We start from the raw sequence: 55,588 nt of genomic DNA on the forward strand, positions 1-55,588 counted from the left end.
GGTGTGATCGGGGCGCAGTTCCAACCCCTTGCGGGATTTGAATAACGCGATCCTGTCGATGCGGCGGCGTTCGTATGGAATGTGATCCTCGAACCGCCAGCGCAGGCCGCCGGACATGTCCAACTGACGCTCGACCGGATGACCTTCGGCGTCGTGACGGGTGTGGGCATAATAGCCGGTGCTGTCCAGCATCGCGCGGTCCGGGGCGACTCCGTTCGGAAAGGCGTCCAGGTCGTCGGCATAAAGGTCGACCACGTGGCTCAGCATCGCGTCGCGGCGTTCCTCGGCGTGGAAGGCCAGCAGTTCGCCGATCGTGCGGGTCTCGCAAAACGGAAAGAACAGGTATTCGGCATTATAGCAGTAATACATCCAGTGGCCGGGGGCGGCCTGGATGATTCTGTTGATGGTGTCGAAGACAACCGCGCTGGGCACGCAGGTCAGGGTGACGCGGTGGATGCGTTCGGCAAGCTCGGGGTCCAGAGCAAAGTCCTGCGGCATGAAGGCCACCACGGATTTGAACCCCAGATGCAGATGATGCCGGATGGTGCTGTCGATCTCGACCAGGTCCTCGGCAAAGATCAGGGCGACCGGGCCTTTGGCCAGCGCCGATTTGCCTGAGTTCAGGAAAACGTCGAGTGAGTCGTATTGCATTGCCTGTCCGGTTCCACTTTGCTGGAATCTTCGGCCAAAATCGGGTATCCGCCCCGGCATTGCAAGCGGCGTTCGTAAGGTATAGATGACGCCGATCCCGCGAACGCAAAGGCCATATCCATGTCAGAACCCAAAAAGCTGTACATCAAAACCTATGGTTGCCAGATGAACGTCTATGACAGCGAACGCATGTCCGAGACGCTGGGCGGGCAGGGCTATGTCGAAACCCAAAGCCCCGACGACGCGGATATGATTCTGCTGAACACCTGCCACATCCGGGAAAAGGCCGCCGAAAAGGTCTATTCCGAGCTGGGTCGGTTCAAGGGGCTGAAGGCCGAAAAGCCCGATCTGAAGATCGGCGTGGCGGGATGCGTGGCTCAGGCCGAGGGCGAAGAGATCATGCGCCGTCAGCCTCTGGTCGATCTGGTGGTGGGACCGCAAAGCTATCACCGTCTGCCCGAGATGGAAGCCAGGACCCGCGAGGGCCAAAAGGCGCTGGACACGGATTTCCCCGAGGAAGACAAGTTCGAAAAGCTCAAGAACCGCCCCAAGGCCAAGCGCGGCCCGACGGCGTTTCTGACCGTGCAAGAGGGCTGTGACAAGTTCTGCGCCTTCTGCGTGGTGCCCTATACGCGTGGGGCCGAGGTCAGCCGCCCGGCGGATCGCATCATTCGTGAGGCGCACGATCTGGTCGAACGCGGCGTGCGCGAGATCACTCTGCTGGGGCAGAACGTCAACGCCTATCATGGCGCTGGCGCCAACGGAGATATGACACTTGCCGGTCTGATCTGGGAGTTGAACAAGGTCGACGGGTTGGAGCGCATCCGCTTTACCACCTCGCATCCCAATGACATGGCGGACGACCTGATCGAGGCGCACGGGACCTGTGAAAAGCTGATGCCGTACCTTCACCTGCCGGTGCAGTCGGGCTCGGACCGTATCCTCAAGCGGATGAACCGCAGCCATACCGCCGAAAGCTACCTGCGTCTGGTCGAGCGTATCCGAGCGGCGCGGCCCGATATCATGATGTCGGGTGACTTCATCGTCGGATTCCCAGAGGAAACCGAAGAGGATTTCCAGGCGACCATGGATTTGGTTGAGCAGGTCAAATACGGCTACGCCTATTCCTTCAAATACTCGACCCGCCCCGGAACACCGGCGGCCGAGCGGCCGCAGGTCGATCCGCAGGCGGCGGATGACCGTTTGCAGCGCCTGCAGGCCCTGATCACCCAGCATCAGCGGGAAATTCAGGACGCAATGGTGGGGCGAAAAGTCAGCGTTCTGTTCGAAAAATCCGGTCGCCTGCCAGGGCAAATGGTCGGAAAATCCGAGTATCTGCATTCGGTTCACGTGTCCGAGGCCGATGTTGCTGTCGGTGAGCTGAGAGACGTTCGGATCACCGGTTCGGGGGCAAACTCTCTGGCGGGGACATTGATCTAACCTGTTCGGCTGGTGCTGTCAGAAAGCCATAGTCGGCACTTGTTTCAAAATTTAACCCTTGATTCACGACCAAGAACTATGTTCCGAGAAAGGCCAGATTTTTTCAGGGTATAGCGCGCCGCGCTCCTGAAAATCCAGTTCTGTGCCGGTCCGCCTAACGGGTTGGGACGATGGAGGTTACGAGTGGAAATTCGAACACGCTTCTTTGGGCTAGGCCGCCGGGTTGTTTTTTCGTCGGCGCTGGTGCTTTCGCTTCTTTCCAGCGCAACTGTTGCGGGCAATCTGGAGCAGGGTGTGACGGACCCTCCGGTCGTCAGCCCGAAACGTTTCGGCAGCGATGTAAGCGCCTTTTATCTGGGTCTGAGCGGCGGTTACGCAACAAGCGGGACGGACCGATTCGGTCTGACGACCCCGGGCGGTACCTTCGGGGTCGGAGAATTGGACCTGAAAGGCAACTACGGTGGTGTCCGAGGCGGCTGGCGCGGTGTTCTGCCCGCTTTCGGCGGGCGCGACTATGTCTACGGGTTCGAACTTGGGTATGATTTTGGCACGCTTGACGACGACGTCATGACGAATGTTGGCAGCACCGCAATCACCGGTTCCTCCGAGGTCTCGGACATCTTGTCGGTTCGGTTCCGCAACGGTCTGACCAATAAAAGCGGCACGGTATTGTACTTTGTTACGGTCGGATACGTGCAAGGGGATGTCACGACCGGCAGCAGCCTGACTTCCGGGGCCACGACGCAACTTTTTGAAGACAGTGACACCAGGAACGGGTTTTCGGCCAGTATCGGTGCAGAACACAGCCTGAGCGAGAACTGGTCGATCACGGGCGAGTATGAATATGTGCAGTTCGACTCGCGCCGGGTTGAGTTCAGCAATGGGTTCTCGACAAAATCCACACCGCGCTATCGTGGTCTGAGATTTGGATTGAACTACACGTATTGACCCCTGTTGAGGCGGCCGTCCCTTGAGGCATTGTTCGGCGGTTTTGCCATCCGTTTCGGAAAATTTGAAACTGTGGCTTGCGCCCACCGAGAATTGTTGTCTACGCTCGGGGTGAAACGCCAAGGCAGGAGAACGGATTGGCCATCGGTGCCCTTACCCCACCGCAAAATGACATGCCCCCGCGCGAGGCGTTTGTTGAATTCCCTGACAATCGGTTGTTGATTGATTTGTGCGGTGAGTATGACCGCAACCTGACCGAAATCGAACAAAAGCTGTCCGTCCAGATTGTCCGACGCGGCAACCAGTTGGTTGTCATGGGCGACGAGGATTCGCAGAAACAGGCCATCGAGGTGCTGCAGGCGCTCTACACCCGTCTCGAAGGCGGTCGCGATGTCGAGGCCGCCGATGTGGATCGCGAGCTTCGGATGGGCGGTTCCGAGACAGGAACCGGCAGCCGCGACGGTGACCAGCTTGAGATGTTCAAGGGCGGCACGGTTGAGATCAAAACCCGCAAAAAACTGGTCGAGCCACGCACCGATGCGCAAAAGGCCTATGTCCAGTCTCTGTTCAACAACGAACTGGCCTTTGGGATCGGTCCCGCAGGTACCGGCAAGACCTATCTGGCGGTGGCCGTCGGCGTGTCGATGTTTATCGGCGGGCATGTGGACCGGATCATTCTCAGCCGTCCCGCCGTCGAGGCTGGTGAAAAGCTGGGCTATCTGCCGGGTGACATGAAGGACAAGGTCGATCCATACATGCAGCCGCTTTACGACGCGCTGAATGATTTCCTGCCCGGCAAGCAACTGGCCAAGCTGATCGAAGAGAAACGAATCGAAATCGCTCCTCTGGCCTTCATGCGCGGGCGGACGCTGGCCAATGCGTTTGTGGTGCTGGATGAGGCGCAGAACGCCACGACCATGCAGATGAAGATGTTCCTGACCCGTCTGGGTGAGGGTAGCCGCATGGTGATCACCGGAGACCGCTCGCAGGTCGACCTGCCGCGTGGGGTTCAGTCGGGCCTGACGGATGCCGAACGGTTGCTGAAGACGATCCCGAATATCAGCTTCAACTATTTCACCTCGAAAGACGTGGTGCGCCACCCGCTTGTCGCCGCCATTATCGAAGCGTATGAGGCCGACGCAGGCCGCGAGACGGGGTAATCATCCGGGGCCGCAGGCTTTGGACGTGATGGCATGAACCTTGAACTGACGATTGAAGACGCACGCTGGCAAGGGCTGGAGCCTTTGGCCGCGCGCGCGATACAGGCGGTTTTGGACCATTGCGATCTGGACGCTGGTCTATGTGAGATCAGCGTGCTGGCGTGTGACGACCCCCGGATCGCCGAGCTGAATGCGGAGTTCCGGGAAAAACCCACTCCGACCAATGTGCTCAGCTGGCCCGCCGAGGAGTTGGCGCCAGGCCAGCCGGGTCAGCCACCGCTGCCGCCCGAACCGGACTTCACCGGAGAAATCGCGTTGGGGGATATCGCGCTCTCTTACGACACCTGCGCGCGTGAAGCGGCTGAGGCGGGAAAGCCCATGGATGATCACGTCACACATCTGATCATTCACGGAACGTTACATTTGCTGGGATACGATCACATCCACGACGCTGACGCGGATTTGATGGAAGCGGTTGAGGTCGATATACTTGGCAAACTGGGTCTCGATGACCCATATAATGCGTAGACGGGCCTTCAGGGTCGATTATTTGGAACGGGATCATGGGCGATACAGACGGCAGTTCTATGGCGGCGCAGGGCGCGCAACCGAAGAACGGCGGTGACAATATCAAAGAGAAAGCCGGGTTTTTTTCTCGAATAGTGGACGCGTTCTCACCACAGGATGAGGATGAGGTTCACGTAGCCAACGGGCACGAGACCGATAGGGTGCAGCCGCGTGGCATGATCAACCTGCGGCGGATGCGGGTTGAGGACGTGGCCATTCCGACGGCCGAGATCATCTCGGTCCCGTCCACCATCACCAAAGATGAGCTTGCGCAGGTGTTCCGCGACAGCGGCTTGTCCCGGATACCGGTCTATGAGGGCACGCTGGACACGCCTTTGGGCTTCGTCCACCTCAAGGATTTCGCCCTGACCCACGGGTTCAACGGCGGCGGCACCGAGTTTGATCTGGTGTCGATGCTGCGGACCTTGCTTTTCGTGCCGCCCTCGATGCCAATTGGCGTTCTGCTGACCAAGATGCAGACGGAGCGCCGCCACATGGCGCTGGTGATCGACGAATATGGCGGCGTTGACGGTTTGCTGACCATCGAAGACCTGATCGAACAGGTCGTGGGTGAAATCGCCGATGAACACGACGCGGATGAAGATCGGCTTTGGGTGCAGGAAAAGCCCGGATGTTACATCGTTCAGGCGCGCGTCCCTCTGGAAGAGTTCGAGGCCGAGATCGGACGCTCGCTGACCAGTCACGAGGACGTGGACGAGGAAGAAATCGATACCTTGGGCGGTCTGGTCTTCATGCTGTCCGGCCGCGTACCCGCGCGGGGTGAGGTTGTTCTGCATCCCGAAGGTCCGGAATTCGAGGTGATCGACGCAGATCCGCGCCGGATCAAGCGATTGCGTGTCATGTTGCCGGATCTTGCTGCATGAACCCATCGCGGGGCTGGCCGTTTTGGTTGAGGTTCGTGCTGTCGGCCCTGCTGGGGGCGCTGGCGGCATTTGGTCTTGCGCCGTTTGGCATTTGGGCGGCGACTCTGGTTGGGCTGCTGCTGCTTGCCCCCCTGTATCTGTCGACGGAAACGCGGGGTCGGGCCGCGTGGTTGGGCTGGGCCTTCGCCACCGGATACTTCGCCCACGGTCTCAGCTGGATCATCGAGCCGTTTTTCGTAGATGCCGAGCGCCACGCCTGGATGGCCCCATTTGCGCTGATCTTCTTGGCAGGCGGGCTGGCCCTGTTCTGGGCGCTGGCCTTTTGGGTCGCAAGGCGGCCGGGTGGAGGCGCTGTCAAGCAGGCGGTTTTCCTAGCCGTGGCCTTGTCTCTGGCGGAATTCGCCCGAGGTTATGTGCTGACAGGGTTCCCCTGGGCTGGTCTGGCGCAGGTTTGGGTCGATACGCCCGTGGCGCAGCTTCTGTCGCTGTTCGGACCCTACGGTCTGGGGGCTTTGACCCTGCTGGCAACCTTGCCCCTGGGTGCGGCGCTGGCACAACGCGGCGGGTTCGCGCTGCCCTTGGGCCTGACGGTTGGCACGGCTTGTTTGGTGTTGGTCTATGCGGCCACCCGTCCGACTGTCACCGAGACCGAACACACTGTGCGCCTGATCCAGCCCAACGCCCCCCAGCATCAGAAATGGGACCCGGACTACGCACCCTTGTTCTTTGCGCGCCAGATCGAGTTCACCGCAGCGCAACCCCGGCCTGACCTGATCGTCTGGCCGGAAACTTCGATACCCGCATGGCTGGGCAGTGCACAGCCGTATTTGGATGCGGTCACAGATGCTGCGCAGTCAGTGCCGGTGTTTCTGGGCATTCAGCGGGGTGATGGGCCGCAAATCTATAACTCGATGATCTATCTGGACGAGCAGGGTCAGCAACAGGGCCTGTATGACAAGCACCACCTTGCTCCGTTCGGAGAATACGTGCCGTTTGGAAACCTGATGGCTAGGTTTGGCATTCACGGGATGGCAACCACCGCCGGTCATGGTTTCAGCTCGGGGCCCGGTGCAGCGCTGATGGACGCGGGAAAGCTGGGCAAGGCGCTGCCGCTGATCTGCTACGAAGCCGTGTTCACGCAGGATGTCCTGTCCGCACCGGCCCGCGCGGATTTTCTGCTGCAGATCACCAATGATGCCTGGTTCGGCACCCGGTCTGGCCCCTATCAACATTTGGCTCAGGCCCAGATGCGCGCGATCGAGCAGGGTCTGCCGATGATGCGCTCGGCCAATACCGGAGTATCGGCGGTGATCGATCCGCTGGGGCGCATCACGAACGCGCTGGCATTGGGGCAGGCGGGCTTTGTGGATGCACAATTGCCGGCGCCGTTGGCACCGACCGTCTATGCCCGGATTGGTGACTTTCCGGTCTTTTTCTTGCTGGCGGTTTTGTTCGCGCTGCTTTGGCGCAACGTCCGGCGGGAACGCGCTTAAATAGCGATTGACCCTGTGAAGTTGTGGGCGTATGCCCTCGCTTGCCCGTCACAACGGCTTCCTGGCGTGATGGGAAAATCTTAATGGAGCACTTTCATGTCCCGACAGAACTACACTTTTACTTCGGAGTCTGTATCCGAAGGGCACCCGGACAAGGTTTGCGACCGGATTTCCGATGCCGTCCTTGACGCATTTCTGAACGAAGAACCCGAAGCACGCGTGGCGTGCGAAACCTTTGCCACGACCGACCGTGTGGTAATTGGTGGCGAAGTAGGTCTGTCTGATCAGGAAAAGCTGCACGACTATATGGGCCGTATCGACGAGATCGCGCGCGCTTGTATCAAGGATATCGGCTATGAGCAGGATAAGTTCCACCACGAAACCGTCGAGGTGACGAACCTGCTGCACGAACAGTCCGCCCATATCGCGCAGGGTGTGGACGCGTCCGGAGAAAAGGACGAGGGCGCTGGCGACCAGGGCATCATGTTCGGTTTCGCCACCACGGAAACCCCCGCGCTGATGCCGGCACCGATCCAGTATTCGCACGCGATTCTGCGTCGCCTGGCCGAAGTGCGCAAGAATGGCACCGAACCTGCGCTGGGTCCGGACGCAAAATCGCAGCTGTCGGTTGTGTACCGCGACGGCAAGCCGGTCGGCGTCAGCTCGATCGTGCTGTCGACCCAGCACCTGGACGCGGCGCTGAGCTCGGACGATATCCGCGCCATCGTCGAGCCCTATATCTCTGAGACCCTGCCCAACGGCTGGCTGACCGCCGAAACCGAGTGGCACGTGAATCCGACCGGCAAGTTTGTGATTGGTGGCCCCGACGGTGACGCCGGTCTGACCGGGCGCAAGATCATCGTGGACACCTATGGCGGTGCTGCACCTCACGGTGGTGGTGCGTTTTCGGGGAAAGACCCGACCAAGGTGGACCGTTCAGCCGCGTATGCCGCGCGGTATCTGGCCAAGAACGTGGTCGCGGCGGGCATGGCGGAACGCTGCACCATCCAGCTGAGCTATGCGATTGGTGTGTCCCGGCCGCTGTCGATCTATGCTGATACGCACGGTACCGGCCAGATTGCCGACGCTCTGATCGAAACGGCCGTCGGACAGGTGATGGACCTGACCCCGCGCGGCATTCGTGAGCACCTGCAGCTGAACAAGCCCATCTACCAGCGCACGGCTGCATATGGCCATTTCGGGCGTGAGCCCGACGCGGATGGCGGTTTCAGCTGGGAACGCACCGATCTGGTCGACGCGCTGAAAGCCGCAGTCTGATCCAAAACCAAACTAAGCGCGCCGATCCCGGCGCGCTTTTTCGATTCGGTGCCGGGGTTGCAACGGTGCGGCCCGCGCAGTATGGGCACGCCATGAGCACCCAGACACCGCAACGCCCCCGCAGAAACTTCTATGGCCGCTTCAAGGGCAAGACCCTGAAGCCCAGCCAAAAGACGTATCTGAACGAAGACCTCGACGCCCTGTCGCCCGGTGCGGTCGATTGGGAGACCAACCCCGAACGTCACCCGCTGGACCTGCAGGCGCTGTTCGGTGGCAAGGATGTCTGGCTTGAGGTCGGTTTTGGCGGCGGTGAGCATCTGGTGCATCAGGCCGCCAGCAACCCTGAAATCGGCATCATCGGGGCCGAGCCCTATATCAACGGCGTCGCCATGCTGTTGGGCAAAATCCGTCAGGCCGGGGTCGAAAACCTTGCGGTGCACCCCGGCGACGCGCGCCATCTTTTCGACGTGCTGCCCGAGGCCAGCATCTCGCGCGCTTTCCTGCTGTACCCCGACCCGTGGCCGAAAACGCGGCACCACCGCCGTCGTTTCGTGACGCCGGAACATCTGGAACCGCTGGCGCGCGTGCTGAAACCGGGGTCAATCTTTCGCGTGGCGACCGACATTCCCGACTATGTCCGCCAGACGCTGGAGGAAGTTCCGCGTGCAGGCTTCGAATGGCTGGCCGAGCGCCCGGCGGACTGGCGCGAGCCGTGGGAGGACTGGATTTCCACCCGGTATGAGCAGAAGGCCCTGCGCGAAGGCCGGACGCCGCATTACCTGACGTTCCGCAAAACCTGACCCCTACGGCGTGGAATCGCGCAGGCTGGGAAAGGCGCGGCCTTTGGCGAACCAGGCTAGCCCGAATGCCCAAAGCGCGATGGTCTCTACAAAAAACGTCAGGTTGTGGGATTTCCACCCCGCCTGTGTGCCTTCGCCGGAAAAGGCGACGATGCCCAGAACCAGAACGCACAACAGGATTGTGATGCCGCACATCGAATACAATGTGTTGCGTTGTCTTTTCGACCGGATCAATTGCCCGTTTCTTATGTGACGTTCAGGAACCACACGGCGTAAAACGAACAGGCAATAAAGGCCCAGATAGGCAAACAGGATGCCCGCAGCCCAGGCATGTAAATGCGGAGCGCTTGAAAACAGGGTGAAGAACGCGTCTGGCTGGGGGTCAGACAGCACCGGTGGCGGCGTTTGGATCACATCGGCAAAGATTCGTGACTTGAAGCTGACGGGCTCTTCGCAGCCAGACCCGCTTGTTGGGAAAACCGCAACAAAACAGGCCCCAATTCCGGCAATGAAGGACCCAAGATCCTCAAGCCAATGATCTCCGGTATAGGCGATCAGAAAACCGCCGATAAAAACCAATAGCCCGACAAAAATGGCGCCAAGAAACTGGGCATAGTAAAAGTGGCTGATGCTGTCGCGGAAACAGCTGCCGCCAAACACTGCGCCAGCGGCAAGAACGATTGGCAGGCCAAAGGCAACAAGGCCGACCAGAAAAGCCAGGCGCATCTGCAAAACGCTATCAGTCTTTAGTGGGTTCTTGGGCTGAAAGTACTTTTCTGTGCCACTTGAGAGCATGGATTGAATTTGTGACATGGGGTAATCCTCGGACAGTGATTAATGAGTAACAAAAAACAAACTCGTCCTGAATTCGGTGATTGTAGCCCGGAAACCCCTGATCACCCAAACCTGGCTTGCGTTGGCGGTCGCATTGCCGCTGGACCAAGCGGCCCCAATTCGCTAATCGGCTTGGGCACTGATAGCGAAAACAGGAGCCCCCATGTCCGGACACGGCACGCCCATCCCGATGACCTCGCATCCCTGCGGTCCGCTGACCGGCACGGCAGAGGTGCCCGGCGACAAGTCGATCTCGCACCGGTCGCTGATCCTGGGCGCGATGGCAGTGGGTGAGACCAAGATTTCCGGCCTGTTGGAGGGCGAGGACGTTCTGGACACCGCCAAGGCGATGCGCGCCTTCGGGGCCGAGGTCACCGATCATGGCGGCGGTGAATGGACCGTGCACGGGGTTGGCGTCGGTGGGTTTGCCGAGCCCGATCAGGTGATCGACTGCGGCAACTCGGGCACCGGCGTGCGGCTGATCATGGGCGCGATGGCGACCTCGCCGATCACGGCGACGTTCACGGGTGATGCGAGCCTGAACAAGCGCCCGATGGCGCGCGTGACCGATCCACTGGCGCTGTTTGGCACACAATCCGTGGGCCGTTCCGGTGGACGCCTGCCGATGACCATCGTGGGTGCCGCAGAACCCGTTCCGGTCCGCTACGAAGTGCCGGTCCCGTCGGCGCAGGTGAAATCCGCCGTGCTGCTGGCCGGCTTGAACGCACCGGGCAAGACCGTCGTGATCGAGAAAGAGGCCACCCGTGACCATTCGGAGCGGATGCTGGCCGGATTTGGCGCAGAAATTACCGTTGAAGATACCGATGAGGGTCGGGTAATCACTCTGACCGGCCGCCCCGAGCTGAAGCCGCAGGTCATTGTCGTTCCGCGTGACCCGTCCAGCGCGGCTTTCCCGGTTTGCGCGGCGCTGATCACGCCCGGTTCGGACGTTCTGGTGCCGGGCATCGGTTTGAACCCGACCCGCGCGGGGCTGTTCACCACACTGCGCGAGATGGGGGCCGACCTGACCTATGAAAACGAACGCGAAGAGGGTGGCGAGCCGGTTGCCGATCTGCGCGCAAAATACTCGCCCAACATGAAGGGCATCAACGTACCGCCCGCGCGTGCGGCCTCGATGATTGACGAATACCCGGTTCTGTCGGTGGTTGCGGCCAATGCCACCGGCACCACGATGATGGGCGGCGTGAAAGAGCTGCGCGTCAAGGAAAGCGACCGGATTGACGCGATGGCCAAGGGTCTGCGCGCCAACGGCGTGACCGTGGAAGAGGGCGAGGAATGGTGGTCGGTCGACGGGCTGGGCATCGGCAACGTCCCCGGCGGCGGCACCTGCGAGAGCTTTCTGGACCACCGCATCGCCATGTCCTTCATGGTGATGGGCATGGGCGCGAAGACCCCGGTTTCAGTGGATGACGGCGGCCCGATCGCGACCTCGTTCCCGATTTTCGAGCCACTGATGGCGTCCCTGGGTGCAAAGGTCGAACGCACGTGAGCTTTACGGTCGCCATTGATGGCCCTGCGGCGGCGGGCAAGGGCACGATCTCGAAAGGTGTTGCCGCGCATTTCGGGTTCGCGCATCTGGATACCGGGTTGCTCTACCGTGCGGTTGGGCGTCGGACGCTGGAGGGCGCCGACCCGGTCGAGGCCGCGCAGGCTTTGACCGCTGAGGAACTGGAACAGGGTGATCTGCGCACGGCCGAAATCGCACAGGCGGCATCGAAAGTGGCCGTGATCCCCGAGGTCCGCGCGGCCTTGGTCAACTTCCAGCGTGCCTTTGCCCGCCGTGCCGGGGGCGCGGTGCTGGACGGGCGCGATATCGGGACGGTGATCTGCCCCGAGGCCGAGGTGAAGCTGTTCGTCACTGCCAGCGCCGAGGTTCGGGCCGAGCGACGCTTTCTTGAGCTGAGCGCCAAAGGTTCGGACGTCACCCGCGAACAGGTGCTGGTCGATGTGCGCGAACGCGATGCGCGGGATGCCGAACGTAGCACTGCGCCGATGAAACCCGCCAACGATGCCGTTCTGCTGGACACGTCCGATCTGAGTATCGAGGCGGCGCTGGCCAAGGCGGTGGCCGTGATCGAACAGAAAAAGCCCGCGACGTCGTAACACCGCGGGCTTTCAGGATTACAACTCGCCGACGGCAACGTTTTTGATTTTAGACCACTGATCGTCCGCGGTTTTTGCCGTGGCCGCCACGTCCTTCAGGAAGGCCGCGCGGGTTTCTGCGTTCAGGAACAGGTAAAGCTTGCCATCCGCGACCAGATACTGATCCGGGTCGCCGTCGAACTTCTTGCCCACCGACACGCCGAACGAACAGAAGCCGCCATGCTGCGGCAGATAGGCGGCAGGGTTGGCCTCGAACGCTTCGCGGTTCGCCGCACTGGTAAAGTAGTAGGACGCCCCGTCATAGGTGGCGGAATGGGTGGCAAAGCCTTCGACCGGGTTGCCGTCATGGACCAGCGCGACCAGATCGACGCCATGCGCGGCCAGCGGCGCTCCTGCGGCCGAGATACCGTTCGAGACATTGATCTCATCCGCGGCAAAGGCCGGGGCGGCGACCAAGGGCAGGGCGGCGATGAGGGTGGTCAGAACCAGAGACTTCATTGGAATTTCCTTTCCTGTTCAGGTTTGGGCCAGCCGGGTGGCCAACCGCTGAAACATAGGTAGAGGGGCGGTTTCGAACGGGCTATCTCAGGAAGCCCGCCAAATCTTGCAGATCGTTCAAACCTGCGGTCGATTGGAAAATTTACTTCACCAAGCTTTGTTTGGTCAGCCTGTCAGCCGACCCCTATGGTTGGGCATAACCTGCAGGAGAGATGCGATGATCCGACTAGCCCTAACCCTGATTTTTCTGGCCGGAAGTCTGGCGGCGCAGGAAGCCGAGCCACCGATGGACTACGAACGTCTGGGCAAGATCATCTTTGCACTCGACCCCGAGGCACAGCCGCGCGGGCCGGGGTTTCAGCTGACCGTGTCGGACGTTCCGGTTCTGGTCATCACCGACAGCAATGCCGACCGGATGCGCGCGATGGTCCCGATCCGCAGCGCCGAAGGCCTGACCGCCGAGGATATGCATCGCATGATGCAGGCCAATTTCGACAGCGCCTTGGATGCGCGCTATGCGATCGCCAACGGGATGCTGTGGGCGGCGTTTATCCACCCGTTGTCGCCGCTGGAAAAGGATCAGCTGATCTCGGGGCTGGCGCAGACGGTGAATATCGCCAAGACCTACGGCTCGCTCTATTCCGGCGGGGCGCAGCAATTCGGCGGCGGTGACAGCCGCAACCTTCAGCGAGACCTGATCGATGAACTGCTGAAAAAGGGCGAGGAGATCTGATCCCAAGTCGTTGGCCGCGACGACTTGCACGTTACCCCGTGATTTGCACGGTATAACTTGCAGCCACTTGACGAACCCGCTATAGAGCGCCGGTCGACAAGGCGATTTGAGCCATAAAACAACGAGACGAGCAGGGTCGGAACCAACCGGCCCTCTTTGTTTTGCGGCATATGTCAGGTTGCCTGACCAATCCACTAAGACCGGCGGAGACAACCGCTCGGCCAGACAAAACGTATGTAAAGGAAAACAACGCCACATGGCTAATACATCCATGGAGGAATTCGAAGCCCTCCTGAATGAAAGCTTCGAAATGGACACGCCCGAAGAGGGTTCTGTTGTCAAAGGCAAGGTTCTGGCGATCGAAGCCGGCCAGGCCATCATCGACGTCGGCTACAAAATGGAAGGCCGCGTTGATCTGAAAGAATTCGCAAATCCCGGCGAAGCCCCTGAAATCACTGTTGGTGACGAGGTCGAAGTCTACCTGCGCGCCGCAGAAAACGCCCGTGGCGAAGCCGTCATCTCGCGCGAGATGGCCCGCCGTGAAGAGGCATGGGACCGTCTGGAAAAAGCATATGCCGACGACCAGCGCGTCGAAGGTGCAATCTTTGGTCGCGTCAAAGGTGGCTTCACCGTCGATCTGGGTGGCGCAGTTGCGTTCTTGCCCGGTTCGCAGGTTGACGTCCGCCCCGTGCGCGACGCTGGCCCGCTGATGGGTCTGAAGCAGCCGTTCCAGATTCTGAAAATGGACCGCCGCCGTGGCAACATCGTTGTGTCGCGCCGCGCAATCCTGGAAGAATCGCGTGCCGAGCAGCGTGCGGAAGTTATCGGCAACCTGTCCGAAGGTCAGACCGTCGAGGGTGTCGTCAAGAACATCACCGAATACGGTGCATTTGTTGACCTGGGCGGCGTTGACGGCCTGCTGCACGTCACCGACATGGCATGGCGCCGTGTGAACCACCCGTCCGAGATCCTGACGATCGGCGAAACCATCAAGGTTCAGGTCATCAAGATCAACAAAGAGACCCACCGCATCAGCCTGGGCATGAAGCAGCTGCAGGAAGATCCGTGGGATCTGGTTGCTGCGAAATACCCGCTGGGCTCGGTCCATCAGGGTCGCGTCACCAACATCACCGACTACGGCGCGTTCGTCGAGCTGGAAGCCGGTGTCGAAGGTCTGGTGCACGTGTCCGAGATGTCCTGGACCAAGAAAAACGTCCACCCCGGCAAGATCGTTTCGACCAGCCAGGAAGTCGACGTCATGGTTCTGGAAATCGACGGCGCCAAGCGTCGCGTGTCTCTGGGCCTGAAGCAGACTCAGCGCAACCCGTGGGAAGTGTTTGCAGAAACCCACCCCGAGGGCACGCAGGTCGAAGGCGAAGTCAAGAACATCACCGAATTCGGTCTGTTCATTGGCCTCGAAGGCGACATCGACGGCATGGTTCACCTGTCCGACCTGTCGTGGGACGAGCGCGGCGAGGATGCGATCCAGAACTACCGCAAAGGCGACATGGTTTCGGCCGTCGTTTCGGAAGTTGACGTCGAAAAAGAGCGTATCTCGCTGTCGATCAAAGCCTTGGGCGGTGACAAGTTCGCCGAAGCCGTGGGCGGCGTGAAGCGTGGCTCGGTCATCACCGTCGAAGTGACCGCGATCGAAGATGGTGGCATCGAAGTGGAATACGAAGGCATGAAGTCCTTCATCCGCCGCTCCGACCTGTCGCGTGACCGCGCCGAACAGCGCCCCGAGCGTTTCTCGGTCGGTGACAAGGTCGACGTTCGCGTCACCAACGTCGACAGCAAGACTCGCCGTCTGGGCCTGTCGATCAAAGCACGCGAGATCGCCGAAGAGAAAGAGGCCGTGGAACAGTACGGTTCTTCCGACTCGGGCGCATCGCTGGGCGACATCCTGGGTGCAGCGCTGAAATCGGGCGACTAAGCCCAGGCATCAGCCTTAGCCGAATTTACGGCCCCGCGTATCCGCGCGGGGCCGTTTTTGTTGCGAATCAATATGTTCCGATTTCCGGGCTTATTCCGGGTGTGGTTCGCGCTATACGCGCGGAATTCGCGTGAACAAGCAAAAAATCGCGCGTTTTAGCAGCAAAATGAAGGCTTTGCACAAAGAGTTTACGTTCCCCCGATCCGACTTTTTTCCTATACTGTTCAGAACAATAGAGATGGTTAACCGGTCGCCTGGGAGGGTAGCGCACATGATCCGTTCAGAACTGATTCAGAAAATCGCCGACGAGAACCCGCATCTGTACCAACGCGACGTCGAGCGGATCGTGAATACCGTGTTCGAAGAAGTAACGGATGCCATGGCCCGCGGTGACCGTGTGGAATTGCGTGGCTTCGGCGCTTTTTCGGTCAAACAGCGCGACGCGCGGGTGGGCCGTAACCCCCGCACCGGCGAGACCGTTCAGGTCGAAGAAAAATGTGTACCGTTTTTCAAAACTGGCAAGTTGCTTAGGGACCGATTGAACGGTAAAGCCTAAGGCATGATGCGTTACCTTCGATATGCTTTCTTGGCGATCCTCGGGATCGTGCTGATTTCCGTTTCTCTGGCCAATCGAGAGACGGTTGAACTGTCGCTGATGCCGGAACCCTTTGCCGCGCTTGTGGGCTTTAACTTCAGCACGTCGCTGCCGCTGTTTGTGGTGGTGCTGGGCGGTGTGGTTGCGGGCCTGATCATCGGTTTCCTGTGGGAATGGCTGCGCGAGCACAAGCACCGCCGGGATGCGTCGGTGAAGAAGAACGAAGTGCGCAAGCTTGAGCGTGAGGTCAAAAAGCTCAAGAAAAAGCAGAACGAAGGTCAGGACGAAGTTCTGGCCCTGCTGGATGAGGCCAGCTGAGGCAAGCCAATGCCCCAAGATGCAAGTGTCAAAATCTGCGGTCTGACCGCCCCCGATCACGTGCGCGTGGCTGCTGAGGCTGGTGCGCGCTATGTTGGATTCGTGTTCTTTCCCAAATCGCCGCGGCATCTGGACATTGAGACCGCCGCCGAACTGGCCCATCTGGTGCCCGCCGGCGTGGCCAAGGTCGCGCTGACCGTGAATGCGTCGGATGAGGAACTGGACCGGATCGTGGCCAGCGTACCGCTGGACATGTTGCAACTGCACGGCAAGGAAAGCGCGGATCGCGTGGCCGAGGTTCGCCAGCGGTTTGGCCTGCCCGTGATGAAAGCCATTGGTGTGGCCGAAGTCGAGGATCTTGCGGCGATCGACCTCTATTCGGAAGTGGCGGACCAGTTGCTGATCGATGCCAAACCGCCGCGCAACGCCGAATTGCCGGGCGGCAATGGGCTGGCCTTTGACTGGCGCCTGTTGGCGGGGCGCAAATACTGGCGGCGTCCGTGGATGCTTGCCGGGGGGCTGACGCCTGAAAACGTCGCCGAGGCCATGCGCATGACCGGTGCGCGGCAGGTCGATGTCTCTTCGGGCGTGGAAAGCGCACCCGGCGTGAAGGACGCGGCCCTGATCCGCGCGTTTATCGACGCCACCCGGTGATCTGATCGCCGGGTGCCCGCGTATCTCTGTTAGCGGAGGGCGCGGCAATGCTGGCAGCGATTGGCGGAGTTTCATTGAAACGGTGGTACCACGGGCCCGAGTTCTTCTGGCGGGCCCGTCAGGCGTTGTTGCAGGCGCGCGGTGATCCGCTGTGTCTGAAAGTGGACGTATTTCCGCATCAGGGGCTCTTTTTCTCGTTGAGTGTCTGGCACGACGCCGAGGCCATGCTGACCTTCGCCCATTCAGGCCCGCACCGTCGTGTCGTGCAGGCCGCTTTTCGACTGGCCGAAGTGAATGAGTTTCACCACTTCCCTTGCATCGCCGTGCCCAGCAGGGATCAGGCGCTGCAGGTTTGGACACAGCGTGTTCAGGCGGTGGAATGATGCGTTTTGCCCATGGCAAATTCCGCCGCTACCTCCTATGACAGTCGCGTACGACGATGGAGACACCCATGGCCAACGATCTTTTCAATTCCTTCATGTCCGGCCCCGACGAACAGGGCCGTTTCGGCATCTTCGGCGGGCGCTTTGTCAGCGAAACGCTGATGCCCCTGATCCTGTCGCTGGAAGAGGAATATGAGAAGGCCAAGGACGATCCCACCTTCTGGGCCGAGATGGACGATCTGTGGGCGAACTACGTGGGTCGCCCCTCGCCGCTGTATTACGCAGAGCGCCTGACCGAGCATCTGGGCGGTGCGAAGATTTACCTGAAACGCGATGAGCTGAACCACACCGGTGCGCACAAGATCAACAACGTGCTGGGCCAGATCATTCTGGCACGCCGTATGGGCAAGACCCGGATCATTGCCGAAACCGGAGCTGGCCAGCACGGCGTGGCCACCGCCACCGTCTGCGCCAAGTTCGGCCTGAAATGCGTGGTCTATATGGGCGCGCATGACGTGCAGCGCCAGGCCCCCAACGTGTTCCGTATGCGCCTGCTGGGGGCCGAGGTGATCCCGGTGACCTCGGGCCGTGGCACGCTGAAGGATGCAATGAACGATGCGTTGCGGGATTGGGTGACCAATGTGCGTGACACGTTCTACTGCATCGGCACTGTGGCTGGTCCGCATCCGTACCCTGCGATGGTGCGTGACTTCCAGTCGATCATCGGCAAGGAAGCTAAGGAACAGATGCACAAAGCCGAGGGCCGCTTGCCTGATACGATCATCGCCGCCATCGGTGGTGGTTCGAACGCGATGGGCCTGTTCTACCCGTTCCTCGACGACAAGTCCGTCAATATCATCGGTGTTGAGGCCGGTGGCAAAGGCGTCAACGAAAAGATGGAACACTGCGCCTCGCTGACCGGTGGTCGTCCGGGTGTGCTGCACGGCAATCGCACGTATTTGCTGCAGGATGCCGATGGCCAGATTCTGGAAGGCTATTCGATCTCGGCCGGTCTGGACTATCCGGGCATCGGCCCTGAGCATTCCTGGCTGCACGAAATAGGCCGCGCGAACTATGTCTCGATCACCGACAAAGAGGCGCTTGAGGCGTTCCAGCTGTGCTGCGCGACCGAAGGCATCATCCCGGCTCTGGAACCGTCCCACGCGCTGGCCCATGTGATGAAAATCGCGCCCGAACTGCCCAAGGATCACCTGATCTGCATGAACATGTGCGGACGCGGCGACAAGGACGTGCAGACCGTGGCCAAATATCTGAACTTCGACATGTCGGATACTGAAGGCCGTACCGCGGATTGACCAAGCGGTAAATTTTGAAATTTTCGATAAGAGCGGCGCGCCTTTGACGGGTGCGCCGCTTTGTTTTCGGCGCGATACCTTTTTGAATGTTGCGCAACTGGGTAATTTTGTTGCGCACTCGCCACAGGTGCGTTTCAGGGGCGCAAAAATTTATTGAGCGAATCCAGTGCCCTCGCCTAAACCCGCCGTTACCGGTCACAACGGGCCGGACCCTAGCGGGCAGAGGTGATCACTCTCCCGGTGCGGGCGGCGCTGCCGAAACCGTATACCAGGGCCGAAACCGGGGATTGGTATGCTTTGTAGCTCAGTTGGATAGAGCGGCAGGTTTCCCATCTGTAGGCGAAGGTTCGACCCCTTCCAAGGCACCAAATGTAGCTCATTCAGGTAGAGCAATCGGCTGTTAACCGATGTGTAGCGGGTTCGATTCCCGTCATTTGACAAACGCTGATCAGTCAGCACCGGCCTTCCAGGCCGGCCGCGAAAGCGGTCTCCAAACCTCGGGTCCGGGTGTTCCCCAGCAGGGGCGGCACCACGCAACGTCAGGCTTTGGCCGGGCGGGGCAAGGGCTTTCGCTGCTCTGGCCTTGGGCCGGAGGGTGGATGACGGTGCCGCCGGATCGGTGCCCCGCTTGGCCTTCGGGCAGGGTGGCGCATCGGTCCCGCGCCCCTCTCTCTGACCCTCCCGCGCAGGGGCATGGCGCGGGGGATGTCCGGATCTTTCCTGCCTTCGTCTGAAGGCTTCACACCTGTCATCCGTTCGGGGTGCAACCCACTGAAAACATGAAAAGGAGTTCGCATTTGCGACGACGATAGAGCGAGACGAAAAGGAGAAATGATATGACACTGTTCCAAGATCTGATTGACCGGCTGACCGGCCACCGGCGGCTGACCCTGACCGAGACTCAGCGGATGCTGGTTCTGCGCAATGGGGTGTTCGACGCAATCCTCGGCCCCGGTAAACACCGGCTGCCGCGCAAGGATGTGCTGACCGAGCTGCACGATCTGGAGAAGCTCTTTTTCGTGTCGCCCTATGAGCGGGCGCTGATGCAGAACCGGCCTGAACTGGCTGCCAAGCATCTGACCGAGTTCCGGGCCGAGCCTGATGAAGTTCTGGTTCTGCTGCGGGATGGGGTGCCTGTTCGGGTTCTGAACCCCGAAGCGCGGGCAATGGTCTGGAAAGCTGCAGGGCCTTGGAAGGGCGAACACCACGCGCTGACCGAAACCATGGCCGTTCCCAAAGCAGTCGCACAGCGGCTGGTTCGGGCCGGGCTGCGGCTGAACCTGACGCAGGTCGAGGTTGCCGAAGGGCATACCGGGCTGCTGACGGTTGACGGAGTGCTGGTGGATCAGCTGACCCCCGGTGCGCACGCTTTCTGGAAAGTCGGGCGGAACGTCGAGGTCAAGCAGATCGACCTGCGGCAACGGACCCATGAGGTGACAGGGCAGGAGATCCTGACCAAGGACCGGGTAACCATCCGGGTCAACCTGTCTGCCGACTACCGGGTCGTTGATCCGGTCACGGCGGTGGGGGCGGTCAAGGACTTCGACCGGGCCCTGCACCGGGCGCTGCAACTGGCGTTCCGGAAGACCTTGGGCGCGATGACGCTGGACCGGCTGCTGGCCGAGAAGGTGACCGTCGACACCGAGGCCGCAGATCGGGTGCGGACACAGATGGCCGGGATCGGTATCGAAGTGGGTGAGATCGCGTTGAAAGACGTCATTCTGCCCGGGGAGATGCGGGAAATCCTGACCGCCGTGGTTGCCGCCGAGAAACAGGCCGAGGCCAACGTCATCCGGCGGCGGGAAGAAACCAACGCCACGCGGTCCCTGCTGAACACCGCGAAGGTGATGGCGGAAAACCCGGTGATGCTGCGGCTGAAAGAGCTGGAGGCGCTGGAAACCATCGCCGGAAAGGTCGAGCGGCTGACGGTCCACAACGGGACCGAAGGGCTGATGTCCGACCTTGTCAAACTGCGGGAGTGATCCCGAATAAGGGCCGGTCCGGGGTATTCCGGGCCGGTCTGCCTATTCCACAATCGCGTGTTCGGTCAGCAGGCGCAGCGGCACCACGTCCAGCGCGCGCTGATGGGTGGCCTCAAGATGCACCCTGGGGGCGCAGCCCTCGTCATGGGCCTGCAGAAAGCGCCCGGCGCACAGGCACCAGCGGTCACCGGGGTTCAGGCCGGGAAAGTTGAACTCGGGGCGTGGGGTGCTCAGATCGTTTCCGACATATTTGGAAAAGGCCAGAAACTCGGCTGTCATCACCACGCAAACCGTATGGCTGCCCTGATCCTCGGGGCAGGTGTTACAGGCGCCATCGCGAAAGAACCCGGTCAGCGGATCGAGGGAGCACGGTGCAAGCACACCGCCCAAAACGTTGATACTGTCCTGTTTTTGCATGACCCCACCTTACAGGCTTTGGGCGATACTGCGGAACATTTCTATGTTTTCTTCGTTCACGCCGTCATCGCGAAATTTTCGATCCGCCCCGGTAGTCACGATCAGCACCCCGCGTGGCTGGTCGAAATAGATGTACTGACCATATACGCCACGCGCGAGGAACTCACCCTCGTGCGCGCCGACGGGTATCCACCACTGATAGCCGTACCCGATCTCGCCCGCCTCGGTCGGAGCGCTGGGCAGCACGGATTCGGCAATCCAGTCTGCGGGCACCAATTGCTGGCCGTCATGTTCTCCGTTCTGCAGGATCATCTGGCCAAAGCGGGCGAAGTCGCGGGTGGTGAAGTTCAGACCACCCAGCACAAAGGCAACCCCGGCACCGTCAGTCACATAGTAGCCGTCATGTTCAAGCCCCAGCGGCTGAATGATTTTTTCGGTCAGCAGTTCGGTCACGCTGCGCCCGGTGGCGCCCCGGATCACCATGCCGATGACATGGGTGTCGATGGAGACGTATTGCCACGTCTCCCCCGGAGGAGCGAACGTGCCCTGCAGCGAAGCCGCGAAGTCGTCCAGCTCTCCGCCCAAGGCCACCACGCGGCCCATTCGATTGATGTCAGAATTGGGGTCGAAATAATCCTCATTGAACGTAACCCCGCTGGCCATGTTCAGCACGTTGCGGATCGTTGCACCATCATAGGCCGTGCCTGCCAGCTTAGGCGCGTATTTCAACACCGGGTCGTCCAATGAGCCGATGGCCCCTTCGGCCAACAGGATGCCGAACAGGGCCGAAAGGTAGCTCTTGGCAACCGACCATGAAATTCGCCGATCCTCGGGGGTGGTGCCCAGATAGTATTCTTCGAACCGGATTTGCCCGTTCTGCAACACCAGCAGAGAGGTCACCGCCCGGTCCTCGATCCATTGGTCAGTGCCGTCGGGCAGGTCAAAACCGGGGCCGTAGGGCAGGTCCCAGGTCGGACCATCGCCGCGCGGCAGGTCGACCGTCAGGAACGCTTCATCCATATGAGAGAAATTGTGGACAATCTTATCCTGGGAAAACAGTGAGTTCACGGCCATCAGCCGTTGAATCTCTTCGCGTTTCCACAATCCGACAGCGACCGCGGCCAACACCAACATCAGCAGGATGCGCAGCACCCACTTGAACAGAGCTTTCATCTAACGCCTCCCGTATTCCTGCCACATTGGTACCCGCCCGATGCGGTTCCGCAATTGGGACGTTGCGGCAAGGTCAACAGGCCTATTTGAACTTGTCCAGCAGCTTTTGCATGGCCGAGCGCTCATCGACCTCGGGTTCCGGCGTGGGCGTCGTGTCGGGCTTCGGCGCTTTAGCCAGAGATTTCGAAGACCGCGGCGGCGCGGTGCGCAGGGCGACCGCGTTCATGAACTTGCCGCCGTCGCCCTCGGCCAGATATCCTGCGCCATCCGACACGCCGCGCAGCACGTCGTCCAGCCAGTCGGCATCAGCCTTGGCAAAGTCGCTCAGGACATAGGGCGAGACCATCTCCTTCCGCCCCGGATGCCCAATCCCCAGACGCACCCGGTCATAGGCGGGGCTGATATGTTCATGGATCGAACGCAGCCCGTTATGCCCGGCATGTCCGCGGCCCGCCTTGACGCGCACTTTGCCGGGGGCAAGGTCCAATTCGTCATGAAAGATGGTCACGTCGGTCGAATCTAGCTTGTAAAAGCGCATCGCTTCGCCCACCGATTGGCCCGAGCGGTTCATGAAAGTTTGCGGCTTGATCAGCAGCACCTTTTCGCGGCCCAGACGCCCTTCGGCGATTTCGGCCTGAAACTTGGACTTCCACGGGCCAAAACCGTGGTCCTCGGCAATCCGGTCCACGGCCATAAAGCCGATATTGTGCCGGTTGCGGGCGTATTTCGATCCCGGGTTCCCCAATCCGACAAACAGTTTCATAGTCTCGTCCTTGTGCGATGCTTCCGGTTGATGGCACAGAAAGCCATCCGTTTTCCAGTCCACGCGCCAAAAGAAAACGGGGCCTGTTAGAGGCCCCGTCTCAAAATCCGGATAGGTGGGTCCGGCTTTATTCTTCTGCTTCTTCCTGACCGACGACTTCAACCTCGTCTGCGGCCACTTCTTCACCTTCTTCTTCATCGTCGCTCGACGACAGGCCGGTCGGTGCCGAGATGTTCGCGATCACGAAATCACGGTCGATGGTCGGCTTGGTGCCTGCGGGCAGGTCAACCGACGAAATGGTCACAACGTCGTTGATGTTCAGACCGGTCAGATCAACGGTGATCTTTTCAGGAATGTCACCGGCGGTGCACATCAGTTCGACTTCCGGACGGACAACGGTCAGAACGCCGCCCTTCTTGATGCCGGGCGCTTCTTCTTCGTTGATGAACTCAACGGGGATGAAAAGCGCGATCTTGGTGGTCCGACGCAGGCGCATCAGGTCCAGGTGGGTCGGCAGGTCCTTGACAACGTCACGCTGAACGTCGCGGCAGATGACGCGGACGTCTTCGTGGCCGTCAACCTTCAGGTTCCACAGGGTCGACTTGAACCGGCCCGCTTTCAGGCGCTTGAACAGGACGTTGAACGGGATCTGAATCGGCAGCGGCTCTTTGTCACCACCAAAAACAATGCCCGGAACCATGCCGTCGCGGCGTGCTTGACGAGCGGCGCCCTTGCCTGTCCCCGTCCGTTCCAGAGCTACGAGATCAGGAATCTCACCAGCCATGATATATCTCCAAATGTTAGGGCGGACATCCTCCAAGGCTGTATGCCCGCGTGAAGCCGCGTCCTTAGCTTGATTCATTGAATTTGGAAAGGGCTTTTTAGCCGCCATGATCTTTTGCGAGGCTCTGCCTCGCGCTCCGGGATATTTAGGGCCAGATGAATGCAGGATCCCTTGCTTCATCTGGCTGTAAATATCCCGGGGGAGTCGCCGAAGGCGGCGGGGGCAGAGCCCCCTTTTTCCGCGCGTTCAGTCCTGCCAGCGGCCGCCGAAATCTTCGGGGATCAGCAGGTTATGCCGCCCCAGATCGCCCACGTTGCGTTCTCCGCACAGCGCCATTGTGGTGTCCAGTTCCTTTTGGATGACGTCCAGCGCCGTCGTCACGCCTTTCTGCCCCATCGCGCCCAGCCCGTATACAAAAGCGCGACCGATATAGGTGCCTTTGGCGCCCAGCGCGACGGCCTTCAGAACGTCCTGACCAGAGCGGATGCCGCTGTCCAGATGGACCTCGATATCATTGCCGACCGCGTCCATGATCTGCGGCAGCATACGGATGGAACTGAGTGCGCCGTCCAACTGCCGTCCGCCGTGGTTCGACACGACGATGGCATCAGCCCCGAGATTTGCGGCCATCCTGGCGTCTTCGGCATCCAGAATACCTTTGAGAATGACCTTGCCGCCCCATTGCTCCATCAGCTTTTCAACTTTGCTCCAGTCAAGGCTGGGGTCGAATTGCTCGGCCGTCCATGCGCCCAAAGAGGAGGCGTCCGAGATGCCATCGACGTGACCTACGATATTGCCGAACTCGCGTCGCTTCGCGCTCAGCATCTCGATACCCCAAGACCATTTAGTCATCAGGTTGGCGATGGTTTTCGCCGTCAGTTTCGGTGGCGCGGACAAGCCGTTTTTCAGGTCCTTGTGGCGTTGACCCAGGATTTGCAGGTCCAGCGTAATCACCAAAGCTGAACATTTCGCATCCTTGGCACGTCGGATCAGGCGGCTGACATAGTCCTGATCCTTCATTGTATAAAGCTGAAACCAGAAAGGTTTCGTTGTATGCTCGGCCACGTCTTCGATCGAGTTTATCGACATGGTGGACAGGGTAAAGGGCACGCCAAATTCTTCGGCAGCTTTGGCGGCCTTCATCTCACCATCCGCGTGTTGCATACCCGTCAGCCCAACCGGAGCCAGAGCGACGGGCATCGCGACATCTTCTCCGATCATTTGCGTGGCGGTCGAGCGTCCGGCCATGTCCACCGCAACCCGTTGGCGCAGGCGGATATCCGAGAAATCCGAGCTGTTGTCGCGGAAGGTTTGCTCGGTCCAACTGCCGCTTTCGGCGTAGTCGTAGAACATTCGCGGCACACGACGTTCATAGATGCGCCGCAGGTCTTCGATGGTGGTGATTACGGGCATGGGCCGCGCCTTTGGTTGAGTGGTCAAGTATTTCTACTGAGGCAATCGGGATGGCGCAATTGGCTGCGGGCAAGAAAAAACCGCAGCAGGCCAATTGCTTGCTGCGGTCTGTTGATTGGGTTCGCGCGGTCCGGTCAGGCGGAATGCGCGCCGTCGGCCAGTGATTTCACAAAATCCAAAACCTCGGCCACCGGCTTGCCTGCGCCGATCTGGCTGACAATGGCCGAACCGACGACGGCACCGTCGGCGACGGTGGCGATGGCTCTGGATTTTTCGGGCGTGTTGATACCAAAACCTACGATCACGGGCAGGTCGGTTGCGGATTTGATCCGGGCCACTTCGGGGCCGACATTCGTGGCCTGAGCTTCGGCCGCGCCAGTGATGCCGGTGATCGAGACGTAATACACAAAGCCCGAGGTGTTCTGCAGCACACGGGGCAAGCGCTTGTCATCGGTGGTCGGGGTCGCAAGACGAATGAAGTTCAGACCAGCAGCCTGAGCGGGCAGGCACAGTTCTTCGTCCTCTTCCGGCGGCAGGTCCACCACGATCAGGCCGTCGATACCGGCGGCTTGGGCGTCAACCAGAAAGGTGTCCACGCCACGGCTGTAGATCGGGTTGTAATAGCCCATCAGAACGATGGGTGTCGTGTCGTCGGTTTCGCGGAACGCGCGCGCAAGGTCCAGAGTGCGCTGCAGGGTCATGCCGCCATCCAGCGCCCGTTGACCTGCGGCCTGAATGGTCGGGCCGTCCGCCATGGGGTCAGTAAATGGCAGCCCCAGCTCGATCACGTCGACCCCGGCACCGGGCAGGCCTTTCACAATCTCAAGCGAGGTGACGAAATCGGGGTCACCTGCCATGATATAAGCGACAAAGGCCTTTTTCCCCTCGGCCTTGAGGGCGGCGAATTTGGCGTCGATACGGGTCATCTGCGGTCCTTGCATTCAGAGTTGAACCTGATGTGCAGAAACTTTGCCCGAAAATCAATCCCGCCGGGTCAGATTGCCTCAGAACTGGTAGTGGTATCGCAGCAGGGCCGAGTTGACGCCAGGGTTATCACTATTCGTACTGGCATTGGATTTGTGAGTGATGGCGAACGAGACCTTGTTGCCGCTTTCCAATGTGTAACCAAGGCCCAACAGGCTGCGGATCTGGAACTCTCCGCCAAGATCATTCTGGTCGTCACCCTCGGAAAAGTACCCCGGCATGACACTGCCTTCGACAAACCAGCGGTCTGCAAAGGTATAAAAGCCGATCAGCCCGATGCCGACATGGATATTGCTTGCCGTATCCACGGTCAGCGCGCCGCCCCAGGTGGCGGAAAAGCGTTTAGCTTCGTGAAACGGGCGGTGCTGGTATTCAAGCGAAAATACGGCTTCGTCCTCAGCTGCGCTGTCGGAAAAATCCGAGTAGCCGGCGCCGAAGACAAGGGATTGAGCCTGCGCTGTCTGGGCGGCCAGCAGCATCGCAACGGTTATGACAGTTTTCTTCATTCCTACTATTCACTTTTTGTTTGTTCTTAACGTTCTATACATCGATCTTAGAGCGCAGATTCCGATCCGGGCAAGCCGGTAAGGGGTGAACACTTTCGTGATGTTGCAGTTTGGACTTGGCCGGGTTGCATTCAGTCCGGCTTGCGCATCGACCCGGACCTGCATAGAAGCACCCCTCGAATGGCATCAGGAGACCGTCATGGGCTTTAAAATGGGAATCGTGGGTTTGCCGAATGTGGGCAAGTCGACCCTCTTCAACGCGCTGACCAAAACTGCGGCCGCGCAGGCGGCGAATTTCCCGTTCTGCACAATCGAGCCCAACGTGGGTGACGTAGCCGTGCCTGATGATCGTCTGGATAAACTGGCGGCGATTGCGTCTTCGAAACAGATCATCCCCACGCGGATGACCTTCGTGGACATCGCGGGTCTGGTGAAAGGGGCGTCAAAAGGCGAAGGCCTGGGCAACCAGTTTCTGGCCAACATCCGCGAGACCGACGCCATTGCCCATGTGCTGCGCTGTTTCGAAGACGGCGACGTGACCCATGTGGACGGCCGTGTGGACCCGGTGGCCGATGCCGACACCATCGAGACCGAGCTGATGCTGGCCGATCTGGAAAGCATCGAAAAGCGCCGCGCCAATCTGGTGCGCAAGCTCAAGGGCAACGACAAGGAAGCGCAGCAACAGGAACGCCTGCTGGCCGAAGCGCAAGCCATGCTGGAGAACGGCAAGCCCGCGCGTCTGGTTGAGGTGTCGGATGAGGACGCCAAAGCGTGGAAGATGCTGCAGCTGCTGACCACCAAACCTGTGCTCTACGTCTGCAACGTGTCCGAAGAAGAGGCGGCTGAGGGCAACGAATATTCGGCCAAGGTTGCCGAGATGGCCGTTGCACAGGGCAATGCCCATGTCATCATCAGCGCCAAGATCGAAGAAGAGATCAGCCTGCTGGAAGACGAAGAAGCCCAGATGTTCCTGGAAGAGATGGGGCTGGAAGAACCCGGACTGGATCGCCTGATCCGCGCCGGGTACGACCTGCTGAAACTGGAAACCTATTTCACCGTCGGCCCGAAAGAGGCCCGCGCCTGGACCATCCGCACCGGCACTGCTGCACCTCAGGCCGCTGGCGTCATTCACGGTGACTTCGAGAAAGGCTTCATCCGCGCCGAAACCATTGCCTATGACGACTATGTCTCGGCCAATGGTGAGCAGGGCGCCAAAGAAGCAGGCAAGATGCGGGCCGAGGGCAAGGGCTACATCGTCAAGGACGGCGATGTGATGCACTTCCTGTTCAACACCTGACGGGCGTTCGTTGCCTCTTCGACAGGCAGACAGGTCGGATGCGTCCAGCATTGCGGCCATCTCGATCGAGGTGTGGATCGGTACCTATCTCAAGCAGGGGGTAAACGGGTTTTTCGCTGATTACGCCCTGTCTGAATTCACTCCAGCAAAGATCACAAACCTGATTTGTGATCCGGATGAGTTCATTCTGGTGTCCGACAACGAGGAGGGGATCGACGGGCTCATTCGAGTCTCTCCGGCCCGAAATGCCCCTGTATCCGGGTGGTCGGGAATGGAGATCTCGACCTTCTACGTTCAGCCGCGCCATCACGGCAAAGGCATTGGCAAACGCCTTTTGGCTGCGGCCCTTGAATTCTGCAAAGGGCAAGGTGAGGACGCCGTCTGGCTTGCGACAAACGCCGAGAACACCCCGGCTATCGCATTCTATCATGCGCAAGGGTTTGAGCACATTGGTGAGACCCACTTCCGGATCGATGGTAATGAGTATTTGAACAACGTGTATGCGTTACGTCTTGCCTGATTGCGCGGTGGTTCTTTCCCTCGCTGGAATAGCGGTTAAAGTGACTTTCTGGCCTGAACTTGGGATACCGGTGAATGATCGAAATCCGCGACCTGCAATTGCTCAGCGCTTTGGCGCGGCATCAGCATTTTGCCAAGGCGGCCGAGGAATGCGGGATTTCGCAGCCTGCGTTCTCGATGCGCATCCGCAATCTTGAGGATCGGCTGGGTGTTTCGATCGTCCGACGTGCCAACCGGTTTCAGGGCCTGACAGAAGAGGGCGAGATGATCGTCCAGCGGGCGCGGCGTATCCTTGACGACACCAAAGCGCTTGAGCAGCAGGTTCTGGCCGCCAAGGGTGAAATCACCGGTACGCTGATTCTGGGCGTGATCCCAACGGCGATTGCCTTCACTGGCCGTCTGACCAAACGTCTGCGGCAGGCGCACCCCCGCATCATCACCCGGATCGAAACCATGTCGGCCACCGCGATTCAGCATCGGTTGGATGAGGGCAGCCTGGATGCGGGCATCACCTATGGTGACAGTATTGGCACCGATCTGCGGCAGGTGCAGCCTTTATATGAAGAGACATATGTGCTGCTGGTCCCGTCGCATATGACGAGCGAGAAAGGCCCGATCCCCTGGGCGCGGGTGGCCGAGTTCCCGCTCAGCCTGTTGGAGCCACAGATGCAGAACCGGCGCATTCTGGACCGGATATTTGCCGAACAGGGGCTGCACCCGCAGGTTGTTGCAGAGACCAGCGGCTTTACCGCCTCGATGGTCATGGCGCGCGAGGGGTTAGCGGCCACCGTGGTCCCGCGCGTGTTGATCCGCGCGCTGGGTGATCTGAAGGGCACGAAAGTGCTGCCTCTGGTCGATCCCATTGTCAGCAAACCGATTTGTCTGGCGACTTTGTCCCGTGACCCGGAATTGCCCACGGTCGAGGCATTGCGGGCTGTGGTGACGTCTTTGCGGTGATAAGCTGTCGTTATCGTGCGATTGCGATAAGCGATTTGACGATATGTTATTCTGATGAGACACGGAACCTCAATCGGAGGGCATCATGGCACCATTAGATACCAAGCCATCAGGCGCACCCAAGGGCGTCTGGAAGTCAGGTAAAGGCAAGGGGCGGCACACGCCCAAGGGCCGTCAGTTCACGGATGAGGCGCAGGCTGAGATTCATCGCCTGCTGGGCGACCGCCCGCGCCGCCGCGACCTGCTGATCGAATTCCTGCATTTGATTCAAGACGAACACGGCCATATCAGCGCCGACCACATCGCCGCGCTGGCGGTTGAGATGCGGATCGGTCAGGCCGAGATCTATGAGACCGCGACCTTCTACGCCCATTTCGATGTGGTGAAAGAAGGCGAGACGCCTCCTCCGGCATTGACCATCCGGGTTTGTGATTCCCTGTCCTGCGAAATGGCTGGTGCCGAGCAGCTGCAAAAAGCGCTGGAAGATGGTCTGGACCCGGCTGAGGTTCGCGTGGTTCGCGCGCCCTGCATGGGCCGCTGTGATACCGCCCCGGTGCTTGAGATCGGTCACAACCATATCGACCTTGCGACCCCCGAAAAGGTGCAGGCTGCAATTGCTGCCGATGACACCCATGCTCATTTGCCCGACTACGAAGTCTTTGCGGCCTATGAAGCAAATGGCGGTTACGCCAAGCTGAAAGAGCTGCGCGACAGCGGCGATTGGGAAAAGGTGCAGGAAGACATCCTGTCCTCGGGCCTGCGCGGTCTGGGCGGCGCTGGCTTCCCGTCCGGCAAGAAATGGGGCTTTGTGCGGATGAACGAAGGCCCGCGCTATCTGGCCGTGAACGGCGATGAGGGCGAGCCGGGTACATTCAAGGATCGCTACTATCTGGAACGCACGCCGCATGTTTTCCTTGAGGGCATGCTGATCGCCGCTTGGGCGGTCGAGGCCGAGACTTGCTTTATCTACATGCGTGACGAATATCCGGCAGTGCTGGAAATCCTGCGCCGTGAGATTGCCGCGCTGGAACAGGCCGGGATTGTTGAGCCGGGTTACATCGACCTGCGCCGGGGGGCTGGTGCCTATATCTGCGGCGAAGAATCCGCGATGATCGAGTCGATTGAGGGCAAGAAGGGTCTGCCGCGTCACCGTCCTCCGTTCGTGGCGCAGGTCGGGGTCTTTAACCGTCCGACCTTGGTACACAATGTCGAGACGCTGTATTGGGTCACTAAGGTTTGCCGCGAGGGGCCTGAGTGCCTTAACAGCACCGAAAAGAATGGCCGTAAGGGCCTGCGCAGCTATTCGGTCTCGGGCCGGGTGGCGAAGCCGGGCGTCTATCTGCTGCCTGCCGGGTCGACCATTCTGGACGTGATCGAAGCGGCTGGAGGTATGGCTGAAGGCCAGACCTTCAAGGCGTATCAGCCGGGTGGCCCGTCCTCGGGTCTGCTGCCCGCGTCGATGGAAGACATCCCGCTGGATTTCGACACGCTGCAACCGCATGGCACCTTCATCGGCTCCGCCGCCGTTGTGGTTCTGTCCGATCAGGACACTGCCCGCGATGCGGCGCTGAACATGCTGCGGTTCTTCGAAGACGAAAGCTGCGGCCAGTGTACGCCCTGCCGGGCAGGCTGCGAAAAGGCGGTCAAGCTGATGCAGGCCGACAAGTGGGATCAGGATCTGCTGGAAGATCTGTGTCAGGTCATGGGCGATGCCTCGATCTGCGGTCTGGGGCAGGCGGCCCCGAACCCGATCCGTCTGGTCATGAAACATTTCGCTGACGAAATCTGAGGGAGACAGAGCCATGCTTGATGCAAGCCCGAACAAGACCGTCACCTTCAACCTGAACGGCGAAGATGTCACCGTGCCCGAGGGCTGGACCATCTGGGAAGCCGCCAAGGGGCAGGGGTTCACCATTCCGCACCTGTGCCACAAGCCGCAGCCGGGTTACCGCCCGGACGGCAACTGCCGCGCCTGTATGGTCGAGGTGGAAGGCGAACGCACACTGGTCGCCTCGTGCATCCGTCCCGCAGCGGACGGTATGGTGGTAAAAACTGACTCGGATCGCGCCGAGAAGTCGCGCACCATGGTCATGGAGCTGTTGGTCGCCGACCAGCCCGAAGAAGCACATGACACCTCAAGCCATTTCTGGGACATGGCCAAGCTGAACGATGTCAGCGACAGCCGCTTCCCGGCGAAAGAGGCCGAGAAGATCCCACTGCTGGATGACAGCCACGTTGCGATGCGCGTCAATCTGGACGCTTGCATCAACTGCAACCTCTGCGTTCGTGCATGCCGCGACGTGCAGGTGAACGACGTGATCGGCATGGCCGGACGCGGCCACACCGCGCAGGTGGTGTTCGACCAGAACGACCCGATGGGTGATTCAACCTGTGTCGCCTGTGGTGAATGTGTGCAGGCCTGCCCGACCGGCGCCCTGATGCCTGCAACCGTGCTGGACGACAAACAGCAGGGCGACAGCAAGGACTACGATACTGAGACCGAAAGCGTCTGCCCGTTCTGTGGCGTGGGCTGTAAGGTCTCGCTGAAGGTCAAGGACGGTAAGGTCAAGTATGTCGAGGGCATCAACGGGCCCGCAAACGAAGGCCGCCTGTGCGTCAAGGGCCGCTTCGGCTTTGACTACATCCACCACCCACACCGTCTGACCAAGCCGCTGATCCGCCGTGAAGACGCACCTGCCAAAGGTCTGAACGTCGATCCGGGCAACCTGTCGACTCATTTCCGCGAAGCAACGTGGGAAGAGGCGATGGACCTTGCGGCCTCCAAACTGGTGGCCCTGCGCGACCAAGATCCGCGCAGCGTTGCGGGCTTTGGCTCGGCCAAGTGCACCAACGAAGAAGCGTACCTGTTCCAGAAGTTCATCCGTCAGGGCTTCAAGCACAACAATGTCGACCACTGCACCCGTCTGTGCCACGCGTCGTCCGTTGCGGCGCTGATCGAGAACGTCGGATCGGGCGCTGTGACCGCGACATTCAACGAAATCGAAAACGCGGATGTGGCGATCATCATCGGCTCGAACCCGATCGAGAACCACCCGGTCGCGGCGACCTACTTCAAACAGTTCGCCAAGCGCGGCGGCAAGCTGATCGTGATGGACCCGCGCGGCGTCGGTATGCGCAAGTTTGCTGACGAAATGCTGCAGTTCCGCCCCGGTGCCGATGTCTCGATGCTCAACGCGATCATGAACGTGATCGTCGAGGAAGAGCTGTATGACAGCCAGTACATCCACCGCTGGACCGAGAACTGGGAGGCAGAGAAAGAGCACCTGCGCCAGTTCACGCCCGAGGCAATGTCGCCGATCTGTGGCATTGAACCCGATCAGCTGCGCCGAGTGGCCCGCACCTTTGCACAGGCCAAGGCTGGTCTGATTTTCTGGGGTATGGGCGTCAGCCAGCACATCCACGGCACCGACAACTCGCGCTGTCTGATCTCGCTGGCTCTGATGACCGGCAACGTTGGTAAACCCGGCGCGGGTCTGCACCCGCTGCGCGGTCAGAACAACGTGCAGGGTGCCTCGGACGCGGGCCTGATCCCGATGTTTCTGCCGGATTACCAGACGGTCACCGATGACGGCATTCGCGCCAAGTTCAACAACGTCTGGAATTCAGATGACTTCTCGAACGAGAAGGGTCTGACCGTCACCGAGATCATCGATCAAGCTTATGCGGGCAACATCAAGGGCATGTATATTCAGGGTGAAAACCCGGCCATGTCCGACCCGGATGTGAACCACGCGCGTGATGCGCTGGCCAAGCTGGACCTGATGATCGTGCAGGATATCTTCCTGACCGAAACGGCGAACTATGCCGACATCATCCTGCCCGCCTCGGCGCTGTATGAAAAGAACGGCACGGTGTCGAACACCAACCGTCAGGTGCAGCGCGTGCGCCCCGCAGTGACCCCTCCGGGTGAGGCGCGCGAGGATTGGAAGATCACCGTCGAACTGGCGCAGCGCATTGGGCTGAACTGGGATTACTCCGATGTGTCCCAGGTCTTTGCCGAGATGAAGCTGACGATGAACTCGCTTAACAACATCACGTGGGAGCGTCTGGAGACCGAGACCATCACCTATCCTTCACTGTCCGAGACCGATCCGGGGCAGGCGATTGTGTTCGGTGATGGCTTCCCGCGTGCGGATGGGCGGGCGCGCTTTACTCCGGCCAGTGTCATCCCGCCGGATGAGGCACCGGATGACGAATATCCGATGATCGCCACGACGGGGCGTCAGCTGGAACATTGGCACACCGGGTCGATGACCCGCCGGTCCAACGTTCTGGACGCGGTTGAGCCCGAGGCGAACTGTTCGCTGAACCCCCGTACGCTCAAGCTGATGGGGATCGAACCGGGCGAGATGATCCGTCTGACCACCCGTCGCGGCTCGATCGAGATCATGGCGCGCGCCGACCGGGCGATTGCCGAGGATATGGTGTTTATTCCGTTTGCCTATGTCGAGGCGGCGGCGAACATCCTGACCAACTCGGCCATCGACCCCTATGGCAAAATCCCCGAGTTCAAGTTCTCGGCGATCCGGGTCGAAAAGATCGAAGACGCCATCGCGGCGGAATAAGACCAGCACTCACAAAGTTAAAATAGGCGGCCCTCTGGGTCGCCTTTTTTCTTTCCTTGACAGAGTGTTGCTTGCGGCCAAACCTGTCATCACCTTGGTGATGGAGGAGCATATGGCCCGCCGTTTTGTCGATCTGTCTGTGCCGCTGGAGACCGGGATCGTATCTGACCCGCCGATCATGCTGCCTGAGATTGAGTACATGACCCATGACCAAACCGCAGAACAGGTGATGGCGTTCTTTCCCGGTCTTCAGAAAGACGACCTGCCGGGCGGTGAGGGCTGGGCCATCGAACGGTTGCAGATCGCCACCCATAACGGCACCCATCTGGATGCGCCGTATCACCATCACTCGACTATGAATAACGGCGAACGGGCGATCACCATCGACGAGGTGCCGCTGGAATGGTGCATGAATCCCGGTGTGAAACTGGATTTCCGCCATTTCGACGATGGTTATGTGGCCACGGCGGCCGATGTCCAGGCCGAACTGAAGCGGATCGGCCACGACTTGCGGCCTCTGGATATTGTGGTTGTGAATACTTCGGCGGGCACGCGATACGGCCAGCCGGACTATCTGATGAAAGGCTGTGGTATAGGGCGCGAGGCGACCTTGTACCTGACCGAACGCGGTGTGCGGGTAACCGGCACAGATGCCTGGAGCTGGGACGCGCCCTTTCCCCTGACCGCACAGGAATATGCCGAAACCAAGGATGCCTCAATCATCTGGGAGGGGCACCGCGCCTCGATAGAGATCGGTTATTGCCATATCGAAAAGCTGACCAACCTCGAAAACCTCCCGCCCACCGGATTCGAAATCTCGTGCTTTCCGTTCAAGATCAAAGGGGCGTCGGCAGGTTTTGTGCGGGCTGTTGCGATTTTTGAGGGGGACGGCGATGACTAGACCTCTCAGTGGACATGACGGCCCTTATGATGCACCGGTCGAAATCCAGGGGTTCTCGGTTCTGCCGGAATGGATCGACTATAATGGCCACATGAACGTGGGCTTTTATGGCGTGGCCTTCGACATGGCGCTGGAAAAGCTGATGATCGATCACCTCGGGCTGGGTGAGGTTCAGGTCAAGGCGCTGGGGCAGGGGCCGTATGTCCTGCAATCCCACATGAATTTCCTGCGCGAGGTTCAACCGGATGAATCGTTCTATTTCCGCTTTCGGATGTTGGATTCCGATCAAAAACGCGGGCACTACTTTGCGCAGATGCTGTCAGAAAAAGACAACGCCATCTGCGCCACGCAGGAAGCGCTGTTCATGAACGTCAGCCATACCACCGGGCGGTCAGAGCCCTATCCGGATTGGGCGGTCGCGCGGCTGGCCCGCATGGTCGGCGATCACGCCGGGCTAGAGGCCGCACCGCAGGTCGGGCAGGCGATCGGCATCCGGCGGACATAGCGCCCTTAGTAATCCCGTTCGAAAAACAGGCCCAGCCCGGTTTCGCCGCGCCCGTCGACGGTGCCGCGTACGGTGAAACTGTCGGTGACGTCCAGATTCAGGTTCACCTCAGTGTCGCCCTCGGTGTTGACGGTGAAATCGGTATAGAGATTGTCACTCAGATAAGCCCCGGCCCCCAGACGGCCCGCGCCGCCGTCGGTCGCACCGATATCCACCGTGTCAACGCCGGTCGAGTCGCGTAGCCCTTTGGTCGTATCGCCCCCCGCGCCGCTGAGCTGCGCCAGAGACGCGGCCATCTGGGCAATGATAAACGGCGACAGTTCCGAGAAACGGTTGCCGAACAGCAGCATCGCCAGCGCCTCTTCCGCCGGGCGTTGGGGATCGGAATAGACGTCAACCTCGGGCGCATCCAGCGGACCGGCGATTTCGATCGTCGCGGTACCCTCGGAGGTACTGGTGGACGAGGCGAACTCGATATACGGCGTCAGGTCCCCCTGCAGAGTCACAATGCCTTTGGTCAGGGCCAGCCTACGGCCCAGAATGTCGAAATTGCCCCGGATCAACTCAATCTGGCCGGAGGGGATGACCGACGCCGTCGTGCCGCCGATGAACAGGTTCCCACCCAGTTCGGCATTGACGCCCCGGCCGCGCACAAAGACCGACTTGGGCGCCCGCAGGCTGACATCCAGCGCGATGCGGGAGTCGCTTTTCGAGGCCCCTTCCTCGACGATCAGCCGCGCCCGTTCGCGGGTGATGTAACTGGCCCGGCTTTCGTTGATATGTTCGATCTCGGGGATCGGCGCAGCCCCCACGGCTCCGGCTGCAGCGGCGAGGTTGATGTTGGTCTCTTCAAACGTAATCTGCCCGGAAATGGCGCTGTTGCCGGCCAACGCTCCGGTCATGGCGATCTCACCATCCAGCGTGGTTTCATAAAGCAGCTTGTCGGTCAGCACGAGCTGGTTGAGCCTGGCGACAATGTTGGCGTTCAGCGGCGGCGTCAGGTCCAGCGGGCCTGAGATAGTGAAGTTGCCTCCGGCCCGCATCCCGCCATTCAACGAGATATTGGCCCGGCTTTGCGCCAGTTCGACCGAGCCGCTGATGCCGGTGACCGTCTGCCCGATTTCAGGGATCGCCAGCGACGTCCCCGAAGTGGTGATCGAACCGCTCAACGAGCTGAGCGCGGGCTTGCCTTTCAGGCGCAGATTGTGCCGGGCGGTTCCGTCGATCTTGTTGGGTGAGATAAACAGGTTGATGACGCCAAGATTGACACCACCCTGTGCCCTCAGATCGGCCTCGCCGCTGGTTTCATCGAAAGTGCCCGCGATCGTGCTGTTGATTTCTGCGGGACCGTTGGCGGAGCCATCGATGGTCCAGACGCCGTTGTTGCGTTTCGCATTACCGGTCGCCGCGACAGTGCCGGGAAACTCGGGTGCGAAACGTTCGATCTTGTTCAGCTTGGCGTCGAAATCCAAATCGGCTGTGCCATCCGTGTCCACGGTTCCGGTCAGTGCGGCGTAAGAACTGTCCGGCCCGCTTAACCGCATGGTGCCTTCAAGCCCGGATCTGATCGGGGCGACGTTGCCGTCCAGCGTCAGTGGCCCGGACATTGTGGTCAGGATACGGGACAGATCGTCAAGCTGTGCGGTAAAGCTCAGCCCGCCGGCGTCGCGGTCCAGCTGGCCCGATGCGGTGGCGGACAAAGCGGTGCCCTGCAGGCGGAAGGTGCGGATATCGACTCCTTCCTCGCCCTTTTCGGCATCGACATTCAGGGTCGTGCGGCCCTGGATCAGCTTGTCGACCAGTTCGATGCCGGTTTGCAGGTCGTCCGCATTCACATTGCCCTGAATGTTGAAAACCTTGCTGGCCAGGGTAGCGTTGCCCTCAAGATTGGCCGAGATCGACCCGGCCAGATCGCGTTGGGCCAACCCTGAAAACAGTGACAGATCGGGGGCCTTCACCTGCGCCGTGCCGTCCACCGACAGATCGCCGGTGGGGTCGTCGACCGTTGCGGCGACCTGCGCGGTCAGGGCAGTGCCATTCACTGTCGCCTCTCGGATTTCGATCCGGTCTGTTGTCCGGGCGCCGTCCCAGGTGATCGCGGTTTTGCCGGTCAGCAAGGGGTCAAGGTCAGACATGCCGGTCTTGATATCCTGTCCGCTCACGCTGGCCGTGCCATCGAATTCCAGCGTCTGCACCGTGCCCTTGCCATCGAATTCGGCCTGTAAGGCTCCACCCAATTCGCGTTTGGCCAGACCGGAGAAGACTGAAAGGTCAGTTGCATTCACGCGGGCTTGCCCGTCGATGGTCAGGTTGCCGTCGGGTGTCGTGACCTCACCGCTGGCCTGCGCCTGCGCGGCCTCGCTGTTCAGGTCGAATTCGCGGATGGTGATGCCGTCGCTGCCACGGCTGGCATCCAGCGTGATCGTGGTCTCGCCCTTGATGACCGGGTCGATATCGTCGCGTCCGGTGACCAGATCGCGGCCCTCGACCACCACCTTGCCGTCAAAGCTGCGTTCCAGCGGCGAGCCCTTGCCTTCGACCCGCACCGAAGCCTCGCCGCCCAGATCAAGCTGTGCGAGGTCCGAAAACCGCGACAGGTCCGATGCGTCGAGCGTGGCCGAGCCATCTACCGTCAACCCGCTGGTCAGCCCGTCGATCAGCGCATCCAGCGCCAGCGTATAGTCGGTTCCGACCAGTTCGAACCCCGAAAGATTCAGGGACTGATCGCTGCCATAGTCGAACTGGCCGTCCAGCGTGATGCGCTCGCCCAAAGCGGTGTTCAGCGCCTGATCGTTCAGGTCGATCCCGTCGACGATGGCCTGCAGATCACCGGTGACGGTGAATGCTTCGCCCTGTTCCAAAACGCCTTGTGCGGTGATACGGGCGTTGTCCAGTTTCGTCTGCGGTGACTGAAACGCGTCTGCGGTCAGGCTCAGATCCCACAGGTTGCCGTTTTTCTGATCGAACAGGGCGGAAATCTGTGCCGCCTCGATCGATGTGGTGCCGCCTGCAACCGGCAGCACCACGGAATTGCCGTCCGGCGGCGTGATCCGTCCCTGCAAGGCCGCAAGCTGCAGGGTGCCGCCTTCGGCCAGCTGCAACTCACCCTTCAGGTTCAGCGCCTGGGTTGTGAGTTCCAGATCAGAGATATCCAGCGCGCCTTGGGGTTTGGTCTGACCGTCCACGAAAAGCCGTGTCCTGGGGCCAAAGAAGGGGTCCAGATCCTCGGCCATGAAGGGGGTCAGGTCGCCGCCCAGATCGGCGGTAAAGGCAATCCCGTCTGCCGCGCCGGTTTCCGCGGCGCGCAGTTCGACCTGTCCTGTCACCTGCGGCTGCTTGTCACTGCTCAGGGCGATGTCGGCGGTGAAATCGGTCAGGGGGCCCGCGCCTTTGGCGGTAAAGCCAATCGGAGGGCTGTCCGGGATATTCAGCGCGGTTGAAATCAGGCCGCCCTCGGCCTCATTCACGTCCAGATCCAGATTGATTTCGCGCGACGCGTTCTGGAACCCGGCGGTCAGCTTGATCCTGTCCCCGGCGCGGTCCAGCCGGGTGATGTCCAGGTTGGTGTCCAGCGCACCATCGGCCAGCGACAGGTTGCCAGTGACGGACAATGCGGCGGAGACCCCGATCAGGGGCTCGCCCAGCAACAACTCATCCACCCGGATCTCGCCAATCTCGACAGAAACCGGCAGTTCCGGCAGCTGAAAGGGTTTGGTCTCGGCCGAGGGGGGCGGGGTGTCCTTGGTGGTCGTTCCGGGCGCGCGGGTGATGTCGATCTCTTGCGCTGTCAGGGCATTGACGGAAAACCGGCCGCGGATAAGGGCCAGCCGGTTCCAGTCCAGTTCGGCATCCTTGATGGTCAGCCAGACACCTTCATCGTCCGAGACGGTGATCTCTTGAATCGTGGCGCGCGCGCTCAGCGCGCCCTGCAGGCCCTTGACGGTGACGTTCTGATCGTCGCCCGACAGTGTGTCCTGCAGGAACCGTTCCAGCATACTGCCGCCGCCCTCATCCTCCTGCGCGATCACAGGCGGGGCGGTCACGATCAGGACCGTGGTCACAACAGGATATGCGCAGCGCCGTATCAAAATGCCTGTCCGATCCCGATATAGAATTGCAGACCGCTGCCCGTATCGCCCTGCATGGGCAAGGCCAGATCCAGGCGCAGTGGGCCGAACCCGCCCAGATCATACCGGACGCCCAGTCCGGCGCCCGAATGGTACTCGGCGCCGCTGCCGATAAAAGATGACGTGTCTACGGTACCGAAATCGTAAAACCCGACAAGCGATATCGCGTCGGTGATCTTTCCGCGAACCTCACCGGACAGCCCGACGAAGGATTTGCCCCCGGCCACGCCACCGTTGACCGGGATACCCAGGCTTTCAAAGGGTTGCCCGCGCACGGTTCCCGCACCGCCCGAGAAAAACAGGAAATCCGGTGTCACATTGCTGGGCGAAGGCCCGATCACCGAGCCGATCTGAGCGCGGCCAGCCAGAACAATCCGCCCACCCGTTCTCAGGCTGGTATAGGCGCGCGCGTCGCCGAAAAGCCGAATGCCGGTGTCTGTGCCCGACAAGCCGACGAACGGCATGGCTTGCGCGTCCAGATAGAACCCACGGGTGGCGCTGACCTTGCTGTCACGCTCATCCCATTCTGACCGAAGCGGTATGATGAAATATCGAAACTTGCGGCCGCTGCCATAGGCGTCATCCGCATCCGACCACTGGAAACCGGCCGAGGCCTCGGCATAGAGCCGGTCGGAAAAGGTGCGCCGCGCACCATAGGCCAGCGACGCGACCGAGACGTTGTAGTTCTCGGTATTGCGCCGCTCCAGCAGGGCGCTCCAGAAGGTATTGTCATCCGGGCCCAGCCGGTCGGGCTGATCCAGACGCAGGCCGATCCGGCCGTCCAGGTCCTCGGACCCGCCGATATTGCGCAGCGCTGCTTCGAACCGCAGCCGTTCGGCGCGGCGGAACACATTGCGGTGGGTCCAGGTTGCGGTCACATCCAGCCCTGCGTTCGAGGCCAACTCGACCCCGAAGGTCAGGCGGCGCTTGGGCATGTCTTCGAACGTGGCGTCGAAATCCAGAGTGCCGTCGGGGTTGGGGGTTTTGTGCTCTTCGATCGACACGACGCTGAATGTGCCGGTTCGGCGCAACCGCGTGCCGACCCTCTGGATTTTCGCCGGCGAATACACTTCGCCCGATGGGAACCCGGCGATTTTTTCAATCGACCGGTAACGCACATCCGTGTCGCCCTTGATGATCATCTTGCCAAAGACCAGACGCGGGCCGGGTTCAAGATCGATCTCGGCGTCCAGCCGTTTCTGCGTATGGCGGGCGATGACCTTTTGGCCTTCGACCTCGGCCTTGGCGTGTCCGGTGTCGCGCCAACCCTGTACCCCGGCCGAGGCTGCCTGCTGAATGGCTCCGGTCGTGGCCAGCTTGCGGGGGGCGAACTCTTCGGGCAGGACGGTGCCCGGTGCGACCGGTTCAACGACGGCGGTGCCGAACTTGAAGGTCGGGCCGGTATTCACCGTGATGACGGCACGGTTGATCGCATTGGGCACGGAAAGCGAACTCATGTCCGCTGCTTCCTGCCCGTCCAGCTTGATGCTGACGACCGGGCTGAAATAGCCCTCGTCATACAGAATCTGAACGATGGTGCGGTAATCGGATAACGCGGCGGACAGGATTTCCAGCGGTGTGTCCAGCCCCCTGTCCTCGGCGGTCGCGACCGAGGACGTCTCCTTGAGGCGTTCGATCAGCGCTTTCGGAGCACCGGGTGCGGACAGCGTCGTTTCAAGCGCGGCCAGAGACGAAGGCAGGGCGGTGATTACGCCAAGAAGGCAATATTTCACAAAGCCCTTTGGCCTGCTTCCCTGCATCGAATGGCTCCAACTGCCCCAAGTCGAAATCAATTTCGCCGTTTTATGCAATGCGACGGCTCATTGCATTCATGTTAGAGCATCAGTTTCCACGCAGGGAAAGAACTTATCGAAAACAACGCCGAATTTCCGGCCCTGTTGTGGTCAGGACCCGGCGTTGCGGAACCAGCGAATGATCGCTTCGCGGTCTTCGGGTTCCATATAGGTCACGTTGGCGGGCGGCATGGCGTGGCTGATGCCCGCCTGCAGGTAGATTTGTCTGGCGTTGCGGGCAATATCGCCTTCGGTTTCCAGCAGGACCCCTTTGGGGGCCCACTGAATACCCTCCCACACCGGTTCGCGGGCATGGCACATGGAACAGCGGCCCAGCACGACGTCATGCGCGTCTTCAAACCCGTCTGCGGCTGCGAATTTCTGTTCATAGGGCGTCAGCGGTTGTGCCTCGGCCTCTTCCAGCGGCTTGTACATCGGCGCGGTGGACAGCCACATGATGGCGATGAACAGGATGGTGGTGACGGCCCAGGTCCAGGTCGGGTTCCCGGCGCGAGCGTGGCGGGTGTTGAAGTAGTGCCGGATGGTGACGCCCATCAGGAACACCAGCGCCGCGATGATCCAGTTGTATTCGGTCGCAAAAGCCAGCGGGTAGTGGTTCGACAGCATCAGGAACACGACTGGCAACGTCAGGTAGTTGTTGTGAGTCGACCGCAGCTTGGCGATCTTGCCGTATTTCGGGTCCGGAGTGCGGCCGTTTTTCAGGTCATCCACCACGATCCGTTGATTCGGCATGATGATGAAGAACACGTTGGCGGTCATGATCGTGGCGGTGAAGGCCCCCAGATGCAGCATCATCGCACGGCCTGTGAAGATCTGGTTATAGCCCCAGCCCATCGCCACCAGCAGAATAAACAGCAGCACCATCAGCAGGGTCGGGCGCTCTCCCAGACCGGATTTGCACAGGAAATCATAGATCAGCCAGCCTACGGTCAGCGAGGCGGCCGAGATCAGAATCCCCTGCCAAAGCGCCAGATCGGCCTTTTCCGCGTCGATCAGATACAGCTCTCCTCCGACCCAATAGACGATCATCAGCAGCGCGGCACCGCTCAGCCAGGTGGCATAGCTTTCCCATTTGAACCAGGTCAGGTGGTCCGGCATTCGTTCGGGCGCGACCAGGTATTTCTGGATGTGATAGAAGCCGCCGCCATGGACCTGCCATTCCTCGCCATCCGCCGGGCCGGGGATGTTGCGGTTCAGGCCAAGGTCCAGCGCGATGAAGTAGAAAGACGATCCGATCCAGGCGATCGCGGTGATGACGTGCAGCCAGCGCACGGCAAAACCCATCCAATCCCAGAACACGGCGAATTCGAACATGAGAGGTCTCTCCGGTAAGTTACCGCCACACTAGGCAAACGGGCTTTTCTTCGGTATTCCCGTATATTGTCAAACTGTATCAAAAAAAACGATAAGATGTCCTATCTCGACAATATCCGTACTTTTGTTCGTGTCTACGATCTGGGCAGCATGTCTGCTGCTGGCCGCGATTTGCGGATTTCGCCTGCTGTGACCTCAGCGCGGATATCGCAGCTTGAGGATCATCTGGGCGTGCGCCTGTTCCAGCGCACCACGCGCAACCTCAGCCCGACCGAGCAGGGCCGGGCGTTCTATCCCGGTGCGGTCGCGGTGCTGGACGCGGTGGATGAGGCCGAGGCGCAGGTGGTCCACCTGACCGAAGCGCCGCGTGGATCTCTGTTTGTTGCAGCGCCATTGGGTGTGGGGCGCAGGTTGTTGGCGCCGCATGTGCCTGATTTTCTCGAGGAATATCCCGAGATTGATGTGCGTTTGCGCCTGACGGACCGGTCGGTAGACCTGACGACCGAGGGGCTGGATTTGGCGTTTTTCATTGGTCAGCCCGAAGACAGCACCCTGCGCATCCGCAAGATTGCCGACTGCCAAAGGGTGCTTTGCGCGGCACCCGATTATGTACAGCGAAGGGGGATGCCGCAGACGGGGGCAGACCTGGTCTCGGGGAAACATGAATGCCTGAACCTGCGCTTTCCGGGCGCGACAGAGTTCCAATGGCAGTTGGAGACACCCGAGGGACCGAGGCGCTTCGCAGTGTCCGGTCGGTTCGAATGCGACGATGGGGACGTGCTGACCGATTGGGCGTTATCGGGGCAGGGGATTGCGATGAAGCCGGTGTTCGAGGTGTCCGAACATCTGAAGGCCGGGCGACTGGTGCCGGTTTCAGTTGAGACACCTCCGGTTCCGGTGCAGATGGCATGCCTATACACCCATCGTCGCCACCAGGATCCCAAGGCGCGTCTTTTCATGGATTTCATGATCGCGCGTATTGGCAAGGTCGTGCGGAGTTCCGAAACTTCGGGTTAGCAAAGGCTCCCGCCCCTGATTGCGCCCTGAGGGCGCTGCACAGCGTTGGGCCGGGCACCGCGGCAAAGCCGCGGTGCGGTCGCGCTGGAGGACGCGAAAAGGGAAATGGAACTTGGGACCGCGACACGCCTGAAAGGCGTGGCGCCCGGCCCAACGGGAGGCGCCCCGGCAGGGGCAGCCGACGGGCGGGAGCCTTGCGGGATGTCTTCAGCTGCCTCGATAGGTTGAGTAGCCATAGGGCGACAATAACAAGGGCACGTGGTAGTGCGCATCCGCGTCAGACATGCCGAACCGGATCGGTACCTGATCCAGAAACAGAGGGTCTTCGGCGACCTGACCTGTCGCGCGCAGGTAGTCTCCGGCAAAGAAAACCAGCTCATAAGAGCCTGTTTTGAAGTCTTCTTGTGGAAGAATCGGGCTGTTGGTGCGGCCGTCGGAATTGGTTTCGGTCTCGGCCAGTTGGCGGCGGGTTTCCCCGGTGATTTCATACAGGGCGATCCGCAGCCCTTGGGCCGGGCAACCGCGTGCCGTGTCCAGAACGTGGGTTGTCAGGTAACCTGCCACGGGGGTCTCCTTTGATTTGCCTTTAGCTTTGTCGCAGTCTGGCGCAAAGTTCTAAATAGTGGAAATGCCGAAAGAACCGGAAACAGCGTTCGGATTAGTTTGATAATCAACCGCGCGTTTCTGGTCTAAGGCTGATGAAACGCACTAGAACGGAAGATGCCATGCAACCGCCTCGATACCCTCGTGACATGATCGGTTACGGAGCCACCCCGCCAAATGCCAAATGGCCCGGCGGGGCCAAGCTGGCCGTGCAGATCGTGCTGAACTACGAAGAAGGTGGCGAGAACAATATCCTGCATGGTGATGCCGCGTCCGAGGCGTTTCTGTCCGAGGTTGTCGGCGTGGCGCCTTGGCCGGGACAGCGCCATTGGAATATGGAGTCGATCTACGAATACGGGTCGCGGGCGGGGTTCTGGCGTCTGCATCGGCTGATGCAGGACGTGCCGATCACGGTCTATGGCGTGGCGACGGCGCTGGCTCGGTCGCCGGATCAGGTGGCCGCGATGACGGCGGCGGGTTGGGAGGTCGCCAGCCACGGCCTGAAATGGATCGAACACAAGGACATGTCCGAGGATGAAGAGCGCGCGCATATCGCCGAGGCCATCCGCCTGCATACCGAGGTCGTGGGTGAGCGCCCGCGCGGTTGGTATACCGGCCGTTGTTCCGAAAACACCGTCCGGCTGGTGGCTGAAGAGGGTGGGTTTGCATATGTGGCCGACACGTATGCCGATGATCTGCCCTATTGGATGCAGACCGGCGGGCGGGATCAGTTGATCGTGCCATATACGTTGGACTGCAACGATATGCGCTTTGCCACGCCGCAGGGCTTCAACTCGGGCGATCAGTTCTACACGTATCTCAAAGACAGCTTCGATGCGCTTTATGCCGAGGGTGAGGCGGGGGCACCCAAGATGCTATCAATTGGATTGCATTGCCGCCTGATCGGGCGGCCCGGACGCTTGATGGCATTGAAGCGGTTCCTGGACTATGCGCGCGGGTTTTCGGATGTCTGGTTTGCTACGCGGCTGCAGATTGCCGAACATTGGGCGGCGCAGCATCCCCCGATGGCGCATCCGAAACCATCGCAGATGCAGCGGGATGAGTTTGTTGCAGCTTATGGTGGCATCTTCGAACATTCCGCCTGGATTGCGGAGCGTGCTTTTGATCTGGAACTTGGTCCGGCCCATGACACGGCGGGAGGGGTGCACAACGCACTGTCCCGCATGTTCCGCTCGGCCTCGGAGCGGGAGCGGCTGGGCGTGTTGACGGCGCACCCGGATCTGGCGGGCAAGCTGGCGCAGGCCAAGCGTCTGACGCAGGAAAGCACGTCCGAGCAGGCCTCGGCGGGGTTGGATGCATTGACGGATGAAGAGCGCGCCGCTTTCACCGATCTGAACCAGCGCTACACTGAGAAGTTTGGTTTTCCCTTCATCATTGCGGTGCGCGATCACGACAAGACCTCGATCCTGCGGGCGTTCCAGCGACGGATCGAACAGGACCGGGATACGGAATTTGCCGAAGCCTGCCGTCAGGTCGAACGCATCGCCGAATTCCGTTTGCGGGACGTGTTGCCCTCATGAGCCGCCGGATCGTCGCCGCGCCGCTGACTGCCGAGGCCTTTGTGCCCTTTGGCGATGTGCTGGAAGTTGCGGGTGAGCCGGACAGGATCATCAATCAGGGGCAGTGTGGCCGATACCATGACCGCGCGGGGCTGGATTTTTCCGATGGTCGCGCAGGGATCAGCCTGTTCAATGCCAATCCGCGAAGTTTGCCGTATCGGCTGGATATGGTCGAACGGCACCCCGACGGCAGTCAGGCCTTCATTCCGATGACGCAGCACCCGTTTTTGGTCATCGTTGCGCCGGATGTAGACGGGCGGCCGGGCGAGCCCTTGGCATTTGTCACGACACACGGACAGGCAGTGAATTATCATCGGGGGACATGGCACGGCGTTCTAACACCGCTGCATGCTCCGGGCCTGTTCGCCGTTGTCGACCGGGTTGGAAAGGGGGCCAATCTGGAAGAGGTCTGGTTCGACGAACCTTATGAGGTTGTGGCGGGCTAGCGGCGGACCCTCCCGCCCGGTCCCTGGCGCATCAAAGATGCTTGGGACCCTTTGGGCCGGGCAGCGCGCGGGCAAGCCCACCCGCTGCAGTAGCGCAGAGGTCAGGGTCGTGCCATCAGCCGGGCGACGTCGAGCATCCGTGCCGAAAAGCCCCATTCGTTGTCGTACCAGCCAAAGACGCGGACCTGATTTTCACCGACCATGCGCGTTTCGGGGCCTGCTATGACCAGCGATTCAGGTCTGGTCCGCAGGTCTGACGATACCAGCGGGTGATCGATCCAACCCAGAACGGCGGACTGTGAGACCGCTTTTCGCAGTTCGAATTCAAACTCGGTGGCGGACATGCCGCGGTTCAGGGTTGCGACCAGATCGACCGCGGACACGCTGGCGGTTGGGACGCGCACCGCTGCGCCGGAAATGCGGCCTGCGAGGTGGGGCATAACCTCATCGATCAGTTCTGTGGCACTGGTGGTCGTGGGGACCATGGACAGTGCCCCGGCGCGCGACCGGGCCAGATCGCCGCGCGGGGCATCCACCATGGGCTGGCTGTTGGTGTAGCAATGGATCGTCGTCATATGGGCTGAGGCGATGCCTCCGATCCCGTCCAGAACCTTGACCAGTGGGGCCAGCCCGTTGGTGGTGCAGGACGCGTTCGAAACGATCCGGGCGTTGCCCAACTGGTCCTCGTTGGCACCCAGAACGATGGTCACCTCGGTGGCGGGCGAGGGGCCGGAGATCAGCACTTTGCCCGCCCCTGCGGTCAGACCCTGACCAGCCACGTCCGAGGTGCGCGCGACGCCGGTGCAATCCATCAGAACGTCGACCCCGGTCAGATCGACACGGGACAGGTCCGGACTGTGGGTGATCGGGATGGTATGGCCGTCAACCTGCAAGGCATCTTCACCGGCCTCCACCGATCCAGAGTAGGGTCCAAAAGTGCTGTCGTATTTGAACAGGTAAGCACAGGTTCCGAGCGGTGCGATGTCGTTGATCAGCACCAGTTCGACATCACTATCCGGCGGCAAAGCCAGCAGCTGCCGCAGGATCGTGCGGCCAATCCGGCCGAATCCGTTGATCGCGAGTTTCATGCGCAAGCTATGGCAGCGGGTTGCGTCGACCTCAATGCCCGTTTCGACCTGAGGTCAGTTGCAGCTGACCTGCGAAAAAAACTGACCCGAGATGTTCTGATACATGCTGGCCCGGAGCGGCTTGCACCCGGTCGCCGCCTGGATGGCTGCCATGGCCTGAATGGTGCGCAGGCGCGGTGGCGGGCCAAACGGGTTCAGGTTGTTGTTGTCCCGGGTTGCGCGATAGACGACCGGAGCGTCCGAGACTTGCGTAACGGCCCATGTACGGCTCATGACGAATACCGATTTGGTTTCTTCTTTGGCGGCAACTGGGGTTGCCTCCAGGGCCGTCAGGCCAACTACAGCTGCCAGTGCCAGCATCGATCCGCGCAGTACCATTGAACAATCTCCAGTGCTAAAAACCGGTGTTATTTCACCAGATTAAAGCGCTTCTGTGAACCCCTGCGCCGGAAAAAGCCGATTTGGCGTCAGCGTTTGGCCAAGGACAGCGGCATGTGCCGGTTCACATCCTTGTAAAGCAGATAGCGGAATCGCCCCGGACCGCCCGCGTAACATGCTTGCGGGCAGAAAGCGCGCAGCCACATGTAATCGCCGGCCTCGACCTCGACCCAATCCTGATTGAGCCGGTAGACGGCTTTGCCTTCAAGCACATAGAGACCATGCTCCATCACGTGCGTTTCGGCAAAAGGGATCAGGCCGCCGGGTTCGAAATTGACGATGTTCACATGCATGTCGTGGCGCAGGTCCTGCGGGTCGGCGAAGCGGGTGGTGGACCAGCGGCCCTCGGTTCCCGGCATCTCAACAGGCGTCACGTCGCGTTCATTGGTGATGATCGGATCGGGGGCGGGCAGGCCGGGGACGGCCTCATAGGCTTTGCGGACCCAGTGGAAGCGGGCAGTTTCTTTGGTGCTGTTGTGCAAAGTCCATTCGCAACCGGCTGGAATATAAGCATATCCACCTGTGTCCAGCTGGTGCACCTCACCGGCCAGTGTCAGCGTCACCGCACCTTCGACAACGAACAGCACGCCCTGCGCCTGAGGGTCGGTCTCGGGGCGGTTACTGCCGCCGCCGGGCTGCACCTCCATGATGTACTGCGAGAAGGTCTCGGCAAATCCGCTGAGGGGGCGGGACAGCACCCAGAGCCGGGTCTTTTCCCAAAACGGCAGCGCGCTGGTTACGATGTCGCGCATCGTGCCTTTTGGGATCACCGCATAGGCCTCGGTGAACATGGCGCGGTCGGTCAAAAGCTGGTCCTGACCGGGGTGGCCGCCTGTGGGCGCGTAGTAGGTGGGGTGTGCCATCGGGTGCCTCTGCTTGGTGGTCGGGGCACTATGCGGGGATTGCCCCGCCGGTCCTAGCGGCAGAGTTGCGATAGGTTTGTTCGGGATAATTTGAAGGTCGCCCAACGGGGCTTGGCCCCGGTTCACGGGCGGTATAGTCTTGAATGCAAATCTTTTTCAGCAAGGCGAGGCGATCATGAAAGCCCGGATTTCTCCTACTCTGGCGGCGGTTGTTATTCTTGGCGCGGCGACGGTCGTCCAAGCCAAGCCGATTTCCCGAATTATCTCGGAAATGGGCCTTACCCCTGCGGATTTCGAAGTGGTGAGCGAAACCGCGGATGCGATGTTGGCCGGATCGACACCTCGCGTCGGCGAAGAAGGCACCTGGGTAAACGACGCAACCGGGTCGAAAGGCACGATCCTTGTCCGTGATGTCCGCGACAATTGCGTTCACCTGCAACACTTTATTCAGCCCGAAGGCACAGACCAGACCCGAGAGGTCAGGACCCGCCGCTGCCGCGATGCGGGCGGCAACTGGATCCTGACGCCCTGATCCGCGATCAGTAGCCGCGTGCCCTGTCGACCTCGTGCAGTAAGGCTTTCCCGGTGGTCAGCCGCTGAAAGTTCTCGCCCACATCCGTCAGAGCCTCGCCCAGATGCCAGCCGGAAACGTGGGGCGTGACGGTGACGCCCGGATGCGCCCAAAGCGGACTGTCCGAGGGCAGGGGTTCCGTTGATGTCACATCCAGTACCGCATGGCCGGGTGCGCCATTGTTCAGCGCAGAGATCAGCGCGGTTTCGTCGATCAAATCGCCCCTGCCGGCGTTCAGTAGCTGACTGCCAGGCTTCATCGCAGCCAAAATCCGGGCATCGAACAGCCCGACGGTCTGAGGGGTCGAGGGCAGGATCGCGCAGACATGATCGCATTGCCCCAGCAATTCCGGCAGGGCTGCGTCGCCATGCAGGCAGGTCACGCCGTCGATCTGCTTGGGGGACCGGCTCCAGCCCATGACCTGAAACCCGACGGCCCGCAGCATCCTGGCGCTGCGCGCACCGATATGGCCCAGCCCAAGAACCCCAACCACCGTTTCGGGTGCAAAAAGCGGGGCCTTGGGCAGCCATTCCGCGCGGTGCTGGGCGGCTTCGTGAAAGACCATATGGCGTTGGCGGCGCAGGACATAGGCCACGAACCATTCGGCGATTTCCTGTGCGGGCGCATCTGGTTTCAAACGCGCCACCCGCACATGGTCCGGCAGGTTGGGGTTGCTGACAATGGTCTCGACTCCGGCACCCAGCTTTTGCACCAGTTGCAGGTTGGGCAGGCGTTTGGGATGGTCGTCGCTTAACCTGACCACCGCAACCACGGTGATGTCGGCAGGATCGCCCAAAGTGTCCGGCGTCCTTACATCCGCGCCGGGGTACAGCTGCCGGATATCGCGGGCAATATCGCTATCGCTGATCCAGTCAGACACCCCGGTTTCGATCAGCAAAGCCATGATGCACCTCCCACTGCCTCAATTTTCGCTATGCCCGGTTACCGAACTGGACATTTTCCCCGCAGCTAAGTCATTCTCGGGCCGAAGGTAAAGCCCGGTCTTGGCGTCGGGTGAGCAGAAAATGTTGAGGCAGTCCATGAGCAGGACATCAGAGCAGAGCCGTCCGGCCTATTTCCATTTGCGCGACGACGGTGCCTTTGTCGGCAACGATCCGGCGCGTGGGCCTTGGTCTGCCGATCATTGCCATGCGGGTCCGGTCAGCGGCCTGATCGTGCGGGCAGCGGAAACCGAGGTTGGCCCCGAGAAGATGCTGACCCGCCTGACGGTCGATCTGCTGCGGCCGCAACCGTTGGCTGGGCTGCGGGTGGCGGCGGAAACCACGCGCCACACCAAGACGCTGGCCACCACACGAGTCACCGTGCACGATCTGGATGACAGGCTCTGCGCCACCGCCACGACCATGCATCTGGCGCGGCGCGATCTGGGACCGGTTCCGAATGTGTCGATGGCTCTGCCCCGGTTGGAAGACGCCGTGACCGGACCATTTCCGATCGGCGAGGTGCGCCACGATCTGCCCGGTTTCGCCAATCACTCTGACGTGCTGTATCCGAAAGGCGGCAATCAGGGGGCCGGTCCCAAAACGGTCTGGATGCGAGTCCCCGCATTGCTTGAGGGCGAGGTGCCATCGCCGATTCAAGCGCTGTGCCCGCTGGCCGATTGTGGCAATGGCATCTCGTGGAACGCGCCAACAACCGAGATGGGATTCATGAACACTGACCTGACTGTCCAGATACATCGTGAGCCGGTGTCGGACTGGCTGGCCTCAGAGTCGATCAGCCACTGGCAACCTTCGGGGATCGGGATGTCTCAATCGGTGCTGTATGACATCGAAGGGCCGGTTGGGACGGCCTTGCAAACAATCATTCTGTTTCCGCCGACCTGATCCTTTGGCCGGTTTCTGCACGTCATCTTTGAATTGCATTGCCGGGCGTGGGTCGAGCCCCTATCTTTCGCCCATGCGCTGGATCGTAACCCTTTTGACCTGCTGCCTGCCGATCCCGGCGATGGCGCACCCGCATGTCTTTATCGACACCGGGTTGGAGTTCATCGTGGACGACTCCGGCCAGCTGACCCATGTGCGCGTGACCTGGGCCTATGATGAGTTCTACTCGTTGCTGGTCCTTGAAGACATGAAGCTGGATCAGGATGCGGACGGTGTTCTGACGGACAGCGAACAGGGCTTTCTGGCCGGTTTCGATGCGCAATGGATGGAGGGGTATAACGGCGATCTGGTCCTGTTCGCGGATGGGGATCCGGTCGCGCTGTCCGGCCCGCTGGAGCCGCAGGCCACCACCGAGGACGGGCGCATTGTCTCATCCCATCTGCGTGCGGTTGATGGCGGTGCCGTGTCGGCCTCTGCGCTGATGGCAAAAGCCTATGACGAATCCTATTACACCGCATACGAAGTGACCCGTCCGGTGACGGTGACAGGCCCCGCGTCATGCCGGATCAGCCGGATTGATCCCGACATTGACGGCCAGCTGGCGCAAATGCAGGCGTTCCTGTTGACGCTGGATGCCGATTACGATCTTGAGGAAAACGATATCCCGCTGGTCGGGGAAAGCTTTGCGACCGAGATTTTCGTGTCATGTCCAAATACCTGATTGTTCCGGTTGCCATCGCCATTGCGCTGCTGCTGTGGTTCTGGGGAAGTGGCGGCTTTGACAGCCTGGCCGCTTGGGCCGCCGGTGAGCAGCGCGAGTTTCAGAACCAGATTGCCCGCGCCCTGCGTGCCGCCCGCGCCGAACAGCCCGAGGCGGTCGCGACTCTGCTGACGGTCTGTTTCGCCTATGGCTTCTTCCATGCGATTGGCCCGGGCCATGGCAAGGTACTGATCGGAGGCTACGGGCTGGGTCGCCGCGTCGCTTTCTGGCGCCTGTCCGCAATCAGCGTGCTGTCCAGTTTGGGGCAGGCGGTGACGGCGGTTGTGCTGGTTTACGCCGGGGTTCTGATCTTTCAGATGTCGCGCGAAAGCCTGGTGGGCACGACCGAGCAGGTCATGGCCCCGATCAGTTACGCGGCCATCGCAGCGATCGGTCTTTGGTTGATGATCCGCTCTGTTCGCAGTTTCGCACGGCGGCATCGAACCGAAACCGCGCAGCAGCATCATGATCATCACGACCATGACCACCATCACCATCATCATGATCACGATGATGGCGTCTGTTCCGGTTGCGGTCACCGCCACGGCCCGACGGCCGAGGAAGTCGCTCAGGTGGGCAGTGTGCGCGAGGCCATGCTGCTGATCGCGGGCATCGCCGCGCGGCCCTGCACCGGTGCTTTGTTCGTGCTGATCCTGACATGGCAGATGGGTATTGCAATGGTCGGCATCGCGGGGGCCTTTGCGATGGCTTTGGGCACAGCAATGGTCACGACTCTGGTCGGCTGGACCTCGTTCGGACTGCGCGGAGGGTTGTTGGCCTCTGCATCGGCCACGCGGTTTGCCTCGGTGCTGGCGCCGACGATCGAACTGGTGGCGGGGCTGATTATCGTTGTGATCGCCAGCGGCCTGCTGATGCGTGCAATCTAGTCGAACACCGGTTCGGGATAGCCAACCCGCGCCAGATACAGGCCCTGCGGCGGGCACACCGGGCCGCAGGCCGCGCGATCCGCCGCTTCCAGTGCATCCCGCACATCCTCAGGCGTCCATGCGCCTGCGCCGACACGCTCCAGCGTTCCCACGAAACTGCGCACCTGATTGTGCAGGAACGAGCGCGCGCGGACGTGGAAATGAACCTCTGGGCCGGAAAACCCCTGAACCTGTTCGACCCGCAGCTCATCCAGCGTTTTGACCGGGCTTGCCGCCTGACAGATCGAAGACCGGAAGGTGGTGAAGTCATGCCGCCCGATCAGCATATCCGCCCCGGCCTGCATCGTATCGATGTCCAGCCGGTGATTAATCTGCCAGACCTGCCCGGCGTCATGGGTCGCGGGCGCGCGGCGCATCAGGATGCGAAACAGATACTGACGCTCCAGCGCCGAGAACCTTGCGTGCCAGTCGTCATCCACCCGCGCAGCCTTCACGATCGCCACAGGTTGCGGCTTGAGATGATAATTCAGCGCCTCGGACAGGCGGAACGGGTCCCAGTCCTTGACCAGATCGCAATGGGCCACCTGACCTAGCGCATGTACGCCTGCATCGGTGCGGCCTGCGGCGGCGATGGTGTGATCTCCGGGCTGAATGCGCGATAGCGCCTGTTCGATTGCCCCCTGAACAGACGGCAATTCCTTTTGCCGCTGCCACCCGGCAAACGGTTCCCCGTGGTATTCGACTTTCAGCGCGTATCTGGGCATGGGCCGCTGGTAACGTGCCGCGCGAAAAGGGGCAAGGGCGGGAAAGCTCTGGCAAGTCCGGCGACCTCTACCTATCTTGAGCGAAACGATAAAAGCGGGGCGACAGTTTGGTCATCTCATCCCTGGCAGACAGTCTTGTGCGCGGCGTCGAAACCGTGGGCGACCGCGTGTCCGAGACATTGTTCGAGCCGGTTATCCGTCTGGGCGTCACTGGATTGGCGCGGTCGGGCAAGACGGTGTTCATCACCTCACTGGTCGCGAACCTGCTGGATCGGGGGCGAATGCCCGGACTGGTGGCGCAACAAGAGGGGCGGATCAACACCGCCTATCTGCAGCCGCAGCCCGACGATACGGTGCCCCGGTTCGACTATGAAAACCATCTGGCCGCGCTGATCGGCCCGCAACCGCACTGGCCTGACAGCACCCGCGCCGTGTCCGAACTGCGCCTGTCTTTCAAGGCCCGCCCCTCGGGTTTGCTGTCCGGCCTGCAGGGGCCGCGCACCGTCCATCTGGATATCGTGGATTACCCGGGAGAATGGCTGCTGGATCTGGCCCTGTTGGACAAGTCCTATGAGGTCTGGTCGGCCGAGACGCTGGACCGCATCGCTGGCCGGACTGAGGCCGCGCCTTACATCGCACAGGCCAAGGCGGCTGAACCAGCAGAAAAACACGACGAACCTACGGCGCAGACGCTGGCGAAGACCTTCGCTGCGTATCTGGGCGCCGCACGCGAGGCCGGGTTCTACGACTGCACGCCCGGACGGTTCCTGTTGCCGGGCGATCTGGCGGGGTCTCCGGTGCTGACCTTTGCGCCTCTGCCTGTCGAGGGCCACGCGCCACGGCGCAGCCTGCATCGGGAAATGGCGCGGCGGTACGAGGCCTACAAGGCGCAGGTGGTGAAGCCGTTCTTTCGCGATCATTTCGCACGGATCGACCGGCAGGTGGTTCTGGTTGACGCGCTGGGCGCAATCCACAAAGGCCCGCAGGCGGTCGAGGATATGCGTCGCGCGATGGCCGATATCCTTGCGGCCTTCCGCCCCGGGCGCAACGCGTGGCTTGCTCAGTTGCTGCTGGGCAAACGGGTCGAGCGTATCCTGTTCGCCGCCACCAAGGCCGATCACCTGCACCACACGCAACATCCCCGCCTGACCCATATCATGGAGGCCCTGACCCGAGACGCTCGGGACCGGGCCAGCTTTGCCGGGGCGGAAACGGCGGCGCTGTCGTTGGCGGCGCTGCGGGCGACGACCGAGGAGATCCGCACGCATGACGGGGCCGACTTGCCTTGTGTGCGGGGCACTTTGCTGGACGGCAAGCAGGCGGCTTTTTACCCCGGCGATCTGCCAGAAGACCCGGCGCATCTGCTGGGCCCAGCGCGTAACGGGGCCGAAAGCTGGTTGCGTGAGGATTTCGGGTTCATGGCCTTTGCGCCCGCGCATCTGACCCTGCGACCGGGCGACGGCCCGCCGCATATCCGGCTGGATCGTGCCGCGCAATTCCTGATCGGAGACCGCCTGTGATTGTCACGCTCCGCCCCGCCCGTACCACCGATGCCGGCAGTATCGGAGAGATCCTGCACGCGTTCTCTCGTGATAACGACTGGATGCCGGTGCTGCATTCACGCGCCGAAACGATCGCTTTCTGCGGGTGGATGATCGATCAGGGTTGGGTCACCGTGGCCGAGGATGACGGCGCGGTTACAGGCTTTCTTGCGCTTAACGAAACGCAGGTCCATTCCCTGTATCTGACGCCCGCCGAGTGTGGGCGCGGGGTAGGGCAGCGTCTGCTGGATCACGCAAAAACCGGGCGGGCCGAGCTTTCGTTATTTGCGTTTCAGGCCAATCCCGGCGCCTGCCGGTTCTATGAACGCAACGGTTTTGCCGAAGTTGCCCGCAGCGACGGGGCGGACAATGATGAAAACCTGCCGGACATCAAATATGTCTGGCGCAGGGAAAGGGTGGCGGATGGCTAAAGGTCCGGTACTGATTGATCTGGATGCGGAAGAGCCCGCAGCTGACGTGGCGCAGGCCCCGCCGGTGCCCGATTTTGCCCCTCTGCAGGGGCAGGCGATGC

General features: G+C 60.9%; 54 protein-coding genes, 2 tRNA genes and 1 riboswitch (2 of these 57 only partly in view). Of the genes, 37 read left to right on the forward strand and 19 right to left on the reverse strand.

What is annotated here, in order from left to right; translation table 11 throughout:
* Positions 1-651 carry the 5' portion of a hypothetical protein gene (locus ACOQFT_RS02450; protein ID WP_421596478.1) on the reverse strand. 213 nt of this gene lie to the left of the window's left edge, so 651 of the gene's 864 nt are visible here — the first part of the coding sequence; its start codon is at positions 649-651; its stop codon lies off the left edge, out of view.
* A 120-nt stretch (positions 652-771) separates the two neighbouring features.
* On the opposite strand from ACOQFT_RS02450, the gene miaB reads away from it, so the two are divergent.
* The 8 genes from miaB (at position 772) to trmB (ending at position 9,221) form a co-directional block, all read left to right on the forward strand.
* A complete protein-coding gene (gene miaB / locus ACOQFT_RS02455; protein WP_421596479.1) occupies positions 772-2,091 on the forward strand; it encodes a tRNA (N6-isopentenyl adenosine(37)-C2)-methylthiotransferase MiaB in 1,320 nt (439 codons plus the stop codon).
* Positions 2,092-2,274: 183 nt separating this feature from the next.
* Positions 2,275-3,039 carry an outer membrane protein gene (locus ACOQFT_RS02460; RefSeq protein WP_421596480.1) on the forward strand — a complete coding sequence of 255 codons (765 nt, stop codon included), beginning with the start codon at positions 2,275-2,277 and terminating at the stop codon, positions 3,037-3,039.
* Between the two features lie 137 nt (positions 3,040-3,176).
* Complete coding sequence (locus tag ACOQFT_RS02465; protein WP_421596481.1) at positions 3,177-4,199, forward strand: PhoH family protein; 1,023 nt, start codon at positions 3,177-3,179, stop codon at positions 4,197-4,199.
* 33 nt (positions 4,200-4,232) lie between these two features.
* Positions 4,233-4,727, forward strand: a complete 495-nt coding sequence (gene ybeY / locus ACOQFT_RS02470; protein ID WP_421596482.1) for an rRNA maturation RNase YbeY — start codon at positions 4,233-4,235, stop codon at positions 4,725-4,727.
* Positions 4,728-4,762: 35 nt separating this feature from the next.
* Complete coding sequence (locus ACOQFT_RS02475; protein WP_421596483.1) at positions 4,763-5,650, forward strand: hemolysin family protein; 888 nt, start codon at positions 4,763-4,765, stop codon at positions 5,648-5,650.
* Positions 5,647-7,143, forward strand: a complete 1,497-nt coding sequence (lnt, locus tag ACOQFT_RS02480; RefSeq protein ID WP_421596484.1) for an apolipoprotein N-acyltransferase — start codon at positions 5,647-5,649, stop codon at positions 7,141-7,143. The genes ACOQFT_RS02475 and lnt overlap by 4 nt, the downstream gene beginning before the upstream one ends.
* Positions 7,144-7,185: 42 nt before the next feature.
* Positions 7,186-7,234, forward strand: a riboswitch (SAM-SAH riboswitch).
* Between the two features lie 5 nt (positions 7,235-7,239).
* On the forward strand, positions 7,240-8,421 hold the full coding sequence (gene metK / locus ACOQFT_RS02485) for a methionine adenosyltransferase (RefSeq protein WP_421596485.1): 1,182 nt from the start codon (positions 7,240-7,242) through the stop codon (positions 8,419-8,421).
* A 92-nt stretch (positions 8,422-8,513) separates the two neighbouring features.
* Positions 8,514-9,221 (forward strand): tRNA (guanine(46)-N(7))-methyltransferase TrmB, encoded by a 708-nt coding sequence (trmB, locus tag ACOQFT_RS02490; protein WP_421596486.1) that lies wholly within the window; start codon positions 8,514-8,516, stop codon positions 9,219-9,221.
* Positions 9,222-9,224: 3 nt separating this feature from the next.
* Here the strand turns inward: trmB and ACOQFT_RS02495 are convergent, their stop codons facing one another.
* On the reverse strand, positions 9,225-10,034 hold the full coding sequence (locus tag ACOQFT_RS02495; RefSeq protein ID WP_421596487.1) for a hypothetical protein: 810 nt from the start codon (positions 10,032-10,034) through the stop codon (positions 9,225-9,227).
* 184 nt (positions 10,035-10,218) lie between these two features.
* On the opposite strand from ACOQFT_RS02495, the gene aroA reads away from it, so the two are divergent.
* Complete coding sequence (gene aroA, locus ACOQFT_RS02500; RefSeq protein WP_421596488.1) at positions 10,219-11,565, forward strand: 3-phosphoshikimate 1-carboxyvinyltransferase; 1,347 nt, start codon at positions 10,219-10,221, stop codon at positions 11,563-11,565.
* Positions 11,562-12,179 (forward strand): (d)CMP kinase, encoded by a 618-nt coding sequence (locus ACOQFT_RS02505; protein ID WP_421596489.1) that lies wholly within the window; start codon positions 11,562-11,564, stop codon positions 12,177-12,179. Before aroA ends, ACOQFT_RS02505 begins: the two co-directional genes overlap by 4 nt.
* A gap of 18 nt (positions 12,180-12,197) precedes the next feature.
* Here ACOQFT_RS02505 and ACOQFT_RS02510 read toward each other — a convergent pair whose 3' ends face one another.
* Positions 12,198-12,677, reverse strand: coding sequence for a YHS domain-containing (seleno)protein (locus ACOQFT_RS02510; protein ID WP_421596490.1), 480 nt, complete (start codon positions 12,675-12,677; stop codon positions 12,198-12,200).
* Between the two features lie 217 nt (positions 12,678-12,894).
* Between ACOQFT_RS02510 and ACOQFT_RS02515 the strand changes: the two genes are divergently transcribed.
* The 10 genes from ACOQFT_RS02515 (at position 12,895) to ACOQFT_RS02560 (ending at position 20,591) form a co-directional block, all read left to right on the forward strand.
* Positions 12,895-13,410, forward strand: coding sequence for a hypothetical protein (locus tag ACOQFT_RS02515; protein WP_421596491.1), 516 nt, complete (start codon positions 12,895-12,897; stop codon positions 13,408-13,410).
* Positions 13,411-13,666: 256 nt separating this feature from the next.
* Entirely contained in the window at positions 13,667-15,343 is a 1,677-nt protein-coding gene (gene rpsA / locus ACOQFT_RS02520; protein ID WP_421596492.1) for a 30S ribosomal protein S1, read from the forward strand.
* A 271-nt stretch (positions 15,344-15,614) separates the two neighbouring features.
* Positions 15,615-15,899, forward strand: a complete 285-nt coding sequence (ihfB, locus tag ACOQFT_RS02525; RefSeq protein WP_037310872.1) for an integration host factor subunit beta — start codon at positions 15,615-15,617, stop codon at positions 15,897-15,899.
* Between the two features lie 6 nt (positions 15,900-15,905).
* The gene (locus tag ACOQFT_RS02530; RefSeq protein WP_421596560.1) at positions 15,906-16,256 is read left to right on the forward strand and encodes a lipopolysaccharide assembly protein LapA domain-containing protein; all 351 of its coding nucleotides are present in this window, start codon (positions 15,906-15,908) and stop codon (positions 16,254-16,256) included.
* Between the two features lie 9 nt (positions 16,257-16,265).
* Positions 16,266-16,910: a phosphoribosylanthranilate isomerase gene (locus ACOQFT_RS02535; RefSeq protein WP_421596493.1), complete on the forward strand. Its 645-nt coding sequence runs from the start codon at positions 16,266-16,268 to the stop codon at positions 16,908-16,910.
* Between the two features lie 47 nt (positions 16,911-16,957).
* Positions 16,958-17,293, forward strand: coding sequence for a hypothetical protein (locus ACOQFT_RS02540; protein WP_421596494.1), 336 nt, complete (start codon positions 16,958-16,960; stop codon positions 17,291-17,293).
* A gap of 68 nt (positions 17,294-17,361) precedes the next feature.
* Positions 17,362-18,609: a tryptophan synthase subunit beta gene (gene trpB / locus ACOQFT_RS02545; protein WP_421596495.1), complete on the forward strand. Its 1,248-nt coding sequence runs from the start codon at positions 17,362-17,364 to the stop codon at positions 18,607-18,609.
* Between the two features lie 293 nt (positions 18,610-18,902).
* A tRNA-Gly gene (locus ACOQFT_RS02550) sits at positions 18,903-18,975 on the forward strand.
* Positions 18,975-19,048 (forward strand) — tRNA-Asn (locus tag ACOQFT_RS02555). The genes ACOQFT_RS02550 and ACOQFT_RS02555 overlap by 1 nt, the downstream gene beginning before the upstream one ends.
* 397 nt (positions 19,049-19,445) lie before the next feature.
* Entirely contained in the window at positions 19,446-20,591 is a 1,146-nt protein-coding gene (locus ACOQFT_RS02560) for a slipin family protein (RefSeq protein WP_421596496.1), read from the forward strand.
* A 42-nt stretch (positions 20,592-20,633) separates the two neighbouring features.
* On the opposite strand, the gene ACOQFT_RS02565 is transcribed toward ACOQFT_RS02560, so the two are convergent.
* From ACOQFT_RS02565 to ACOQFT_RS02595, 7 genes are all read right to left on the reverse strand, one after another.
* On the reverse strand, positions 20,634-21,008 hold the full coding sequence (locus ACOQFT_RS02565; RefSeq protein ID WP_421596497.1) for a DUF2237 family protein: 375 nt from the start codon (positions 21,006-21,008) through the stop codon (positions 20,634-20,636).
* A gap of 9 nt (positions 21,009-21,017) precedes the next feature.
* Entirely contained in the window at positions 21,018-22,181 is a 1,164-nt protein-coding gene (locus ACOQFT_RS02570) for a serine hydrolase domain-containing protein (protein WP_421596498.1), read from the reverse strand.
* Positions 22,182-22,263: 82 nt separating this feature from the next.
* Positions 22,264-22,944, reverse strand: coding sequence for an aminoacyl-tRNA hydrolase (pth, locus tag ACOQFT_RS02575; protein ID WP_421596499.1), 681 nt, complete (start codon positions 22,942-22,944; stop codon positions 22,264-22,266).
* A gap of 127 nt (positions 22,945-23,071) precedes the next feature.
* Positions 23,072-23,728 (reverse strand): 50S ribosomal protein L25/general stress protein Ctc, encoded by a 657-nt coding sequence (locus tag ACOQFT_RS02580; RefSeq protein ID WP_421596500.1) that lies wholly within the window; start codon positions 23,726-23,728, stop codon positions 23,072-23,074.
* Between the two features lie 246 nt (positions 23,729-23,974).
* The gene (locus ACOQFT_RS02585; RefSeq protein WP_421596501.1) at positions 23,975-25,141 is read right to left on the reverse strand and encodes an alpha-hydroxy acid oxidase; all 1,167 of its coding nucleotides are present in this window, start codon (positions 25,139-25,141) and stop codon (positions 23,975-23,977) included.
* A gap of 134 nt (positions 25,142-25,275) precedes the next feature.
* Entirely contained in the window at positions 25,276-26,067 is a 792-nt protein-coding gene (gene trpA, locus ACOQFT_RS02590; protein WP_421596502.1) for a tryptophan synthase subunit alpha, read from the reverse strand.
* 78 nt (positions 26,068-26,145) lie between these two features.
* Entirely contained in the window at positions 26,146-26,631 is a 486-nt protein-coding gene (locus ACOQFT_RS02595) for an acyloxyacyl hydrolase (protein ID WP_421596503.1), read from the reverse strand.
* Between the two features lie 199 nt (positions 26,632-26,830).
* On the opposite strand from ACOQFT_RS02595, the gene ychF reads away from it, so the two are divergent.
* From ychF to ACOQFT_RS02630, 7 genes are all read left to right on the forward strand, one after another.
* Complete coding sequence (gene ychF, locus ACOQFT_RS02600) at positions 26,831-27,928, forward strand: redox-regulated ATPase YchF (RefSeq protein ID WP_421596504.1); 1,098 nt, start codon at positions 26,831-26,833, stop codon at positions 27,926-27,928.
* A 10-nt stretch (positions 27,929-27,938) separates the two neighbouring features.
* Positions 27,939-28,448: a GNAT family N-acetyltransferase gene (locus ACOQFT_RS02605; RefSeq protein ID WP_421596505.1), complete on the forward strand. Its 510-nt coding sequence runs from the start codon at positions 27,939-27,941 to the stop codon at positions 28,446-28,448.
* A gap of 74 nt (positions 28,449-28,522) precedes the next feature.
* The gene (locus ACOQFT_RS02610) at positions 28,523-29,404 is read left to right on the forward strand and encodes a LysR family transcriptional regulator (protein WP_421596506.1); all 882 of its coding nucleotides are present in this window, start codon (positions 28,523-28,525) and stop codon (positions 29,402-29,404) included.
* Between the two features lie 85 nt (positions 29,405-29,489).
* On the forward strand, positions 29,490-31,193 hold the full coding sequence (locus tag ACOQFT_RS02615) for an NAD(P)H-dependent oxidoreductase subunit E (RefSeq protein ID WP_421596507.1): 1,704 nt from the start codon (positions 29,490-29,492) through the stop codon (positions 31,191-31,193).
* Positions 31,194-31,206: 13 nt separating this feature from the next.
* The gene (fdhF, locus tag ACOQFT_RS02620) at positions 31,207-33,990 is read left to right on the forward strand and encodes a formate dehydrogenase subunit alpha (protein ID WP_421596508.1); all 2,784 of its coding nucleotides are present in this window, start codon (positions 31,207-31,209) and stop codon (positions 33,988-33,990) included.
* Positions 33,991-34,102: 112 nt separating this feature from the next.
* Positions 34,103-34,891 carry a cyclase family protein gene (locus ACOQFT_RS02625; RefSeq protein ID WP_421596509.1) on the forward strand — a complete coding sequence of 263 codons (789 nt, stop codon included), beginning with the start codon at positions 34,103-34,105 and terminating at the stop codon, positions 34,889-34,891.
* Complete coding sequence (locus ACOQFT_RS02630; protein WP_421596510.1) at positions 34,884-35,396, forward strand: thioesterase family protein; 513 nt, start codon at positions 34,884-34,886, stop codon at positions 35,394-35,396. The genes ACOQFT_RS02625 and ACOQFT_RS02630 overlap by 8 nt, the downstream gene beginning before the upstream one ends.
* Before the next feature lie 5 nt (positions 35,397-35,401).
* Here the strand turns inward: ACOQFT_RS02630 and ACOQFT_RS02635 are convergent, their stop codons facing one another.
* The 3 genes from ACOQFT_RS02635 to ACOQFT_RS02645 all read right to left on the reverse strand — a co-directional run bounded on the left by ACOQFT_RS02635 (position 35,402) and on the right by ACOQFT_RS02645 (position 42,651).
* Positions 35,402-39,439: a translocation/assembly module TamB domain-containing protein gene (locus ACOQFT_RS02635; protein ID WP_421596511.1), complete on the reverse strand. Its 4,038-nt coding sequence runs from the start codon at positions 39,437-39,439 to the stop codon at positions 35,402-35,404.
* Positions 39,440-39,480: 41 nt separating this feature from the next.
* Positions 39,481-41,283: an autotransporter assembly complex protein TamA gene (locus ACOQFT_RS02640; protein WP_421596512.1), complete on the reverse strand. Its 1,803-nt coding sequence runs from the start codon at positions 41,281-41,283 to the stop codon at positions 39,481-39,483.
* A gap of 144 nt (positions 41,284-41,427) precedes the next feature.
* Entirely contained in the window at positions 41,428-42,651 is a 1,224-nt protein-coding gene (locus tag ACOQFT_RS02645) for a urate hydroxylase PuuD (protein ID WP_421596513.1), read from the reverse strand.
* Between the two features lie 96 nt (positions 42,652-42,747).
* Between ACOQFT_RS02645 and ACOQFT_RS02650 the strand changes: the two genes are divergently transcribed.
* Positions 42,748-43,668, forward strand: coding sequence for a LysR family transcriptional regulator (locus ACOQFT_RS02650; protein WP_421596514.1), 921 nt, complete (start codon positions 42,748-42,750; stop codon positions 43,666-43,668).
* A gap of 207 nt (positions 43,669-43,875) precedes the next feature.
* Here ACOQFT_RS02650 and uraH read toward each other — a convergent pair whose 3' ends face one another.
* Positions 43,876-44,232 (reverse strand): hydroxyisourate hydrolase, encoded by a 357-nt coding sequence (uraH, locus tag ACOQFT_RS02655; protein WP_421596515.1) that lies wholly within the window; start codon positions 44,230-44,232, stop codon positions 43,876-43,878.
* 161 nt (positions 44,233-44,393) lie between these two features.
* Here uraH and puuE point away from each other — a divergent pair, with 161 nt between their 5' ends.
* Together puuE and ACOQFT_RS02665 are read left to right on the forward strand one after the other, a co-directional pair.
* A complete protein-coding gene (gene puuE / locus ACOQFT_RS02660) occupies positions 44,394-45,812 on the forward strand; it encodes an allantoinase PuuE (RefSeq protein WP_421596516.1) in 1,419 nt (472 codons plus the stop codon).
* The gene (locus ACOQFT_RS02665) at positions 45,809-46,297 is read left to right on the forward strand and encodes an ureidoglycolate lyase (RefSeq protein ID WP_421596517.1); all 489 of its coding nucleotides are present in this window, start codon (positions 45,809-45,811) and stop codon (positions 46,295-46,297) included. Before puuE ends, ACOQFT_RS02665 begins: the two co-directional genes overlap by 4 nt.
* A 101-nt stretch (positions 46,298-46,398) precedes the next feature.
* Here ACOQFT_RS02665 and ACOQFT_RS02670 read toward each other — a convergent pair whose 3' ends face one another.
* From ACOQFT_RS02670 to ACOQFT_RS02680, 3 genes are all read right to left on the reverse strand, one after another.
* A complete protein-coding gene (locus tag ACOQFT_RS02670; protein WP_421596518.1) occupies positions 46,399-47,385 on the reverse strand; it encodes a type I glyceraldehyde-3-phosphate dehydrogenase in 987 nt (328 codons plus the stop codon).
* 54 nt (positions 47,386-47,439) lie between these two features.
* On the reverse strand, positions 47,440-47,763 hold the full coding sequence (locus ACOQFT_RS02675; protein ID WP_170404021.1) for a hypothetical protein: 324 nt from the start codon (positions 47,761-47,763) through the stop codon (positions 47,440-47,442).
* An 89-nt stretch (positions 47,764-47,852) separates the two neighbouring features.
* A complete protein-coding gene (locus tag ACOQFT_RS02680; RefSeq protein ID WP_421596519.1) occupies positions 47,853-48,686 on the reverse strand; it encodes a bifunctional allantoicase/(S)-ureidoglycine aminohydrolase in 834 nt (277 codons plus the stop codon).
* Positions 48,687-48,861: 175 nt separating this feature from the next.
* Here ACOQFT_RS02680 and ACOQFT_RS02685 point away from each other — a divergent pair, with 175 nt between their 5' ends.
* On the forward strand, positions 48,862-49,218 hold the full coding sequence (locus tag ACOQFT_RS02685; protein ID WP_421596520.1) for a hypothetical protein: 357 nt from the start codon (positions 48,862-48,864) through the stop codon (positions 49,216-49,218).
* Positions 49,219-49,225: 7 nt separating this feature from the next.
* Here ACOQFT_RS02685 and ACOQFT_RS02690 read toward each other — a convergent pair whose 3' ends face one another.
* Complete coding sequence (locus ACOQFT_RS02690) at positions 49,226-50,161, reverse strand: 2-hydroxyacid dehydrogenase (protein WP_421596521.1); 936 nt, start codon at positions 50,159-50,161, stop codon at positions 49,226-49,228.
* A gap of 136 nt (positions 50,162-50,297) precedes the next feature.
* Between ACOQFT_RS02690 and ACOQFT_RS02695 the strand changes: the two genes are divergently transcribed.
* The 3 genes from ACOQFT_RS02695 to ACOQFT_RS02705 all read left to right on the forward strand — a co-directional run bounded on the left by ACOQFT_RS02695 (position 50,298) and on the right by ACOQFT_RS02705 (position 52,751).
* Positions 50,298-51,104, forward strand: a complete 807-nt coding sequence (locus ACOQFT_RS02695) for a thioesterase family protein (protein WP_421596522.1) — start codon at positions 50,298-50,300, stop codon at positions 51,102-51,104.
* Between the two features lie 73 nt (positions 51,105-51,177).
* Complete coding sequence (locus tag ACOQFT_RS02700; protein WP_421596523.1) at positions 51,178-51,825, forward strand: DUF1007 family protein; 648 nt, start codon at positions 51,178-51,180, stop codon at positions 51,823-51,825.
* Positions 51,810-52,751: a nickel/cobalt transporter gene (locus ACOQFT_RS02705; protein WP_421596524.1), complete on the forward strand. Its 942-nt coding sequence runs from the start codon at positions 51,810-51,812 to the stop codon at positions 52,749-52,751. Before ACOQFT_RS02700 ends, ACOQFT_RS02705 begins: the two co-directional genes overlap by 16 nt.
* Here the strand turns inward: ACOQFT_RS02705 and truA are convergent.
* The gene (gene truA, locus ACOQFT_RS02710) at positions 52,748-53,515 is read right to left on the reverse strand and encodes a tRNA pseudouridine(38-40) synthase TruA (RefSeq protein WP_421596525.1); all 768 of its coding nucleotides are present in this window, start codon (positions 53,513-53,515) and stop codon (positions 52,748-52,750) included. The genes ACOQFT_RS02705 and truA overlap by 4 nt on opposite strands.
* 107 nt (positions 53,516-53,622) lie before the next feature.
* Here truA and ACOQFT_RS02715 point away from each other — a divergent pair, with 107 nt between their 5' ends.
* The 3 genes in view from ACOQFT_RS02715 to ACOQFT_RS02725 are tightly spaced (each overlapping or abutting the next) and all read left to right on the forward strand, a layout consistent with a single transcriptional unit that may run on beyond the window.
* The gene (locus tag ACOQFT_RS02715) at positions 53,623-55,035 is read left to right on the forward strand and encodes a YcjX family protein (protein WP_421596526.1); all 1,413 of its coding nucleotides are present in this window, start codon (positions 53,623-53,625) and stop codon (positions 55,033-55,035) included.
* Positions 55,032-55,487 (forward strand): GNAT family N-acetyltransferase, encoded by a 456-nt coding sequence (locus tag ACOQFT_RS02720; protein WP_421596527.1) that lies wholly within the window; start codon positions 55,032-55,034, stop codon positions 55,485-55,487. Before ACOQFT_RS02715 ends, ACOQFT_RS02720 begins: the two co-directional genes overlap by 4 nt.
* On the forward strand, positions 55,480-55,588 hold the 5' end (the start) of the coding sequence (locus tag ACOQFT_RS02725) for a YcjF family protein (protein ID WP_421596528.1). Its footprint extends 881 nt past the window's final position; the window shows 109 of its 990 coding nt (coding positions 1-109); its start codon is at positions 55,480-55,482; the stop codon falls past the right edge of the window. Before ACOQFT_RS02720 ends, ACOQFT_RS02725 begins: the two co-directional genes overlap by 8 nt.

Origin of the sequence: Ruegeria sp. MALMAid1280 (genome assembly GCF_049195285.1) — a bacterium.
In the GTDB taxonomy this organism is placed as follows: domain Bacteria; phylum Pseudomonadota; class Alphaproteobacteria; order Rhodobacterales; family Rhodobacteraceae; genus Ruegeria.

What these genes read in the sequence shown, in the direction of transcription:
- ACOQFT_RS02570 (WP_421596498.1), bottom strand. Translation starts at nt 22,181, where the DNA reads ATGAAAGCTCTGTTCAAGTGGGTGCTGCGCATCCTGCTGATGTTGGTG.
- metK (WP_421596485.1), top strand. Translation starts at nt 7,240, where the DNA reads ATGTCCCGACAGAACTACACTTTTACTTCGGAGTCTGTATCCGAAGGG.
- ychF (WP_421596504.1), top strand. Translation starts at nt 26,831, where the DNA reads ATGGGCTTTAAAATGGGAATCGTGGGTTTGCCGAATGTGGGCAAGTCG.
- trmB (WP_421596486.1), top strand. Translation starts at nt 8,514, where the DNA reads ATGAGCACCCAGACACCGCAACGCCCCCGCAGAAACTTCTATGGCCGC.
- ACOQFT_RS02610 (WP_421596506.1), top strand. Translation starts at nt 28,523, where the DNA reads ATGATCGAAATCCGCGACCTGCAATTGCTCAGCGCTTTGGCGCGGCAT.
- ACOQFT_RS02680 (WP_421596519.1), bottom strand. Translation starts at nt 48,686, where the DNA reads ATGGCACACCCCACCTACTACGCGCCCACAGGCGGCCACCCCGGTCAG.
- aroA (WP_421596488.1), top strand. Translation starts at nt 10,219, where the DNA reads ATGTCCGGACACGGCACGCCCATCCCGATGACCTCGCATCCCTGCGGT.
- ACOQFT_RS02560 (WP_421596496.1), top strand. Translation starts at nt 19,446, where the DNA reads ATGACACTGTTCCAAGATCTGATTGACCGGCTGACCGGCCACCGGCGG.
- ACOQFT_RS02675 (WP_170404021.1), bottom strand. Translation starts at nt 47,763, where the DNA reads ATGGTACTGCGCGGATCGATGCTGGCACTGGCAGCTGTAGTTGGCCTG.
- ACOQFT_RS02580 (WP_421596500.1), bottom strand. Translation starts at nt 23,728, where the DNA reads ATGGCTGGTGAGATTCCTGATCTCGTAGCTCTGGAACGGACGGGGACA.
- ACOQFT_RS02530 (WP_421596560.1), top strand. Translation starts at nt 15,906, where the DNA reads ATGCGTTACCTTCGATATGCTTTCTTGGCGATCCTCGGGATCGTGCTG.
- ihfB (WP_037310872.1), top strand. Translation starts at nt 15,615, where the DNA reads ATGATCCGTTCAGAACTGATTCAGAAAATCGCCGACGAGAACCCGCAT.
- ACOQFT_RS02540 (WP_421596494.1), top strand. Translation starts at nt 16,958, where the DNA reads ATGCTGGCAGCGATTGGCGGAGTTTCATTGAAACGGTGGTACCACGGG.
- ACOQFT_RS02690 (WP_421596521.1), bottom strand. Translation starts at nt 50,161, where the DNA reads ATGGCTTTGCTGATCGAAACCGGGGTGTCTGACTGGATCAGCGATAGC.
- ACOQFT_RS02645 (WP_421596513.1), bottom strand. Translation starts at nt 42,651, where the DNA reads ATGTTCGAATTCGCCGTGTTCTGGGATTGGATGGGTTTTGCCGTGCGC.
- ACOQFT_RS02625 (WP_421596509.1), top strand. Translation starts at nt 34,103, where the DNA reads ATGGCCCGCCGTTTTGTCGATCTGTCTGTGCCGCTGGAGACCGGGATC.
- ACOQFT_RS02510 (WP_421596490.1), bottom strand. Translation starts at nt 12,677, where the DNA reads ATGAAGTCTCTGGTTCTGACCACCCTCATCGCCGCCCTGCCCTTGGTC.
- ACOQFT_RS02650 (WP_421596514.1), top strand. Translation starts at nt 42,748, where the DNA reads ATGTCCTATCTCGACAATATCCGTACTTTTGTTCGTGTCTACGATCTG.
- ACOQFT_RS02700 (WP_421596523.1), top strand. Translation starts at nt 51,178, where the DNA reads ATGCGCTGGATCGTAACCCTTTTGACCTGCTGCCTGCCGATCCCGGCG.
- pth (WP_421596499.1), bottom strand. Translation starts at nt 22,944, where the DNA reads ATGAAACTGTTTGTCGGATTGGGGAACCCGGGATCGAAATACGCCCGC.
- ACOQFT_RS02615 (WP_421596507.1), top strand. Translation starts at nt 29,490, where the DNA reads ATGGCACCATTAGATACCAAGCCATCAGGCGCACCCAAGGGCGTCTGG.
- ybeY (WP_421596482.1), top strand. Translation starts at nt 4,233, where the DNA reads ATGAACCTTGAACTGACGATTGAAGACGCACGCTGGCAAGGGCTGGAG.
- miaB (WP_421596479.1), top strand. Translation starts at nt 772, where the DNA reads ATGTCAGAACCCAAAAAGCTGTACATCAAAACCTATGGTTGCCAGATG.
- ACOQFT_RS02495 (WP_421596487.1), bottom strand. Translation starts at nt 10,034, where the DNA reads ATGTCACAAATTCAATCCATGCTCTCAAGTGGCACAGAAAAGTACTTT.
- ACOQFT_RS02685 (WP_421596520.1), top strand. Translation starts at nt 48,862, where the DNA reads ATGAAAGCCCGGATTTCTCCTACTCTGGCGGCGGTTGTTATTCTTGGC.
- fdhF (WP_421596508.1), top strand. Translation starts at nt 31,207, where the DNA reads ATGCTTGATGCAAGCCCGAACAAGACCGTCACCTTCAACCTGAACGGC.
- ACOQFT_RS02475 (WP_421596483.1), top strand. Translation starts at nt 4,763, where the DNA reads ATGGGCGATACAGACGGCAGTTCTATGGCGGCGCAGGGCGCGCAACCG.
- ACOQFT_RS02585 (WP_421596501.1), bottom strand. Translation starts at nt 25,141, where the DNA reads ATGCCCGTAATCACCACCATCGAAGACCTGCGGCGCATCTATGAACGT.
- ACOQFT_RS02630 (WP_421596510.1), top strand. Translation starts at nt 34,884, where the DNA reads ATGACTAGACCTCTCAGTGGACATGACGGCCCTTATGATGCACCGGTC.
- trpA (WP_421596502.1), bottom strand. Translation starts at nt 26,067, where the DNA reads ATGACCCGTATCGACGCCAAATTCGCCGCCCTCAAGGCCGAGGGGAAA.
- ACOQFT_RS02535 (WP_421596493.1), top strand. Translation starts at nt 16,266, where the DNA reads ATGCCCCAAGATGCAAGTGTCAAAATCTGCGGTCTGACCGCCCCCGAT.
- ACOQFT_RS02565 (WP_421596497.1), bottom strand. Translation starts at nt 21,008, where the DNA reads ATGCAAAAACAGGACAGTATCAACGTTTTGGGCGGTGTGCTTGCACCG.
- rpsA (WP_421596492.1), top strand. Translation starts at nt 13,667, where the DNA reads ATGGCTAATACATCCATGGAGGAATTCGAAGCCCTCCTGAATGAAAGC.
- ACOQFT_RS02705 (WP_421596524.1), top strand. Translation starts at nt 51,810, where the DNA reads ATGTCCAAATACCTGATTGTTCCGGTTGCCATCGCCATTGCGCTGCTG.
- ACOQFT_RS02640 (WP_421596512.1), bottom strand. Translation starts at nt 41,283, where the DNA reads ATGCAGGGAAGCAGGCCAAAGGGCTTTGTGAAATATTGCCTTCTTGGC.
- ACOQFT_RS02695 (WP_421596522.1), top strand. Translation starts at nt 50,298, where the DNA reads ATGAGCAGGACATCAGAGCAGAGCCGTCCGGCCTATTTCCATTTGCGC.
- ACOQFT_RS02595 (WP_421596503.1), bottom strand. Translation starts at nt 26,631, where the DNA reads ATGAAGAAAACTGTCATAACCGTTGCGATGCTGCTGGCCGCCCAGACA.
- puuE (WP_421596516.1), top strand. Translation starts at nt 44,394, where the DNA reads ATGCAACCGCCTCGATACCCTCGTGACATGATCGGTTACGGAGCCACC.
- ACOQFT_RS02665 (WP_421596517.1), top strand. Translation starts at nt 45,809, where the DNA reads ATGAGCCGCCGGATCGTCGCCGCGCCGCTGACTGCCGAGGCCTTTGTG.
- ACOQFT_RS02515 (WP_421596491.1), top strand. Translation starts at nt 12,895, where the DNA reads ATGATCCGACTAGCCCTAACCCTGATTTTTCTGGCCGGAAGTCTGGCG.
- truA (WP_421596525.1), bottom strand. Translation starts at nt 53,515, where the DNA reads ATGCCCAGATACGCGCTGAAAGTCGAATACCACGGGGAACCGTTTGCC.
- trpB (WP_421596495.1), top strand. Translation starts at nt 17,362, where the DNA reads ATGGCCAACGATCTTTTCAATTCCTTCATGTCCGGCCCCGACGAACAG.
- lnt (WP_421596484.1), top strand. Translation starts at nt 5,647, where the DNA reads ATGAACCCATCGCGGGGCTGGCCGTTTTGGTTGAGGTTCGTGCTGTCG.
- ACOQFT_RS02670 (WP_421596518.1), bottom strand. Translation starts at nt 47,385, where the DNA reads ATGAAACTCGCGATCAACGGATTCGGCCGGATTGGCCGCACGATCCTG.